This is a genomic window from Pseudomonas sp. GM48, assembly GCF_000282335.1.
In the GTDB taxonomy this organism is placed as follows: domain Bacteria; phylum Pseudomonadota; class Gammaproteobacteria; order Pseudomonadales; family Pseudomonadaceae; genus Aquipseudomonas.
On record NZ_AKJM01000056.1, the window covers coordinates 1 to 57,671 of the forward strand.

The 57,671-nt window shown below is 57.0% G+C and carries 48 protein-coding genes and 1 pseudogene (1 of these 49 running past the window's edge); 37 read left to right on the plus strand and 12 right to left on the minus strand.

Features of this window, described 5'->3' with window-relative positions:
* Positions 1-365 precede the first annotated feature (365 nt).
* Complete coding sequence (locus PMI28_RS18465; RefSeq protein ID WP_007985345.1) at positions 366-2,459, plus strand: LTA synthase family protein; 2,094 nt, start codon at positions 366-368, stop codon at positions 2,457-2,459.
* A 57-nt stretch (positions 2,460-2,516) separates the two neighbouring features.
* Here PMI28_RS18465 and PMI28_RS29525 read toward each other — a convergent pair whose 3' ends face one another.
* The gene (locus tag PMI28_RS29525; RefSeq protein ID WP_177318962.1) at positions 2,517-2,675 is read right to left on the minus strand and encodes a DUF3309 family protein; all 159 of its coding nucleotides are present in this window, start codon (positions 2,673-2,675) and stop codon (positions 2,517-2,519) included.
* A 278-nt stretch (positions 2,676-2,953) separates the two neighbouring features.
* Here PMI28_RS29525 and PMI28_RS18455 point away from each other — a divergent pair, with 278 nt between their 5' ends.
* The 3 genes from PMI28_RS18455 (at position 2,954) to csrA (ending at position 4,506) form a co-directional block, all read left to right on the plus strand.
* Positions 2,954-3,769 carry an SDR family oxidoreductase gene (locus PMI28_RS18455; protein WP_007985348.1) on the plus strand — a complete coding sequence of 272 codons (816 nt, stop codon included), beginning with the start codon at positions 2,954-2,956 and terminating at the stop codon, positions 3,767-3,769.
* 64 nt (positions 3,770-3,833) lie between these two features.
* Positions 3,834-4,166, plus strand: a complete 333-nt coding sequence (locus PMI28_RS18450) for a YnfA family protein (RefSeq protein WP_007985350.1) — start codon at positions 3,834-3,836, stop codon at positions 4,164-4,166.
* 154 nt (positions 4,167-4,320) lie between these two features.
* Positions 4,321-4,506: a carbon storage regulator CsrA gene (gene csrA / locus PMI28_RS18445; protein WP_007985351.1), complete on the plus strand. Its 186-nt coding sequence runs from the start codon at positions 4,321-4,323 to the stop codon at positions 4,504-4,506.
* A 5-nt stretch (positions 4,507-4,511) separates the two neighbouring features.
* Here csrA and PMI28_RS18440 read toward each other — a convergent pair whose 3' ends face one another.
* The 5 genes from PMI28_RS18440 to mnmC all read right to left on the minus strand — a co-directional run bounded on the left by PMI28_RS18440 (position 4,512) and on the right by mnmC (position 11,939).
* Positions 4,512-4,739, minus strand: a complete 228-nt coding sequence (locus tag PMI28_RS18440) for a YheU family protein (protein WP_003199186.1) — start codon at positions 4,737-4,739, stop codon at positions 4,512-4,514.
* A 208-nt stretch (positions 4,740-4,947) separates the two neighbouring features.
* Complete coding sequence (locus PMI28_RS18435; RefSeq protein WP_007985354.1) at positions 4,948-6,138, minus strand: osmoprotectant NAGGN system M42 family peptidase; 1,191 nt, start codon at positions 6,136-6,138, stop codon at positions 4,948-4,950.
* 126 nt (positions 6,139-6,264) lie between these two features.
* Positions 6,265-8,013 (minus strand): N-acetylglutaminylglutamine synthetase, encoded by a 1,749-nt coding sequence (ngg, locus tag PMI28_RS18430; RefSeq protein ID WP_007985355.1) that lies wholly within the window; start codon positions 8,011-8,013, stop codon positions 6,265-6,267.
* Positions 8,014-8,016: 3 nt separating this feature from the next.
* A complete protein-coding gene (locus PMI28_RS18425) occupies positions 8,017-9,789 on the minus strand; it encodes an N-acetylglutaminylglutamine amidotransferase (protein WP_007985357.1) in 1,773 nt (590 codons plus the stop codon).
* Between the two features lie 170 nt (positions 9,790-9,959).
* Positions 9,960-11,939, minus strand: coding sequence for a bifunctional tRNA (5-methylaminomethyl-2-thiouridine)(34)-methyltransferase MnmD/FAD-dependent 5-carboxymethylaminomethyl-2-thiouridine(34) oxidoreductase MnmC (gene mnmC / locus PMI28_RS18420; protein ID WP_007985359.1), 1,980 nt, complete (start codon positions 11,937-11,939; stop codon positions 9,960-9,962).
* Between the two features lie 318 nt (positions 11,940-12,257).
* Between mnmC and pap the strand changes: the two genes are divergently transcribed.
* The 3 genes from pap (at position 12,258) to PMI28_RS18405 (ending at position 16,263) form a co-directional block, all read left to right on the plus strand.
* Positions 12,258-13,781, plus strand: a complete 1,524-nt coding sequence (gene pap / locus PMI28_RS18415; RefSeq protein ID WP_007985360.1) for a polyphosphate:AMP phosphotransferase — start codon at positions 12,258-12,260, stop codon at positions 13,779-13,781.
* A gap of 102 nt (positions 13,782-13,883) precedes the next feature.
* Positions 13,884-15,068, plus strand: coding sequence for a thiolase family protein (locus PMI28_RS18410; RefSeq protein ID WP_007985362.1), 1,185 nt, complete (start codon positions 13,884-13,886; stop codon positions 15,066-15,068).
* A 232-nt stretch (positions 15,069-15,300) separates the two neighbouring features.
* Entirely contained in the window at positions 15,301-16,263 is a 963-nt protein-coding gene (locus tag PMI28_RS18405; protein ID WP_007985364.1) for a DMT family transporter, read from the plus strand.
* 109 nt (positions 16,264-16,372) lie between these two features.
* Here PMI28_RS18405 and PMI28_RS18400 read toward each other — a convergent pair whose 3' ends face one another.
* Positions 16,373-17,767 carry a class II fumarate hydratase gene (locus PMI28_RS18400; protein WP_007985366.1) on the minus strand — a complete coding sequence of 465 codons (1,395 nt, stop codon included), beginning with the start codon at positions 17,765-17,767 and terminating at the stop codon, positions 16,373-16,375.
* Positions 17,768-17,958: 191 nt separating this feature from the next.
* Here PMI28_RS18400 and PMI28_RS18395 point away from each other — a divergent pair, with 191 nt between their 5' ends.
* The 7 genes from PMI28_RS18395 (at position 17,959) to PMI28_RS18365 (ending at position 25,773) form a co-directional block, all read left to right on the plus strand.
* On the plus strand, positions 17,959-18,483 hold the full coding sequence (locus tag PMI28_RS18395) for a DUF2059 domain-containing protein (RefSeq protein WP_007985367.1): 525 nt from the start codon (positions 17,959-17,961) through the stop codon (positions 18,481-18,483).
* A gap of 12 nt (positions 18,484-18,495) precedes the next feature.
* Positions 18,496-18,795 (plus strand): BolA family protein, encoded by a 300-nt coding sequence (locus PMI28_RS18390; protein ID WP_007985370.1) that lies wholly within the window; start codon positions 18,496-18,498, stop codon positions 18,793-18,795.
* Positions 18,796-18,897: 102 nt separating this feature from the next.
* Complete coding sequence (trhO, locus tag PMI28_RS18385; protein WP_007985371.1) at positions 18,898-19,839, plus strand: oxygen-dependent tRNA uridine(34) hydroxylase TrhO; 942 nt, start codon at positions 18,898-18,900, stop codon at positions 19,837-19,839.
* Between the two features lie 36 nt (positions 19,840-19,875).
* Positions 19,876-20,478, plus strand: a complete 603-nt coding sequence (locus PMI28_RS18380) for a DsbA family protein (RefSeq protein ID WP_177318963.1) — start codon at positions 19,876-19,878, stop codon at positions 20,476-20,478.
* A complete protein-coding gene (locus PMI28_RS18375; protein ID WP_007985373.1) occupies positions 20,471-22,288 on the plus strand; it encodes an ABC transporter ATP-binding protein in 1,818 nt (605 codons plus the stop codon). The genes PMI28_RS18380 and PMI28_RS18375 overlap by 8 nt, the downstream gene beginning before the upstream one ends.
* Positions 22,289-22,475: 187 nt before the next feature.
* Positions 22,476-24,935 carry an EAL domain-containing protein gene (locus tag PMI28_RS18370; protein WP_007985374.1) on the plus strand — a complete coding sequence of 820 codons (2,460 nt, stop codon included), beginning with the start codon at positions 22,476-22,478 and terminating at the stop codon, positions 24,933-24,935.
* A 76-nt stretch (positions 24,936-25,011) separates the two neighbouring features.
* On the plus strand, positions 25,012-25,773 hold the full coding sequence (locus tag PMI28_RS18365; protein ID WP_443200723.1) for a TenA family transcriptional regulator: 762 nt from the start codon (positions 25,012-25,014) through the stop codon (positions 25,771-25,773).
* A 136-nt stretch (positions 25,774-25,909) separates the two neighbouring features.
* On the opposite strand, the gene PMI28_RS18360 is transcribed toward PMI28_RS18365, so the two are convergent.
* The 5 genes from PMI28_RS18360 to PMI28_RS18340 all read right to left on the minus strand — a co-directional run bounded on the left by PMI28_RS18360 (position 25,910) and on the right by PMI28_RS18340 (position 30,905).
* Entirely contained in the window at positions 25,910-26,836 is a 927-nt protein-coding gene (locus PMI28_RS18360; RefSeq protein ID WP_007985376.1) for a GGDEF domain-containing protein, read from the minus strand.
* A gap of 376 nt (positions 26,837-27,212) precedes the next feature.
* Complete coding sequence (locus PMI28_RS18355; protein ID WP_007985378.1) at positions 27,213-27,953, minus strand: YciK family oxidoreductase; 741 nt, start codon at positions 27,951-27,953, stop codon at positions 27,213-27,215.
* Positions 27,954-28,138: 185 nt separating this feature from the next.
* Positions 28,139-28,810: an N-acetylmuramic acid 6-phosphate phosphatase MupP gene (gene mupP / locus PMI28_RS18350; RefSeq protein ID WP_007985379.1), complete on the minus strand. Its 672-nt coding sequence runs from the start codon at positions 28,808-28,810 to the stop codon at positions 28,139-28,141.
* 4 nt (positions 28,811-28,814) lie between these two features.
* Positions 28,815-29,513: a bifunctional 2-polyprenyl-6-hydroxyphenol methylase/3-demethylubiquinol 3-O-methyltransferase UbiG gene (gene ubiG / locus PMI28_RS18345; RefSeq protein WP_007985381.1), complete on the minus strand. Its 699-nt coding sequence runs from the start codon at positions 29,511-29,513 to the stop codon at positions 28,815-28,817.
* Between the two features lie 57 nt (positions 29,514-29,570).
* The gene (locus PMI28_RS18340) at positions 29,571-30,905 is read right to left on the minus strand and encodes a TRZ/ATZ family hydrolase (protein ID WP_007985383.1); all 1,335 of its coding nucleotides are present in this window, start codon (positions 30,903-30,905) and stop codon (positions 29,571-29,573) included.
* A gap of 108 nt (positions 30,906-31,013) precedes the next feature.
* Here PMI28_RS18340 and mtnA point away from each other — a divergent pair, with 108 nt between their 5' ends.
* The 23 genes and pseudogenes from mtnA to PMI28_RS18230 all read left to right on the plus strand — a co-directional run.
* Complete coding sequence (gene mtnA / locus PMI28_RS18335) at positions 31,014-32,090, plus strand: S-methyl-5-thioribose-1-phosphate isomerase (protein ID WP_007985385.1); 1,077 nt, start codon at positions 31,014-31,016, stop codon at positions 32,088-32,090.
* A gap of 436 nt (positions 32,091-32,526) precedes the next feature.
* Positions 32,527-35,181 (plus strand): DNA gyrase subunit A, encoded by a 2,655-nt coding sequence (gene gyrA, locus PMI28_RS18330; protein ID WP_007985386.1) that lies wholly within the window; start codon positions 32,527-32,529, stop codon positions 35,179-35,181.
* 92 nt (positions 35,182-35,273) lie between these two features.
* A pseudogene (locus PMI28_RS31035) lies at positions 35,274-35,354 on the plus strand (outer membrane lipoprotein carrier protein LolA); the annotation flags it as partial.
* Positions 35,355-35,382: 28 nt separating this feature from the next.
* Positions 35,383-36,468, plus strand: coding sequence for a 3-phosphoserine/phosphohydroxythreonine transaminase (gene serC / locus PMI28_RS18325; protein WP_007985387.1), 1,086 nt, complete (start codon positions 35,383-35,385; stop codon positions 36,466-36,468).
* Complete coding sequence (gene pheA / locus PMI28_RS18320) at positions 36,468-37,562, plus strand: prephenate dehydratase (RefSeq protein WP_007985388.1); 1,095 nt, start codon at positions 36,468-36,470, stop codon at positions 37,560-37,562. Before serC ends, pheA begins: the two co-directional genes overlap by 1 nt.
* A 13-nt stretch (positions 37,563-37,575) precedes the next feature.
* Complete coding sequence (gene hisC / locus PMI28_RS18315) at positions 37,576-38,688, plus strand: histidinol-phosphate transaminase (protein ID WP_007985389.1); 1,113 nt, start codon at positions 37,576-37,578, stop codon at positions 38,686-38,688.
* Between the two features lie 28 nt (positions 38,689-38,716).
* Positions 38,717-40,924: a bifunctional prephenate dehydrogenase/3-phosphoshikimate 1-carboxyvinyltransferase gene (locus PMI28_RS18310; protein ID WP_007985390.1), complete on the plus strand. Its 2,208-nt coding sequence runs from the start codon at positions 38,717-38,719 to the stop codon at positions 40,922-40,924.
* The gene (gene cmk / locus PMI28_RS18305; protein WP_007985391.1) at positions 40,921-41,610 is read left to right on the plus strand and encodes a (d)CMP kinase; all 690 of its coding nucleotides are present in this window, start codon (positions 40,921-40,923) and stop codon (positions 41,608-41,610) included. Before PMI28_RS18310 ends, cmk begins: the two co-directional genes overlap by 4 nt.
* 120 nt (positions 41,611-41,730) lie before the next feature.
* Positions 41,731-43,422: a 30S ribosomal protein S1 gene (gene rpsA / locus PMI28_RS18300; RefSeq protein ID WP_007973639.1), complete on the plus strand. Its 1,692-nt coding sequence runs from the start codon at positions 41,731-41,733 to the stop codon at positions 43,420-43,422.
* A 209-nt stretch (positions 43,423-43,631) separates the two neighbouring features.
* Complete coding sequence (locus PMI28_RS18295; protein WP_007985392.1) at positions 43,632-43,913, plus strand: hypothetical protein; 282 nt, start codon at positions 43,632-43,634, stop codon at positions 43,911-43,913.
* A 153-nt stretch (positions 43,914-44,066) separates the two neighbouring features.
* Positions 44,067-44,375, plus strand: coding sequence for an integration host factor subunit beta (gene ihfB / locus PMI28_RS18290; protein WP_007985393.1), 309 nt, complete (start codon positions 44,067-44,069; stop codon positions 44,373-44,375).
* Between the two features lie 327 nt (positions 44,376-44,702).
* Positions 44,703-45,737 (plus strand): LPS O-antigen chain length determinant protein WzzB, encoded by a 1,035-nt coding sequence (locus PMI28_RS18285; RefSeq protein ID WP_007985394.1) that lies wholly within the window; start codon positions 44,703-44,705, stop codon positions 45,735-45,737.
* Between the two features lie 925 nt (positions 45,738-46,662).
* Positions 46,663-47,916: an O-antigen translocase gene (locus PMI28_RS18280; RefSeq protein WP_007985396.1), complete on the plus strand. Its 1,254-nt coding sequence runs from the start codon at positions 46,663-46,665 to the stop codon at positions 47,914-47,916.
* On the plus strand, positions 47,913-49,118 hold the full coding sequence (locus tag PMI28_RS18275; RefSeq protein ID WP_007985398.1) for a glycosyltransferase family 4 protein: 1,206 nt from the start codon (positions 47,913-47,915) through the stop codon (positions 49,116-49,118). The genes PMI28_RS18280 and PMI28_RS18275 overlap by 4 nt, the downstream gene beginning before the upstream one ends.
* Before the next feature lie 24 nt (positions 49,119-49,142).
* The gene (locus tag PMI28_RS18270) at positions 49,143-49,547 is read left to right on the plus strand and encodes a hypothetical protein (RefSeq protein ID WP_007985401.1); all 405 of its coding nucleotides are present in this window, start codon (positions 49,143-49,145) and stop codon (positions 49,545-49,547) included.
* A gap of 7 nt (positions 49,548-49,554) precedes the next feature.
* Positions 49,555-50,589, plus strand: a complete 1,035-nt coding sequence (locus PMI28_RS18265; protein WP_007985403.1) for a polysaccharide biosynthesis protein — start codon at positions 49,555-49,557, stop codon at positions 50,587-50,589.
* 4 nt (positions 50,590-50,593) lie between these two features.
* Positions 50,594-51,712 (plus strand): UDP-2-acetamido-2,6-beta-L-arabino-hexul-4-ose reductase, encoded by a 1,119-nt coding sequence (wbjC, locus tag PMI28_RS18260; RefSeq protein ID WP_007985404.1) that lies wholly within the window; start codon positions 50,594-50,596, stop codon positions 51,710-51,712.
* A 317-nt stretch (positions 51,713-52,029) separates the two neighbouring features.
* Positions 52,030-53,115, plus strand: coding sequence for an EpsG family protein (locus PMI28_RS18255; protein ID WP_157395759.1), 1,086 nt, complete (start codon positions 52,030-52,032; stop codon positions 53,113-53,115).
* A gap of 312 nt (positions 53,116-53,427) precedes the next feature.
* Positions 53,428-54,558, plus strand: coding sequence for a non-hydrolyzing UDP-N-acetylglucosamine 2-epimerase (wecB, locus tag PMI28_RS18250; protein WP_007985412.1), 1,131 nt, complete (start codon positions 53,428-53,430; stop codon positions 54,556-54,558).
* A gap of 5 nt (positions 54,559-54,563) precedes the next feature.
* Positions 54,564-55,784: a glycosyltransferase family 4 protein gene (locus PMI28_RS18245; RefSeq protein WP_007985414.1), complete on the plus strand. Its 1,221-nt coding sequence runs from the start codon at positions 54,564-54,566 to the stop codon at positions 55,782-55,784.
* A gap of 48 nt (positions 55,785-55,832) precedes the next feature.
* Positions 55,833-56,429: a sugar transferase gene (locus PMI28_RS18240; RefSeq protein ID WP_007985416.1), complete on the plus strand. Its 597-nt coding sequence runs from the start codon at positions 55,833-55,835 to the stop codon at positions 56,427-56,429.
* A complete protein-coding gene (locus tag PMI28_RS18235; RefSeq protein ID WP_007985418.1) occupies positions 56,426-57,052 on the plus strand; it encodes an acetyltransferase in 627 nt (208 codons plus the stop codon). The genes PMI28_RS18240 and PMI28_RS18235 overlap by 4 nt, the downstream gene beginning before the upstream one ends.
* 86 nt (positions 57,053-57,138) lie before the next feature.
* A protein-coding gene (locus tag PMI28_RS18230; RefSeq protein ID WP_007985420.1) for a DegT/DnrJ/EryC1/StrS family aminotransferase crosses the window boundary here: on the plus strand, positions 57,139-57,671 show its start. Its footprint extends 646 nt past the window's final position; 533 of the gene's 1,179 nt are visible here — the first part of the coding sequence; it begins with the start codon at positions 57,139-57,141; its stop codon lies beyond the right edge, outside the window.

Sequence of the window (57,671 nt, forward strand, 5' to 3'; positions counted from 1 at the left end):
GCCTGCGAGGCTGCGTTCGGCTGCGCAGCAGTCGTAAAACCCTGAGCCCCCGGTCTTCCTGAAGAACCGCGCCGGCTGATCTTACGACTGCTGCGCAGCCGAACGCAGGCTTCGCCAGCTGCTACAAAGAGCGTGTTTTGCCTGGGGTTTATTGTGTTTCCGGATATGCGTTGCACGAAATTTTCACAAAGTGTCCAAGACAATTCGCCCGCGCCAACATTGCGGGCAGTAATCAATGGCAATGCCGCCGTTGATCGTGCAACATTTGCGCACCGCGCAATCCCCGGGGCCTGGTATTGGCCAAAAAGAGGGCAGGGCGCAGCTGTATTTTTGAAACTTCAACTTCCAATGGGTCCTAAAACGACATGGCAATCCCGGACGCCCTGAATCAGCAGCGAGCTTCTAGTCGCCTGCTGCAACCGACCGTCAAATCGCATCTGGCCTACACGCTGTTGTGTGCCCTGGTCATGATGGTCATGTTCAGCCTGCTGCGCGTCGCGCTGCTGGTTTACAACCGCTCGATGATCCTCGACACACCGGCTTCGACTTTCCTCGAGGCATTCGCCAACGGTCTGCGTTTCGACGTGCGTCTGGTGGTCTATCTCAGTATTCCGTTGCTGCTGGCATTGTTCAGCGCCCGGGCCATGGCGGCACGCGGGCTGTTCCGTCTGTGGCTGACGATCGTCTCCAGCATTGCGCTGTTCCTGGGCCTGATGGAGATGGACTTCTATCGTGAGTTCCACCAGCGCCTCAACGGCCTGGTCTTCCAGTACGTCAAGGAAGATCCGAAAACCGTGATGAGCATGCTCTGGTACGGTTTCCCGGTGGTCCGTTACCTGCTGGCATGGGCCGTGGGTACCTGGATCCTGAGCCTGGCATTCAAGGGCGCCGACCGTGCGACCCGTCCCCGTGGCCCGTTCAGTGGCGGCAGCATCGGCACGCGCCAGGTTGCACCGTGGTATGCGCGAATTGCGGTATTCGTGGTTTGTTTGCTGGTTTGCGTAGTCGCCGCGCGTGGCACTCTGCGCCAGGGCCCGCCGCTACGCTGGGGTGACGTCTATACCACCAACTCGAACTTCGCCAACCAGTTGGGCCTCAACGGCACCCTGCAATTGGTGGCTGCCGCCAAGAGCCGGATCTCCGAAGAACGCGACAACATCTGGAAGGCCACCCTGCCTCAAGAGCAAGCCCAACAGATCGTGCGTGACATGCTGGTGCTGCCGGACGAAAAACTGGTCGAGGCCGATATGGCCGCCGTACGTCGTGACTACACGCCGCCGGCCGACAAGACCCTGCCGATCAAGAACGTCGTTGTGATCCTGATGGAAAGCATGGCCGGTCACTCGGTGGGTGCTTTGGGCGGGCCGGGCAACATCACGCCGTACCTCGACAAACTGTCGAAGGAAGGCCTGCTGTTCGACCGTTTCTTCTCCAACGGTACCCATACCCACCAGGGCATGTTCGCCACCATGGGTTGCTTCCCGAACCTGCCGGGTTTCGAATACCTGATGCAGACCCCGGAAGGCAGCCACAAGCTGTCCGGCCTGCCGCAGTTGCTTAGTGCCCGTCACTATGACGACGTGTACGTCTACAACGGCGATTTCGCCTGGGACAACCAGTCGGGTTTCTTCAGCAACCAGGGCATGACCAACTTCATCGGCCGTAACGATTTCGTGAATCCGGTGTTCTCCGACCCGACCTGGGGCGTGTCCGACCAGGATATGTTCGATCGCAGCCTGCAAGAGCTCAAGGCGCGTGAAAACGGCAAACCGTTCTACGCCTTGCTGCAAACCCTGTCCAACCACACGCCTTATGCCTTGCCGACACCATTGCCGGTCGAGCCGGTGACCAATCGCGGAAACCTGAACGAACACTTGACCGCCATGCGTTACGCGGACTGGGCATTGGGCCAGTTCTTTGAAAAGGCCCGCAAGGAGCCGTACTTCAAGGAAACCCTGTTTGTCATCGTGGGTGACCACGGTTTCGGCAACGAACAGCAAATCACCGAAATGGACCTGGGCCGCTTCAACGTGCCGATGTTGATGATCGCACCGGGCATCCAGGAGAAGTTCGGCCAGCGCGACCACACAGTGGGCACCCAGATCGACATCGTGCCGACCATCATGGGCCGCCTGGGCGGCGAAACTCGCCAGCAATGCTGGGGCCGCGACCTGCTCAACCTGCCTGAAGGCGATAAGGGTTTTGGTGTGATCAAACCTTCGGGTAACGAGCAGACCACGGCCATCCTCAGCGACGACCGGATCCTTGTGTTGCCGAAGGAAAAGGACATGGCGCCGAAGTTGTACCAGTACGAAATGGGCGCTACGCCGCACGCCGAGATCATTGCGGATGCAGCGCGTTCCGCTGAGTTGAAACTCAAGCTCGAAGCGTTCCTGCAAACCGCGACCAAGAGCCTGCTGGACAACACCGCCGGTGTAGTTCACGGCACGCCGCAATAAGTTGTGACGCAATAGAAAAGAGGCCCTTCAAGGGCCTCTTTTTTTGCCTTGCGGATTTTATATTCGGCCGAGCAAGAGCAGGATCAACAACACCGCCAACACCACGCCGATAATTCCGGACGGGCCATAACCCCAACTTCTGGAGTGCGGGAAGACCGGCAAACCACCGATCAGTAACAGGATCAGGATGACGAGAAGTATTGTGCCCATGTCTATTTCCTTGTCGAAAATGCAGTGGGTTGACCATGCCAATCTAGGTCAGCGGGAATAAAGTAAATTCAAGCTGCTTAAAAATTTCGACTCTTGCACTTACAGGATAATTCCAGGTTTTTTTGAAGTATTTCGAACAGGCTCTTATTTCGTTTGTGGTTGCCTTGGTTACTTCAGGCGTGCCCGCGGTTTGCCCGGGCCATTCAGCAATCTGATGGAGCGTGGGTCGGGGAGTTTCCTTCGCTACACTCGATGCATCTTCGAGAACAACAAGGCTGTTTGCTATGCAAAATCGCATGATGATCACTGGTGCAGGCTCTGGCCTGGGTCGCGAAATCGCGCTGCGCTGGGCGCGTGAAGGCTGGCAACTGGCCTTGTCGGACGTCAGCGAGCCCGGTTTGCAGGAAACCCTGAAGCTGGTCCGTGAAGCCGGCGGTGATGGTTTTATCCAGCGCTGCGACGTGCGCGATTACAGCCAGCTGACGGCGTTCGCCCAGGCTTGTGAAGTCAAGCTCGGCGGTATCGATGTCATCGTCAACAACGCGGGTGTGGCGTCTGGCGGGTTCTTCAGTGAATTGTCTCTGGAGGATTGGGACTGGCAGATCGCGATCAACCTGATGGGCGTGGTCAAGGGCTGCAAGGCTTTCCTGCCGCTGCTGGAAAAAAGCAAAGGCAAGATCATCAACATCGCGTCCATGGCCGCGCTGATGCAAGGCCCGGCAATGAGCAACTACAACGTGGCCAAGGCGGGCGTGGTGGCGTTGTCCGAAAGCCTGCTGATCGAGCTGGCGCATCAGGAAATCGGCGTGCATGTGGTGTGTCCGTCGTTCTTCCAGACCAACCTGCTGGACTCCTTCCGCGGCCCGACCCCGGCCATGAAAGCCCAGGTCGGCAAGTTGCTGGAAAGTTCGCCGATCAGCGCCGCCGACATCGCCGATTACATCTACCGGCAGGTCGCCACCGGCGAGTTCATGATCCTGCCCCACGAACAGGGCCGCATGGCCTGGGCGATGAAACAGAAGAACCCGCAGTTGCTCTACAACGAAATGACGGTCATGGCCGATAAAATGCGCGCCAAGGCCAGGCAATCCGCAAGCTGATCTTGCCCATAGGCAACGCGGTGGTTAGGGTGGCCGCCATTGGCCATCCTCGCGAGACATTTGCATGCTCAATTACCTGTGGTTTTTCCTCGCAGCGCTGTTCGAAATTGCCGGTTGCTTTGCCTTCTGGATGTGGCTGCGCCAGGGTAAAAGCATGTGGTGGGTGGTGCCGGCGCTTCTCAGCCTGACCCTGTTCGCCCTGCTGCTGACCCGTATCGAAGCCGCCTATGCCGGCCGCGCCTATGCCGCTTACGGTGGCATCTACATCATTGCGTCAATTGGCTGGTTGGCCGTGGTCGAGCGGATTCGTCCGCTGGGTTCGGACTGGCTTGGCGTGGCGCTGTGTGTGATTGGCGCGAGCATCATTCTTTTCGGGCCGCGATTCTCCGCGTCCTGACAGAACGGCCCTACAATCACCCGGCGTGTCAGACTTTTCCGTCAGCGGGGTGGCTCAGGGGCTGTCAGTCTGGTCCGGTTTGCTGTCGGAGCATTGTAGGCGTACGACGGGCCGGGCATCTTCAAGGGCCAGTAACCCCTGAAGGACACTCCTCATGCTCGTACTCAGTCGCGTTGTGGGCGAAACCATTTCCATCGGTGACAACATTTGCGTGCGCGTTCTCGCGATCAACGGAAACAACGTTCGCTTTGGCGTCGAGGCGCCTCAGGACGTCAATGTGCACCGCTCCGAAATCTACGAACGCATCCAGAACAAACTGGAGAAAACCAAGGGACGCTGAAGGCTTCAGTCAAACAGGTGCTTGGGCACGTCGTGCTTGAGCATCAGTTGGCATTGTTCGCTTTCCGGGTCGAAGACAATCAGTGCCTGCCCCTTGGTCAAGGCCTGGCGCACGCGTAGTACGCGGGTTTCCAGCGGTGTGTCGTCACCATTGTCGGTGCCGTCGCGGGTCACGAAATCCTCGATCAGACGGGTGAGGGTGTCGACTTCAAGTTGGTCGTGGGGAATCAGCATAGGCACCTCGATTGGATCAATGGCGCGATGCTACGGCGATTGGGCGAGGACGGCCAGCCCGGGATCCTGTGTTGTCTGACAGATTGCCTTCGCGAGCAAGCCCGCTCCCACATTCGACCGCATTTTCCTGGAGTAACTCGGTCAACTGTGGGAGCGGGCTTGCTCGCGAAGGCGCCGGACCAGACACCGAATGTCTCCGCGTTTCAACTCAGTTCTCCGACCGCTGCCCCACCAGGCTGTCCACCGACGGCACCCGCGTATCGCTTTCCATTTGGGTGTCGTGTTCAAGTTGATGACTGAAGCGATCCAGTGAGCCCTTGGCCGGTTGCGCATCACTGGCAAACACTGGCGGGCTGAGGATGTACGCGCCGAGCAGGCGGCTCAGGGCGGCGAGGCTGTCGATGTGGGTGCGCTCGTAGCCGTGGGTGGCGTCGCAGCCGAAGGCGAGCAGGGCGGTGCGAATGTCGTGGCCGGCGGTGACCGCCGAATGGGCGTCGCTGAAGTAGTAGCGGAACAGGTCGCGGCGTGCCGGCAACTCGTTGTCACTGGCCAGGCGCAGGAGATGGCGCGACAGGTGATAGTCATACGGCCCGCCGGAATCCTGCATCGCGATGCTCACGGCGTGCTCGCTGGAGTGTTGGCCTGGCGCGACTGGTGCGATGTCGATGCCGACGAACTCACTGACGTCCCAGGGCAACGCCGCTGCCGCGCCGCTGCCGGTTTCCTCGGTGATGGTGAACAGCGGATGGCAGTCGATCATCAGGTCTTCGCCACTGTCGACGATGGCTTTGAGCGCCGCCAGCAGTGCGGCTACCCCGGCCTTGTCATCGAGGTGGCGGGCGCTGATGTGGCCGCTTTCGGTGAACTCCGGCAACGGGTCGAAGGCGACGAAATCGCCGACGCTGATCCCCAGCGACTCGCAGTCGGCGCGGGTGGCGCAGTAGGCATCCAGACGCAATTCGATGTGGTCCCAACTGATCGGCATCTCATCCACGGCGGTATTGAATGCGTGCCCGGAAGCCATCAGCGGCAAGACACTGCCGCGGATCACGCCATTGTCGGTAAACAGGCTGACCCGACTGCCTTCGGCAAAGCGGCTGGACCAACAGCCGACTGGCGCGAGGCTCAGGCGGCCGTTGTCCTTTACCGCACGCACTGCTGCGCCGATGGTGTCCAGGTGGGCGGAAACGGCGCGGTCGGGGCTGTTTTTCTTGCCTTTGAGCGTGGCGCGGATGGTGCCGCGACGGGTCATTTCGAAGGGAATCCCGAGTTCTTCAAGGCGTTCGGCGACATAGCGCACGATGGTATCGGTGAACCCGGTGGGGCTGGGAATGGCGAGCATTTCCAGCAGGACTTTTTGCAGGTAGACGAGGTCCGGTTCGGGGATTTTACTGGTCATGGAAACTCCTGATGAGTTGAGGCGCCTTTCAGGCCGCCTTCGCGAGCAAGCCCGCTCCCACAGGGAAACGCGATCAAAAGTGGGAGCGGGCTTGCTCGCGAAGAGGCCAGTCCAGACACCACAGAACTAAGGCACCACCGGCTGACTGTGCGGAAACAGCAAATCCACAAACCGCTCCGCCGTGGGTTGCGGTTCGTGATTGGCCAGCCCGGCCCGCTCGTTGGCTTCGATAAACACGTAATCCGCCTGGTCAGCGGCGGACACCATCAGGTCAAGGCCGACCATGGGAATGTCCAGCGCCCGCGCTGACCGCACGGCGGCGTCCACCAGCGTCGGATGCAGGATCGCCGTCACGTCCTCAAGAACGCCACCTGTATGGAGGTTCGCCGTACGCCGTACGAACAGATGCTCGCCGGTCGGCAGAATGCTGCTGTAGTCGTATCCGGCGGCATGCAAGGTGCGCAGGGTTTCCTGGTCCAGCGGGATCTTGCTTTCGCCGCCCGTGGCCGCTTGTCGCCGCCGGCTCTGGGCTTTGATCAAGGCGCCGATGGAGTGCTGGCCGTCGCCGACTACTTCAGCCGGCCGGCGAATGGCGGCCGCGACCACTTCAAAACCGATCACCAGGATTCGCAGGTCGAGGCCTTCGTGGAAGCTTTCCAGCAGCACGCGGCTGTCAAAGCGGCGGGCGGCCTCGATGGCTTGCTGAACTTCGTCGATGGTTTGCAAATCCACTGCCACACCTTGGCCCTGTTCACCGTCCAGCGGTTTGACCACCACGCGCAGGTGCTCATCGAGAAACGCCAGATTGTCATCGGCGTTACCCGCCAGTTGCTGCGCCGGCAGGTTCAAGCCGGCAGCCTTGAGCACTTTGTGGGTCAGGCTTTTGTCCTGGCACAGGCTCATGCTGATGGCGCTGGTCAGGTCGCTCAGGGATTCACGGCAGCGTACCCGGCGCCCGCCATGGCTGAGGGTGAACATCCCGGCGTCAGCGTCATCGACCTGCACATCGATGCCACGACGATGAGCTTCCTCGACAATGATCCGCGCGTACGGGTTGAACGCCGCTTCCGGGCCTGGCCCGAGAAACAGCGGCTGATTGATGCCGTTCTTGCGCTTGATGGCGAAGGTCGAGAGGTTGCGAAAACCGAGTTTGGCGTAAAGGCTTTTCGCCTGGCGGTTGTCGTGCAGTACGGACAGGTCAAGGTAAGCGAGACCGCGACTCATGAAGTGTTCGATCAAGTGCCGCACCAGCACTTCACCGACACCCGGCCGCGCACAATGCGGGTCGACCGCCAGGCACCACAGGCTGCTGCCGTTTTCCGGATCGTTGAAGGCCTTGTGGTGGTTCAAGCCCATGACGCTGCCGATGACCGCGTCACTGTCCTCGTCTTCGGCCAGCCAGTACACCGGGCCACCCAGGTGGCGCGCAGTGAGCCGGGTGGCATCGATCGGCAGCATGCCGCGCGCCTGGTACAGCTGGTTGATGGCCTGCCAGTCGGCGTCGCTTTGTGCGCGCCGGATGCGAAAACCGCGAAACACCCGGGTGGCCTGGCGGTAATCGCTGAACCACAGGCGCAAGGTATCGGACGGGTCAAGGAACAGCAGGGTCGGCTCCAGCCCCAGTACTTGCTGGGGGGCGGCGACGTACAGGGCAATGTCCCGTTCGCCGGGCTGCTCGTTGAGCAACTCCCCGGCGAGGCTCGCGGCATCGGCAAAGGTGTGGCCGATCAGCAAGCGGCCCCAGCCACAATGCACGGCGATCGGCGCTCCGCCGAGTTCACTGCCGTCCTCGGCCAGACGTGCCTGCAAGCGTTCGTAGGAAGGCGACTGGCCGCGCAACAGGCGTTGGCTGAAAGCCGTGGCGTGAGGTTTCATCGGTCAGATTCCTTGTTCGCTGAGCCACAGGTTGAAAGCCGCCAGTTGCCACAGCTTCGAGCCGCGCAAGGGCGTCAATTGTCCCTGTGGATCGGTCAGCAGACGGTCGAGCATCGCAGGCTTGAACAGGCCGCGATCCTGGCTGGGATCGAGCAGCAACTCGCGCACCCAGCCCAGCGTATCGCCCTGCAAATGCTTGAGGCCCGGCACCGGGAAGTAACCTTTCTTGCGGTCGATCACTTCACTGGGAATCACTTGGCGTGCGGCTTCCTTCAACACTTGCTTGCCACCGTCCGGCAGTTTGAAACGCCCCGGAATCCGTGCCGACAACTCCACCAGGCGGTAGTCGAGAAACGGCGTGCGCGCTTCCAGGCCCCAGGCCATGGTCATGTTGTCGACGCGTTTGACCGGGTCGTCCACCAGCATCACCGTGCTGTCCAGGCGCAAGGCCTTGTCCACCGCCGCATCGGCACCGGGGCTTGCGAAATGGGCTTTGACGAAGTCACCGGCGGCGTCATGCGCGGTCAGCCATTGCGGTTGCACGGTGGCGGCGTAGTCGTCGTAACTGCGGTCGAAAAACGCTTCGCGGTACGCGGCATACGGATCGCTCGCACCGTCCACTTGCGGATACCAGTGGTAACCGGCGAACAGTTCGTCGGCGCCCTGGCCGCTCTGTACCACTTTGCAGTGTTTGGCCACTTCCCGGGACAGCAGGTAGAAGGCGATGCAGTCATGGCTGACCATCGGTTCGCTCATGGCCCGGAACGCGGCAGGCAGCTGTTCGATGATCTCTTTTTCATCGATGCGCAACTGGTGATGCTGCGTGCCGTAGTGTTGGGCGATCAGGTCGGAATACTGGAACTCGTCACCGCGCTCGCCACCGGCATCCTGAAACCCGATGGAGAAGGTCGACAGATTGTCCACGCCGACTTCCCGCAACAAGCCCACCAGCAAACTCGAGTCGACGCCACCGGACAGCAGCACGCCGACATCCACTGCCGCGCGTTGGCGGATGGCAACCGCTTCGCGGGTGCTGTCGAGCACACGGTCGCGCCAGTCTTCGAGGGTCAGATTCATCTCATCGGCGTGAGGGCCGTAGGGCAGCGTCCACCAGGTTTTCTGCTCGGTGCGGCCATCGGCTTCGATGCGTATCCAGGTGGCGGGTGGCAGTTTTTCAATACCCGCCAGCAAGGTGCGCGGTGCCGGGACTACAGAGTGGAAATTCAGATAGTGATTAAGCGCCACGGGATCGAGGAGCGGATCGATGTCGCCGCCCTTGAGCAATGCCGGCAGCGCCGAAGCAAAGCGCAAACGCTGGCCGGTGCGCGACAGGTACAACGGTTTAACGCCGAGACGGTCGCGGGCTATGAACAGACGTTGGGCATCGCGCTCCCAGATGGCAAAGGCGAACATGCCGTTGAGTTTCGGCAGCAAGGCTTCGCCCCAGGCGTGATAACCCTTGAGCAGCACTTCGGTGTCGCCACCGGAATAGAAGACGTAACCCAAGCTTTCAAGTTCTGCGCGCAGCTCCGGAAAGTTGTAGATCGCCCCGTTGAAGGCCAGGGACAAGCCCAATTGCGGGTCGATCATCGGCTGCGCCGAGCCGTCCGACAGGTCCATGATTTTCAGGCGCCGGTGGCCCAGGGCAATCGGCCCCTGGCTATGAAAACCCCAGGCGTCGGGGCCGCGAGGGGCCAGGTGATGGGTGATTCGTTCAATGGCTGCAAGGTCTGCAGGTTGATGATCAAAACGTAACTCGCCAGCTAATCCGCACATAAATTCCTTACCGGTTTTTCCGTTGGGGAGGGTCAATCGATACCGCGCCCAAATGGCGGGTACTCAGAAAGTGACCCTCCTCGGTAAGGGGAGTTTTAGATCGATGGGTTATATGCGCGACTGACCACGGCCGAATCCCCCCGTGAGGGCGACTTCGGCTGCTGTATCGACTACTTGCCGCGGATCAAACGCCGCAAGGCAAACCGGTTGGGATGGCAGGCCTCAGCCACGCTTCTGGGCAAGGGCAGGGGTTCGTTATCCAGCCAGGCGGCGAGCAATTCACCGGACAACGGCGCGGTGATCAGACCCCGCGAGCCGTGGCCGCTGTTGACATATAAACCGTCGAACCATGGGCATGGGATATCCGGCACTTGCCGGGCGTCCTTGCCCAGCGCGGCATAGGCTTGGGCGAAGGCCTGTTCGTCGGCCAGCGGACCGACGATCGGCAAATAGTCGGGACTGGTGCAGCGGAAGGCAGCGCGACCTTGAAGGCTTTCAGGGTCGATACGATCGATCTCCAGCCGCGTGACCAGATCGTGGGAAATCTCTTCGAGCATGGCCAGATTGCCCAGGTGCTCTGCCGTGGTGGGTGTCAGGTCTTCGCTCTTGAAGTCGAAACTGGCCCCCAGGGTGTGCTCGCCGAACCGCGCGGGGGCGACATAGCCTTCGGCACACACCACTGTGCCAAGGGACTGGCTTTGCGGGGTTTGCGCCAGACGCGTGATTTGTCCGCGAATGCGTTTGAGCGGTAACCCGGCGCTCTCGGGGAAACGCTGGATTTCAGCAGCACCGGCAAGCACCACCACTGGCGCGCTGGCGAGCAGGCCTTTGCCGTCCCAGGCCTGCCACTGGTCCTCAACCTTGCGCAGTTCCAGCGCATCGTGATGGGTGAGCAATTGAATCTGTGGATGCGCAGCCTGCCACCGGCACAGCGCCGGTGGGTGAACCCAGCCGCCTTCGGGATAGAACAGGCCCCCGTGTGCCAGCCCGATGCCGGCCAGGGCCTGTGCCTCGGGTTGATCCACCAAGTGCAACAGATCCGCAGGAAACGCTTGCGCCAATTGCATCTGGCGTTCGGCTTCCTTGGCGTTGAAGGCCAGTTGCAACACGCCGCAATCGTCCCAGTCGCAGCCCCGTTGCAAGTGTTCGAGCAGTCGTCGGGTATAGCCGAAACCGCTGACGATCATTTGCGACAGCGCCGTGCCATGGGCGGATAACTTCAGGTAGAGCACGCCCTGTGGGTTGCCCGAGGCTTCCTGGGCGATGTCGTCGTGGCGCTCCAGCAAGGTCACTTGCCAGCCCCGCGCGGCGAGGCTGGCGGCACTGGCACAACCAGCCAGCCCGGCACCGATCACCAGTGCCCGGCGTTCGCCGGTCAGCGGAGCCGGGCGGGCAAACCAGGGTTTATCCGGGGCAGGGGCAGGCGTTTCCTGCGGCCAGCCGAGAAACTCGCCGCGCAGGATTTCCCATTTGTGGCCGATGCCGGGGATGCGTTTCATCTTGAAGCCGGCGGCGTTGAGCAGGCGCCGCACCCAACCGGTGCTGGTGAAGGTGCTGATGGAAGCGCCGGGGGCGGCCAGGCGTGCGAGTTCGGCAAACAGTTCGGCGGTCCACATGTCGGGGTTTTTCGCCGGAGCGAAACCGTCGAGGAACCAGGCGTCGATCCGGGCATCGAGTTGGGGCAGTTGTTCCAGCGCGTCGCCGATCAGCAGGGTCAGGGTGACACGGCCGTTATCCAGCGTCAGGCGCTGAAAACCCTGGTGGATCGCCACGTACTGCGCCAGCAACTGATCGGCAAACACCTTGAGTTCCGGCCACAGCGCCAGGGCACGCTGTAAGTCAGCCGGGCTCAGCGGGTACTTTTCGACACTGACAAAATGCAGCCGCGCACGGGCCGCCGCGTGTTGCTCGAACACCTGCCAGGCACACAGAAAATTCAGCCCCGTGCCAAACCCCGTCTCACCGATGACCAGGCGCCCGCCCTGCGGCAACGCAGCAAAACGTTCGGCCAAACGGTTCTGTTCGATGAACACATAGCGGGTTTCATCCAGCCCCGACTGATCGGAGAAGTACACATCGTCGAACACTCGCGAGTACGGACGACCTTGGTCGTCCCAGTCGAGTTGGGCGTGGGGCAGTACAGGTCTCATGGCAGGCTCGGCAACGGCAAGGCCGCCATTCTAGCCGATCGACGGGGTGTTGCTTGATCCGTGGCAAGGCGTGCATTGGCTGAGTCATCGAAAATCGATGGCCTGCACAAAAAACTGTGGCGAGGGAGCTTGCTCCCGCTCGGTTGCGAAGCAGCCGCACTGGTCCCGGTCCCCTTGATAAAGGGTTTGGGACGGCTTCGCCGTCCAGCGGGAGCAAGCTCCCTCGCCACAGGCTCCGTATCTGCCCCAAGAATGGATTTCTTCCACGTAGAAGAGGTCCATCCGCTAGTCTTGCTCACATCTGGAAGGGAGCCGCTCATGTTTGAATCTGCCGAAATCGATCACGCCATCGACAAAGACACCTATGACGCCGAAGTACCGGCCCTGCGCGAAGCGTTGCTCGAAGCGCAATTCGAATTGCAGCAGCAACGCCGCTTTCCGGTGATCATTTTGATCAACGGCATCGAAGGTGCCGGCAAGGGCGAGACGATCAAGGTGCTCAATGAGTGGATGGACCCGCGCCTGATTGAGGTCCGCACGTTCGACCAGCAAACCGACGAAGAGCTGGCACGGCCACCGGCCTGGCGGTACTGGCGGATGCTTCCGGCCAAGGGCCGCATGGGGATTTTCTTCGGCAACTGGTACAGCCAGATGCTGCAGGGACGGGTCCATGGCGAATTCAAGGACCCACGACTCGACCAGGCGATCAACGGGGCCGAGCGCCTGGAAAAAATGCTCTGTGACGAAGGTGCGCTGATCTTCAAGTTCTGGTTCCACCTCTCCAAGAAGCAAATGAAGGCACGCCTCAAGGCATTGGCCGACGACCCGCTGCACAGCTGGCGCATCAGCCCGCTGGACTGGCAGCAGTCGCAAACCTACGACCGCTTCGTGAAGTACGGTGAGCGGGTCTTGCGCCGCACCAGTCGCGACTATGCACCCTGGCATGTGATCGCCGGGGCGGATGCACATTATCGCAACCTGGCCGTGGGGCGGATTCTGCTGGCGGGCCTGCACGGCGCATTGAAGCGGCCGACGATCCATCCTGAAAAGGTCAGCGCCGCGCCCGTATTCCCCAGTGTCGATCAGGTGAATTTGCTCGACAGCCTGGACCTGACCCTGAACCTGGACAAGGAAGATTACGAAGAACAGCTGATCACCGAGCAGGCGCGGTTTTCCGGGCTGATGCGTGACAAACGCATGCGCCGGCACGCACTGGTGGCGGTATTCGAAGGCAACGACGCAGCCGGCAAGGGCGGGGCGATCCGCCGGGTAGCGGCGGCACTGGACCCACGTCAGTACAGCATCGTACCGATTGCCGCACCCACCGAAGAAGAACGGGCGCAACCGTATCTGTGGCGCTTCTGGCGTCATCTTCCGGCCCGGGGCAAGTTCACCGTGTTCGACCGCTCCTGGTATGGCCGGGTGTTGGTGGAGCGTGTCGAAGGTTTTTGCAGCCCGGCGGACTGGCTGCGTGCCTACGGTGAAATCAACGATTTCGAAGAGCAGGTCACCGACGCCAGGGTGATCGTGGTCAAGTTCTGGCTGTCCATCGACAAACAGACACAACTGGAACGCTTCCAGGAGCGCGAAGAGATCTCGTTCAAGCGCTTCAAGATCACCGAGGACGATTGGCGCAACCGTGAAAAATGGGATGACTATCGGGCGGCGGTCGGCGACATGGTTGACCGTACCAGCACCGAAATTGCGCCATGGACCCTGGTGGAAGCCAACGACAAGCGCTGGGCGCGGGTCAAGGTGCTGCGCACCATTAACCAGGCACTGGAGCAGGCGTTCGAAAGGTCCGACCGTCAAGAGCGCAAGAAGCATAAGGACAAGGATTGAGGCGATGGTTACGCATACGCGAGGTGAATGATTGTCGCGGTCGGTGAAGAGGTGGACTTATGCTCGGTCCACACTCAACCGACAACAACAATGAGGTATGCCATGCGTGAAGTGGTGATCGTCGACAGCGTGCGGACCGGCCTGGCCAAATCCTTTCGCGGTAAATTCAACATGACCCGCCCGGACGACATGGCGGCACACTGTGTAGATGCGCTGTTGGCGCGCACCGGTATCGATCCGGCGAGCGTCGAGGACTGCGTCGTCGGTGCCGGCTCCAATGAAGGCGCACAGGGTTTCAATATCGGTCGCAACGTCGCGGTGTTGTCTCGCCTGGGTGTCGGCACGGCCGGCATGACCCTCAACCGGTTCTGTTCCTCGGGCTTGCAGGCGATCGCTATCGCTGCCAACCAGATCGCTTCGGGTTGCAGCGACATCATCGTTGCCGGTGGCGTCGAATCCATCAGCCTGACCATGAAAAGCGTCAATACCGATAACCTGATCAACCCGCTGCTCAAGGAACAGGTGCCGGGCATCTACTTTCCGATGGGCCAGACCGCTGAAATCGTCGCGCGTCGGTACAGCGTCAGCCGTGAAGAGCAGGATTTGTACGCCCTGCAAAGCCAGCAGCGTACCGCCCAGGCTCAAGCCGCCGGGCTGTTCACTGATGAAATCGTGCCAATGGCGGTGAAATACCGCGTCGAAGACAAGACCACCGGTCAGGTACAGGTCCTCGACGGCATCGTCGACCGCGATGACTGCAACCGCCCGGACACTACCCTGGAAAGTTTGGCAGGGTTGAAACCGGTATTCGCCGAAGATGGCTCGGTCACGGCGGGCAACTCGTCGCAGCTGTCTGACGGCGCGTCCATGACTCTGGTGATGAGCCTGGAAAAAGCGCTGGAACTGGGGCTCAAACCGAAAGCGTTCTTCCGCGGTTTTACCGTGGCCGGTTGTGCGCCGGACGAGATGGGCATCGGCCCGGTGTTTTCGGTACCGAAACTGCTCAAGGCCAAAGGCTTGCGGATTGACGACATCGACCTGTGGGAACTCAACGAAGCGTTTGCCTCGCAGTGCCTGTACAGCCGCAATCGCCTGGAAATCGACAATGCCCGGTACAACGTCAACGGCGGCTCGATTTCCATCGGCCACCCGTTTGGCATGACCGGTTCGCGCCAGGTCGGGCATCTCGTTCGTGAGTTGCAGCGACGCAATCTGCGTTACGGCATCGTCACCATGTGCGTGGGTGGCGGGATGGGGGCTACGGGGTTGTTTGAAGCTGTGCGCTAGGTCTCCGCACTTTGTGTTGACTGCCATATAGCTTTCGCGAGCAAGCCCGCTCCCACATTTGACCGTGTACACCGTTCAATGTGGGAGCGGGCTTGCTCGCGAATGCAGGCGCCGCGGTCTTTCACATTGCGACCCGCACAGTTTCAATCGCGGCCAGACCATAACTGTCCCTGTGTGCGTCGCCGCTCTACGCCTAGAATGACCACTCCTGTTCGTCGGCGCTGGGGTTCACATGCACATTTCATCGGGTCGCTGGGTTTACGGTCTGTTCCTGGCCTTGCTGACCGCGTTGTTGTGGGGAATCCTGCCGATCAAGCTCAAGCAGGTATTGCTGGTGATGGACCCGGTGACGGTGACCTGGTTTCGCCTGATGGTATCCGGCGGCTGCCTGTTCATTTACCTGGCGGCCACCAGGCGCCTGCCCAGCCGTAAAGTGCTCGGTCCGCGAGGTGGCTGGCTGGTGCTGATGGCGGTACTCGGCCTGGTCGGTAACTATGTGTTGTATTTGATGGGCCTGAACCTGCTCAGCCCCGGCACGGCGCAACTGGTGGTGCAAATGGGGCCGATCATGCTGCTGATCGCCAGCCTGTTTGTGTTCAAGGAGCGTTTCAGCCTGGGGCAGGGGATCGGGCTGCTGGTGCTGCTGATCGGTTTTGCGCTGTTTTTCAACCAGCGCCTGAGTGAGTTGCTCACGTCGCTGACCGACTACACCGCCGGCGTGCTGCTGGTGCTGCTGGCGTCCACGGTCTGGACCTTCTATGCCCTGGGCCAGAAGCAATTGCTGACAGTGTGGAATTCGCTGCAGGTGATGATGGTGATCTACCTGTTTTGTGCGCTGTTGTTGACGCCGTGGGTGCATCCGCTTGAAGCACTGCAATTGAACCCGCTGCAGGGTTGGTTGCTGCTGGCATGCTGCCTCAACACCCTGATTGCCTATGGCGCGTTTGCCGAGGCCCTGGCCCATTGGGAAGCCTCCCGGGTCAGCGCGACGCTGGCCATCACGCCGCTGGTGACTTTTGCGGCGGTTGCCATGGCGGCATGGCTGTGGCCCGACTATGTGCATGCCGAGACGATCAATGGGTTGGGTTATGGCGGTGCGGTGCTGGTGGTGCTGGGGTCGGCGCTGGTGGCGTTGGGGCCGTCGTTGATTGCCGGGTTGCGGGCGCGGCGGATGCGGATGGCGGTCGGTCGGTAGACCGTATTATCGTTCTTCGCGAGCAAGCCCGCTCCCACATTGAACTGCGAACGCGGTCAAATGTGGGAGCGGGCTTGCTCGCGAAGACGGACTATCAGGCGCTACAGATTCAGCCCTTGGCCCCAGCCTCCAGCATGTTCTCCGGCCTTACCCAGGCATCGAACTCTTCATCAGTCAGATACCCGAGCTGCAACGCCGCCTCGCGCAAGGTCAGGCCTTCACCGTAGGCCTTCTTGGCGATCTCCGCCGATTTGTCATAGCCAATGTGCGGGTTGAGCGCCGTCACCAGCATCAGGCCTCGTTCCAGGTGTTCAGCCATTTTTTCCGCATCCGGCTCCAGACCCGCCACGCAGTGCTGCTGGAAGTTGCTGCAACCATCGCCCAGCAAGCGGATCGATTGCAGCAGGTTATGGATGATCACCGGTTTGAACACGTTCAACTGCAAATGGCCCTGACTGGCCGCAAAGCCGATGGCGACGTCATTGCCCAAGACCTGGCAGGCCAGCATCGACAACGCTTCGCACTGGGTCGGGTTGACCTTGCCCGGCATGATCGAACTGCCTGGTTCATTGGCTGGCAGCTTGACTTCGGCGAAGCCGGCGCGTGGACCGGAACCCAGCAGGCGCAAATCGTTGGCGATTTTCATCAGCGTCACGGCGAGGGTTTTCAGCGCACCGGACAGCGTGGTCAGCGGCTCATGGCCAGCCAGAGCGGCGAACTTGTTCGGCGCGGTGATAAACGGCAAGCCGGAGAGGGCGGCCAACTCTGCGGCGATGGCCTCACCGAACCCGTGAGGGGAATTCAGCCCGGTGCCGACGGCCGTTCCGCCCTGGGCCAGCTCGCAGACCGCGGGCAGCGCGCTGCGGATCGCCCGCTCGGCGTAATCGAGTTGCGCGATGAACGCCGAGATTTCCTGGCCGAAGCTGATCGGTGTCGCATCCATCATGTGGGTGCGGCCGGTCTTGACCAGTTTCATGTGGCGAGCAGCCAGCTCGGCCAGCCCGCCGGACAGCTCGCTGATCGCCGGCAGCAAGTGATGTTGCACCGCCTGGGCGGCCGCGATGTGCATGGCGGTGGGGAAGCAGTCGTTGGAACTCTGGGAGCGATTGACGTGGTCGTTGGGGTGTACCGGGGACTTGCCGCCGCGCGGGTTGCCGGCCAGCTCGTTGGCACGGCCGGCGATCACTTCGTTGACGTTCATGTTGCTCTGGGTGCCGCTGCCGGTTTGCCAGACCACCAGCGGAAACTGGTCGTCGTGGTCGCCGGCGAGCACTTCGTCGGCCGCCTGCTCGATCAGGCGGGCGATATCGGCGGGCACGTCGCCATTGCGATCATTGACCCGTGCTGCGGCTTTCTTGATCAGTGCCAGGGCATGCAGCACTGCCAGCGGCATGCGCTCGTTGCCGATGGCAAAGTTGATCAGCGAGCGTTGCGTCTGAGCGCCCCAGTAGGCTTCATCCGGGACTTCAACCTGGCCGAGGCTGTCGGTTTCGATACGGCTCATCTTGCTCACTCCTGTAGGTCCGATTGCGCAGTTTAGGCCGTGATCGACGGCCGTGGTTCCATCAGTCTGAATTTGACCATTCAACCCCTCTAAATCAGGCGCGACAAGGCGTGGGGTTGAGCGACAGAGTTTTTTAGGCGCAGAATGGACGCCCTTGGGGTCTTACCTCGCCAGCTAGAAAAGGAAACCCGATGACTCGTCTTCGTGCCATCTGTACCGCCGTTGCTTTGGTCTGCGCCAGCGGCCAGGTTTTTGCCGACACCGCCAGCCATAACGCCAGTGCCGAGGCTTTCCTGACCATGGCGCACGCGGACAAACTGGGCACCCCGGTGTACATGCAAGTACAGCAGATGTTTGCCCAGCGTTTCGAACAGACTAAAGCCCCTGAGTCGAAAAAAGCCGTGCTGGAAACCTACCAGGCCAAGGCCAACGCCGCTCTGGACCAGGCCATTGGCTGGAACAAGCTGAAACCGGACATGGTCAAGCTCTATACCAGCAATTTCAGCGAATCCGAGCTCAAGGACCTGGTCGCGTTCTACCAGTCGCCACTGGGCAAGAAAGTCCTGGAGAAAATGCCTCAGCTGACCCAGCAATCGGCCCAGCTGACCCAGGCCAAGCTGGAAAGCGCAGTGCCGGTGGTCAACAAGCTGCTGGCTGACATGACAGCCGAGCTGACCCCGAAAGACGCGGCTGCGCCAGTCAAGAAAAAGCCTTAAGCGGAGTTCGGTATGACCATGCAACAACGCATTGAATCGACGCTGGGTCTGCTCCAGCCCCAGCATCTGCAAGTGCTGGATGAAAGCCACATGCACAGCCGCGGGTTGCAGACCCATTTCAAGGCTGTGGTGGTCAGTACGCAGTTTGAAGGCCTGAACCGGGTCAAGCGTCACCAGAAAGTCTACGGCACGCTCGGCGAACTGATGGGCGAGTTCCATGCGTTGGCACTGCATACCTACACGCCAGAGGAATGGGCACAGATCGACGCGGCTCCGGCCTCGCCGACCTGTGCTGGCGGCAGCAAGCACTAAACACCGGTTTTTTGCTAGAATCCGCAACGCGCCGCTCACCCGGCGCGTTTTTTTTCGCATCCGGTTCACCCCTTACGAGGGTAGCCACCTGGAGATTTACCCATGACACAACAGATTGTCGTGGCGGCACTGTATAAGTTCGTCACCCTGGAAGATTACGTCGCCCTGCGCGAGCCTCTGCTGCAAGCGATGGTCGACAATGGCATCAAAGGCACGCTGCTGATTGCCGAAGAAGGTATCAACGGCACCGTGTCCGGCAGCCGCGAAGGTATCGACGGGCTGATGGCCTGGCTCAAGAACGACCCGCGCATGGATGACATCGACCATAAAGAGTCGTACTGCGACGAGCAGCCGTTCTACCGCACCAAAGTCAAACTCAAGAAAGAAATCGTCACCCTCGGCGTGGACGGCGTGGATCCGAACAAAAAGGTCGGCACCTACGTCGATCCGCAGGACTGGAACGCGCTGATCAGCGACCCGGAAGTACTGTTGATCGACACTCGTAACGATTACGAAGTCTCGATCGGTACTTTCGAAGGCGCTATCGACCCGAAAACCACCAGTTTTCGCGAATTTCCCGACTACATCAAAGCCAACTTCGACCCGGCCGTGCACAAGAAGGTCGCGATGTTCTGCACCGGCGGCATCCGCTGCGAGAAGGCGTCGAGCTACATGCTCAGCGAAGGTTTTGATGAGGTCTACCACCTCAAGGGCGGCATCCTGAAGTACCTCGAAGAGGTGCCGCAGGAAGAAACCAAGTGGCAGGGCGACTGCTTCGTGTTCGACAACCGCGTGACCGTGCGCCATGACCTGAGCGAAGGCGACTACGATCAATGTCATGCCTGCCGCACACCGGTCAGCATCGAAGACCGCGCGTCCGAGCATTACGTGGCCGGCATCAGTTGCCCGCATTGCTGGGATAAGCTGAGTGAGAAGACCCGTCGCAGTGCCATCGACCGGCAGAAACAGATCGAACTGGCCAAGGCTCGCAACATGCCTCACCCGATCGGCTACAACTACAAGCAAGCATCCTCCGAGGCCTGAATCATGTCTGCGCGCCTGCTCTATGTGATGGACCCGATGTGCTCCTGGTGCTGGGGGTTTGCCCCGGTGGCCAACGCACTGGTCGAGCAGGCGCAAGCCGCAGGCGTGAAGGTGCACTTGATAGTGGGCGGCTTGCGCACCGGTAGCGGTGCGGCGCTGGAGCCGAGTACCCGGCGCTATATCCTTGAGCACTGGCAGGCGGTCACCGAGGCCACCGGCCAGCCCTTCAAGCTCGAAGGCGCGCTGCCCGACGGTTTTGTCTACGATACCGAGCCTGCCTGCCGGGCCTTGGTGACGGCGCGCAGCCTGGCGCCGGATTGCGCGTGGAAATTGCTCGGGCTGATTCAGCACGCGTTTTATGCCGAAGGTCGCGATGTCACGCAAGCCAGCGTGCTGGTGGAGTTGGCGGAGCAGGCCGGTTTGCCACGTATCGAGTTCGCCGGCGCTTTCGACCGGGCCGATATGCATACGGCCACCGCTGCCGATTTCACCTGGGTCCAGGACCTGGGCATTGCCGGTTTCCCCACCATGCTGGCTGAGCGTAAAGGTCAACTGGCGTTGTTGACCAATGGCTATCAGCCTTTGAGCGAGTTGTCCCCGTTGCTCGGCCGCTGGCTGGAGCGTGCTGCCTGTGCATGACCCGTCCGATGGTGTCTCAACCGCTAAACTTGTCGACCGCCTGAGCTGGGCGGAAATCCGTCGTCTGGCCCTGCATCACAAGAAATCCCTGTGGATCGCCAACGGCGTGGCCGTGTTGGCGACCTTGTGCAGCGTGCCGATTCCCTTGCTCCTGCCGTTGCTGGTGGATGAGGTGTTGCTGGGTCACGGTGATGCCGCGCTGAAGATCATGAACCATGCGCTGCCTGAAGAATGGCAGAAGGCCGCGGGCTATATCGGCCTGATGCTGTTGGTGACCTTGACCCTGCGTTGCACGGCGTTACTGTTCAACGTGGTGCAGGCGAAACTGTTCGCCGGGCTGGCCAAGGACATCGTCTATCGCATTCGTGTGCGGCTGATCGAACGGCTCAAGCGTATTTCCCTCGGTGAATATGAAAGCCTGGGCAGCGGCACGGTGACCACGCACCTTGTGACTGACCTGGACACGCTGGACAAATTTGTCGGTGAAACCCTCAGCCGTTTCCTCGTGGCCATGCTGACCCTGGTCGGCACTGCCGGCATTCTGATGTGGATGCACTGGAAGCTGGCATTGCTGATTCTGCTGTTCAACCCGCTGGTGATCTACGCCACGGTGCAGCTGGGCAAGCGGGTCAAGCACCTGAAGAAACTCGAGAACGACAGCACCTCGCGCTTCACCCAGGCACTGACCGAAACGCTGGATGCGATCCAGGAAGTTCGCGCCGGCAACCGCCAGGGGTTTTTCCTCGGTCGCCTGGGGCAACGCGCCCGGGACGTGCGTGACTATGCGGTGAATTCGCAGTGGAAAACCGACGCGTCGAACCGTGCCAGCGGTTTGCTGTTCCAGTTCGGCATCGATATTTTCCGGGCCGCGGCGATGCTCACCGTGCTGTTTTCCGACCTTTCAATCGGCCAGATGCTCGCGGTATTCAGCTACCTGTGGTTCATGATCGGTCCGGTGGAGCAACTGCTGAACCTGCAATATGCCTACTACGCTGCCGGCGGTGCGCTGTCGCGGATCAATGAGCTGCTGTCCCGCGCCGATGAGCCCGAATACCCGGGCGGAGTCGATCCGTTCAACGGTCGCGAGACGGTCGGGCTGGAAGTGCAAGGGTTGAGTTTCGGTTACGGTGATGAACTGGTCTTGAACCAGATGAACCTGTCCATCGCCCCTGGCGAAAAGGTCGCGATCGTCGGTGCCAGTGGCGGCGGCAAGAGCACGCTGGTGCAGTTGCTGCTTGGTCTGTACACGCCGCAGGCCGGGACCATCCGTTTTGGCGGTTCGACCCAGCAGGAAATTGGCCTGGAAACCGTGCGGGAAAATGTAGCTGTGGTCCTGCAACATCCGGCGCTGTTCAACGACACCATACGGGCCAACCTGACCATGGGCCGTTTACGCAGTGACGAGGCCTGCTGGCAGGCGCTGGAAATTGCCCAATTGCACGGTACGGTCCGGGATTTGCCCAATGGCCTGGACAGCATCGTCGGGCGCTCTGGTGTGCGTTTGTCCGGCGGGCAGCGCCAACGCCTGGCCATCGCCCGGATGGTGCTGGCCGAACCCAAAGTGGTGATTCTGGACGAGGCTACCTCGGCACTGGACGCCGCCACCGAATACAACCTGCATCAGGCCTTGGCGCGATTCCTGAGCAATCGCACCACTTTGATCATTGCCCACCGCCTTTCTGCCGTAAAACAGGCCGATCGTGTGCTGGTATTCGACAGTGGGCAGGTCGCAGAGGATGGCGATCATCAGCAACTGATTGCTGACGGTGGTCTGTACGCCAAGCTTTACGGTCATCTGCAGCGGTTGTAGCGAGATGACATCAAGGTTGCAGGACGTTACTTCAATGTTATAAAAACCATCGTCGCGACCGGATTTAGCGGCCGCGATACTCCCTCCGAGCATAGCTTGTCGCTTGCCGGGATCGGAATCGCCCCCTAGTCTAGCTAAAGCGATTTCGTCCGGAAGACGAGCAAGCAGTGCTAAAGCAAGGGATCTCATGAATCAAACGCGGACTCTCGGTACGCCACGGTTGTTAGGCATTGTCTGGCCTTTTATCGCCGTTGTGTTATTTCAGGCCCTGTTGGGGGGCGTCAGTCTTTACGTACTGTCAGCGGTCCGTGGCTATGTCGCCGGTGAAAGCCTGTGGTCCAAGGGCCAGAAAGACGCCATCTATTACCTCAACCTCTACGCCGACAGTGGCGACGAAGCGATTTTTCATAAATACCAGAACGCCATTTCCGTGCCTCAGGGCGGGCATGAATTGCGTGTGGCGCTGGATCATCAGCCGCCGAACATCGAGGCCGCACGAGTGGCGATCCTCAAGGGCGGCAACCATCCTGACGACGTGTCCAGCCTGATCTGGCTGTACCTCAATTTCCGGCACTTCAGCTACCTCGAAAAAGCCATCGATCGCTGGACGGTGGGTGATGCCTACCTGGTCCAGCTCGATGCCGTTGCGCGGGACATGCATCAGCACATCACTGCCGGCCCGGCCTCCAGTACGGATGTTCAGCGCTGGAAGGAGCAGATTTTCGCCATCAACGACGGCGTGACGCCGGCGGCGAAGGCGTTCAGCGATGCCTTGGGTGAAGGTTCGCGGGTGATACTGCGTTTGTTGCTGATGACGAATCTGGCCACCGCCCTGGGCTTGATTGCATTGGCATTGATGCGCACCCATAAACTGCTCAAGCAGCGCCATGCCTTCGCCGATGCTCTGCAACTGGAGAAAGAACGGGCGCAGATCACCCTGCAATCGATTGGCGACGGAGTGATCACCACGGATGTTTCAGGTGCGATTGCCTACATGAATCCGGCGGCCGAGGCGTTGACCCACTGGAAGGCCGAGCAGGCGACGGGGTTGCCGCTGGCTGCGCTGTTCAACCTGCTGGACGAAAATGCCCAGACCGATGGTTTCACCCTGATCGAACATATTCTGAGCGGCCAGCTCAGTGGCGGCAGTGAGCATTCCAAGCTGATTCAACGCCTGGACGGCAGCACGGTATCGGTCACGCTGGTGGGGGCGCCGATCCGCAATGCCGGCAAAGTCAGCGGGACGGTGCTGGTGCTGCATGACATGACCCAGGAGCGGCAATACATCGCCAATCTGTCGTGGCAGGCGACCCACGACGCCTTGACCGGGCTTGCCAACCGCCGCGAATTCGAATATCGACTGGAACAGGCGCTGCACAATCTGACCCGCTACCCGGGTCGCCATGCCCTGATGTTCCTCGATCTGGATCAATTCAAACTGGTCAACGATACCTGCGGCCACGCGGCGGGCGATGAACTGTTGCGGCATATCTGTGCGCTGTTGCAATCCGGACTGCGCGAAGGCGATACCCTGGCGCGCCTTGGTGGCGACGAGTTCGGCATCCTGCTGGAAAACTGCGCTCCGGAAGCGGCGGAGAAAATTGCCGAGAGTCTGCGTCAGACCGTGCAGAATCTGCATTTTGTCTGGAAGGGCCGGCCTTTCGTGACCACTGTCAGTATCGGCCTGGTCCATGTTGCGCAGAATCCGACAACGCTCGAAACCTCGCTGCGTGCTGCCGACATGGCGTGCTACATGGCCAAGGAAAAAGGCCGGAACCGGGTCCAGGTCTACCATCCGGATGACTCGGAACTGTCCCTGCGCTTCGGCGAAATGGCCTGGGTGCAGCGTTTGCACATTGCGCTGGAAGAAGACCGCTTCTGCCTGTACGCCCAGGAAATAGCACCCTTGGGCTATATCGATCAGGACGGCGGACACATTGAAATTCTGCTGCGATTACATGATGAAGCGGGGCGGATGATTTTGCCTGACAGCTTCATCCCGGCTGCCGAACGTTATGGCCTGATGAGTTCGCTGGATCGTTGGGTTGTGCAGAACGTGTTCAAGATCATTGCCCAATGCCGGGCCGAACAAGGCCACCGGCCGCTGGCCATGTGTGCGATCAATCTGTCAGGCGCGACGATCGGGGATGAAGCGTTTCTGGACTTTTTGCGCGAACAGTTTGTGACGTATTCGATTCCGCCTGAAATGATTTGTTTTGAAATTACTGAAACCAGTGCTATTTCAAATCTTGGCAGCGCCATTCGATTCATTAATGAACTCAAAGGCTTAGGATGCCATTTTTCACTGGATGATTTTTGTGCCGGAATGTCCTCATTCGCGTATCTGAAACATTTGCCTGTAGACTTCCTGAAGATCGACGGGAGTTTCGTAAAGGATATGCTGGACGACCCGATTAACCGCGCCATGGTCGAAGTGATCAATCACATCGGCCATGTGATGGGTAAGCGCACGATTGCCGAGTTTGTTGAAACGCCCCAGATCGAGCAGGCATTGCTGGAAATCGGGGTGGATTACGCTCAAGGGTATGTGATTGAACGCCCGCATCTGTTTACCAGCGATAGCTTGCTAAGTCGTCCTGCCAGGCCTCAACCGCTGTTGTTCAAGGCGCCTGGCACGTTCCGTTGAAACTCCTGCCGGTCTTACAATCACAATCAAAAGGAGCTCGACAGTGATCGACACATTCAACCGAACCGGACCGCTCATGGAAGCTACAAGTTATCCTGCCTGGGCCCAGCGCCTGATCCAGGATTGCAGCGAGAGCAAGCGCCGGGTTGTCGAACACGAACTGTACCAACGCATGCGAGACAACAAGCTCAGTGCGAAGACCATGCGCCAATACCTGATCGGTGGCTGGCCGGTGGTCGAACAGTTCGCGTTGTATATGGCACAAAACCTGACCAAGACCCGTTTTGCCCGTCATCCTGGCGAAGACATGGCCCGTCGCTGGCTGATGCGCAATATCCGCGTCGAATTGAACCACGCCGATTACTGGGTGCACTGGAGCCGCGCGCACGGTGTCACCCTGGAAGACTTGCAGGCCCAGCAGGTGGCCCCTGAGCTTCACGCCTTGAGCCATTGGTGCTGGCACACCAGTTCAGCCGACTCACTGATCGTTGCGATTGCCGCCACCAACTACGCCATCGAAGGGGCGACCGGGGAATGGTCGGCGGTAGTTTGTTCCAACGGTATCTACGCAGCCTCGTTCCCCGAGGAAGATCGCAAACGGGCGATGAAATGGCTGAAGATGCATGCCCAGTACGACGACGCCCATCCATGGGAAGCCCTGGAAATCATCTGCACATTGGCGGGCACCAACCCGAGCAGATCCCTGCAGATGGAGCTGCGTCAGGCCGTTTGCAAGAGCTACGATTACATGTACCTGTTTCTCGAACGTTGCATGCAACTGGAACACGCAGAGAGAGCGCCGGTCGTTCGTGAGCGGTTGGCACTGGCCGAAGGCTGATACAGCCATCACGCAATAAAACTGTGGGAGCGGGCTTGCTCGCGAAAGCGGAGTGTCATTCAGCTCAGATATCAGCTGATACGCCGCCTTCGCGAGCAAGCCCGCTCCCACATTGGTTTGTGTGGTGGCTGAAAAATCAGCCCGCCATCTTCAGCCGGTTACGTCCTTCGCGCTTGGCCACATACAAAGCGCTGTCTGCCCGTCGCAACAGGCTTTCGGCAGACTCACCGGGCAAAAGGGTCGAACAGCCAATGCTGACCGTCAGCACGATCATATGACCATCGGCCAGATACTCTTCAGACTGCACTGCAAACCGCAGCCGCTCACCGACCATCGCCGCGGCCTCGCGGCAGGTGTTCGACAGCAGGATCAGGAATTCTTCACCGCCATAGCGGAACACCATGTCCACGTTGCGCAGCTGGTTTTTGATTGAGGCGGCGACCGCCTTGAGCACGTCATCGCCAGTGCTGTGGCCATGGGTATCATTGACTTGCTTGAAATGATCGATGTCCAGCATCAGCACTGACAACGGTTGCAGATGGCGCCGGGACAGCTCGATTTCCCTTTGCAGCGTTTGGTCCATGGCGATGCGGTTACCGGCGCCCGTCAGAGGGTCGCGCAGTGCGCTTTGGGTGGCGGTACGGTAAAGCAGCGCGTTGCGCATCGGGAATAGCAGCGCGGCCAGCAGTGATTCGAGATTGCCTTGTTCCTGTTCGCTGAAACGCTGATTGCGGCGGAAAATCAGCTCACCCAGGTGTTCACCTTCGTGACTGAGGCTGTAACTGATTGAATGGTGGCCGCGTTGGCCGAACTCCAGGCGCAGGTCACTGCTCTTGTGCTGGTAGCTCAAGGCGTCCAACGGCACCAATCGCTGAATTTCGCGATAAAACGTCCCAAGAATGCGTTGCGGCTCAAGACTGGTTTGCAACTGCAGGTTCAGTTGCTGGCGCAATTGCGCAAGGCTGACGGGCCTTTCCAGAAGGGGCGGCTGCTGACCAAAGCCCAGGCGCTGCAATTTGGCGCTATCGAAGTCAATTGCGTTGGTCTGGGAAGGTGGTTTCATAAGGCGTGCGCCCCTAAGCAGTAAGGCTGTCTTACAAGCAGGGTGAGAGCGGCTTAGGGCTGCGCGTCGTACTGGTCCGTCAGTCCCGTAGGACATTTCGTACAAGTTTAATCCGCTTTGTGGAAGATGAGTAACTTCTGCACTCACGCTTCACCCCGTCTGCTTTCACGTTGCGTGTCTGAGCAAACTTAGAGCGAAAGTCGTGCCATTCGGTTCATCCAAATAAAATCTGTACTAAATCAATGTGTTGAGATTTATTTGCGACACGTGTAGCGCTGCACGTGACGTTTGTTTGACAGGTGTCTGGCTCGAATGCGTGGGCCTTCGAGTGCCGCGTCGGGAAGCCGGCGCGGCACAAAAAAGCGACGCACGGTCGTTACTGGGCGTTGAACGCCTGGCCGTTGATACCGGTGCTGTCCGGGCCCATCAGGTAAAGGTAGACCGGCATGATCTCCTCGGGCGTCGGGTTGTTCAGCGGATTTTCACCCGGGTAAGCCTGGGCGCGCATGCTGGTGCGAGTGGCGCCCGGGTTGATGCTGTTGGAGCGTACCGGGGCCACGGTATCGACTTCGTCAGCCAGGGTTTGCATCAGGCCTTCGGTGGCGAACTTGGAGACACCGTAAGCACCCCAGTATGCGCGTCCCTTGCGGCCGACACTGCTGGAAGTGAACACAACCGAGGCATCCTGCGACAGCTTGAGCAATGGCAGCAGTGTGCTCGTGAGCATGAACATGGCATTGACGTTGACTTGCATGACCCGCATGAAGTTTTCGCCAGAAAGTTGCTCGATCGGCGTGCGCGGGCCGATGATCGAAGCATTGTGCAGCAGGCCGTCGAGATGCCCGAATTCGCTCTCGATCATTGCGGCCAGCTCATCGTACTGATGGGGCAGGGCGGTTTCGAGGTTGAACGGGATGACCGCCGCTTGTGGATGGCCGGCGGCTTCGATTTCGTCGTAAACCTGAGTCAGGTTGGCTTCGGACTTGCCCAGCAATAGTACGGTTGCGCCGTGGGCCGCGTAGGTTTTTGCCGCGGCGGCGCCGATGCCGCGTCCTGCGCCGGTGACCAGAATGACCCGGTCCTTGAGCAGTTCGGGGCGGGCGGAATAATCAAACATAAAAAACCTCAACACAATTAATGCGGACACCGAAACCTGTGGCGAGGGAGCTTGCTCCCGCTCGGCTGCGAAGCAGTCGTAAAACCAGTCTATGCGGTGTGTCTGACAGAAATGCGGTTGCAGATGAAGGGGCCGCTCCGCGACCCAGCGGGAGCAAGCTCCCTCGCCACAAAATCTGATTCGATTCAGCAGCCACAAAGCGCGCTATCGAGCACTTTGCGCAACTCCAGCGGGTGGTCGACAACCACGTCCGCTCCCCAGTGACGCGGGTTATCGTCCGGGTGGATATAGCCGAAGGTCACCGCAGCAGTCTTGGTACCGGCATCACGGCCCGACTCGATGTCGCGCAAATCGTCGCCTACGAACAGCACGCTGGCGGGGTCCAGGTCGAGCATCTTGCAGGCCAGGATCAATGGCTCCGGATCCGGTTTGCTGTTCTTCACGTGATCCGGGCAGATCAGCAGCGCCGAACGTTCGGCCAGCCCCAGCTGTTGCATGATCGGTTCGGCGAAACGCAATGGTTTGTTAGTGACCACGCCCCAGATCAGGTTGGCTTTTTCGATGTCGGCGAGCAATTCAGCCATGCCGTCGAACAGCTTGCTGTGAACGGCGCAACCCACGAGGTAGCGCTCCAGGAACTCCAGGCGCAACGCTTCGAAACCCGGCGATTCCGGGTCCATGGCGAAGGTCACTGCGACCATAGCCTTGGCGCCACCGGAAATCTCGTCGCGAATGTGCTTGTCGTTCATCGGTGGCAAGCCGCGGTCGGCACGCATCGCCTGGCAGATCGCAATGAAGTCCGGCGCGGTGTCGAGCAGGGTGCCGTCCATGTCGAAAAGAACTGCTCTGATTGGCATCGGCTTACTCCTCGCGCAGGGTCTGGATCATGTAGTTGACGTCCACGTCAGCCGCCAGTTTGTAGTGCTTGGTCAGCGGGTTGTAGGTCAGGCCGATGATGTCCTTGACGGTCAGGCCGGCCATGCGGCTCCAGGCACCGAGTTCGGAAGGGCGGATGAATTTCTTGAAGTCGTGGGTGCCGCGCGGCAGCAGCTTCATGATGTATTCGGCGCCGACGATGGCGAACAGGTACGCCTTCGGGTTGCGGTTGATGGTGGAGAAGAACACCTGGCCGCCGGGCTTGACCATGCGGAAGCAGGCGCGGATCACCGAAGACGGGTCCGGCACGTGCTCAAGCATTTCCAGGCAGGTGACCACGTCGAACTGCTCGGGCATTTCCTCGGCCAGGGCTTCAGCGGTGATCTGCCGGTATTCGACGTTGACGCCCGACTCCAGTTGATGCAACTGGGCAACCGCCAGCGGCGCTTCGCCCATGTCGATACCCATGACGGTCGCGCCGCGCTGGGCCATGGCTTCGCTGAGGATGCCGCCGCCGCAACCCACGTCGAGGACTTTTTTGCCGGCCAGGTTGACCCGTTCGTCAATCCAGTTGACCCGCAGCGGGTTGATGTCGTGCAGCGGTTTGAATTCGCTTTCGCGATCCCACCAGCGATGGGCCAGGGCCTCGAATTTGGCGATTTCGGCGTAGTCGACGTTGCTCATGGTTTAAGTCCTCTAAAACTTGAAAAATCCTGTTGCCCCGGGTGTGTTCCGGGGTGCTTACGATTCGATACGGCCGCTGATGCGCTGGCCCCAGGCCTTCGCGACAGCGCCAAGCTGTTGTTCATCCAGGCGTGTCAGGCGACGGTCGTCGAGCAGTTGCTTGCCGGCCACCCAAAGGTGTTTCACGCAGTCCCGGCCGGTGGCGTATATAAGCTGCGAAACCGGGTCATAGACCGGCTGCTGGGCCAGGCCGGAGAGGTCGAAAGCCACCATGTCCGCGGCCTTGCCGATTTCCAGCGAGCCGGTTTCGGCCTCGATACCCAAAGCCCGGGCGCCGTTGAGGGTGGCCATGCGCAAGGCGCGATGGGCATCCAGCGCGGTGGCCGAGCCGGCGACAGCCTTGGCCAGCAGGGCCGCGGTGCGGGTTTCGCCGAGCAGGTCCAGGTCATTGTTGCTCGCCGCGCCGTCGGTGCCGACTGCGACATTGACCCCGGCCTCCCACAAACGCTCAACGGGACAGAAGCCGCTGGCCAGCTTCAGGTTCGACTCCGGGCAATGAATCACATTGCTGTTGCTTTCTACCAGCAGTGCCAGGTCTTCATCGCTAATCTGGGTCATGTGCACCGCCTGGAAGCGCGGCCCCAGCAAGCCCAGGCGCGCCAGGCGGGCCAGCGGGCGTTCACCGCGCTGCTCGACCGATTGCTGCACCTCGAACGCTGTTTCATGCACGTGCATGTGGATCGAGGCGTCCAGTTCTTCGGCGATCACCCGGATTTTTTCCAGGTTTTCGTCGCCCACGGTGTAGGGTGCGTGGGGGCCGAAGGTGATTTTGATGCGCTCGTGGTGCTTGAGATCGCCAAACAGTTCAACGCCCTGACGAATGGCTTCGTCCGCCGTAGCGGCGCCCGGAATCGGGAAATCGAGGATTGGAATCGCGATTTGCGCGCGAATACCGCTGTTGTGCACGCGCTCACTGGCAACCTTAGGGAAGAAGTACATGTCAGAGAAACAGGTGATGCCACCTTTGATTTGCTCAGCGATGGCAAGGTCGGTGCCGTCGCGCACAAAGTCCTCGTCGACCCATTTGGCTTCGGCGGGCCAGATGTGGTTTTCCAGCCAGGTCATCAATGGCAGGTCATCGGCCAGGCCACGGAACAGCGTCATCGCCGCGTGCCCGTGGGCATTGATCAGGCCGGGGCTGAGCAACATGTCGGGCAATTCGCGGATTTCGGTTGCGTTAAGCTTCAGGGCGGCAGAACGTGGGCCGATAAACACGATGCGTCCATCACGGATGCCCACGCCATGTTCTTTGAGGACAACACCAGCGGGTTCGACGGGTACCAGCCAGGTCGGCAGCAACAACAGGTCGAGCGCAGCGGCAGTGTTCGGCATCGAGGGTCGGTTCCAGTGCTTTTGTAAAGGATGGCGAAGTATACCCGAGCGTCTTCGCGGGGGGATCGCTATAATCGGCGGCTTTTGTTCATGAGTGCGGGGTGAGGGATGCGCGATCGACTGTTGGCTGCGGAAAAGGTAAAGGCCATCGATTGGCGTGATGGCGCTCTCCATCTGCTGGATCAGCGTATTTTGCCGTTCGAGGAAACCTGGATCGCCTACACCAGCGCCGCTGGCGTGGCCGAGGCCATTCGCTCGATGGTGGTGCGCGGTGCTCCGGCGATTGGTATCAGTGCCGCCTATGGCATTGTGCTGGCGGCGCGCGCCCGGATTGCCGAAGGCGGCGACTGGTACGCAGCGCTGGAAGAGGATTTTGCGCTGTTGGCCGATTCCCGTCCTACCGCCGTTAACCTGTTCTGGGCGCTGGGCCGCATGCACGACCGGCTGGATCGCCTGAAAGACAATGCCGATCCGCTGGAGGTGCTGGAGGCCGAGGCCATTGCCATTCACGAAAGTGATCGCGAAGCCAACCTGACCATGGCGCAACTGGGTGTCGATCTGATCCGCAAGCATCAGGGCAACGCCCAGGCGATCCTGACCCACTGCAACACCGGCGCGCTGGCCACGGGCGGCTTCGGCACGGCGCTGGGGGTGATTCGTGCTGCGTTCATCGAGGGCATGGTCGAACGAGTGTATGTCGACGAAACCCGCCCATGGCTGCAGGGCTCACGGCTGACCGCCTGGGAACTGGCCAATGAAGGTATTCCCGTGACCCTCAATGTCGATTCCGCCGCGGCGCATATCATGAAGACCAAAGGCCCTACCTGGGTCATCGTCGGCGCTGACCGGATCACTGCCAATGGCGATGTGGCCAACAAGATCGGTACCTATCAACTGGCCGTCAACGCCATGCACCACGGTGTGCGCTTCATGGTGGTGGCGCCCAGTTCGACCATTGACATGCACCTGGCCAGCGGTGACGACATTCCGATTGAGGAGCGTGACGGCCGGGAGTTGCTGGATGTCGGCGGCAAGCGAGTCGGGGCCGATGTCGATGCCTTTAACCCGGTGTTCGATGTAACTCCGGCAGACCTGATCGATGTCATCGTTACCGAAAAAGGCATCGTTGAGCGCCCGGATACGGCGAAAATGGCGCAGTTGATGTGCCGCAAACGTCTGCATTGATGATTCAGGGTGCCTGATACATTGCCTTCGCGAGCAAGCCCGCTCCCACACTCGACCTGGTCTAACTGGAGAACTCGGTCAAATGTGGGAGCGGGCTTGCTCGCGAAGAGGCCCTGATGGCCAGCAAAAAATCCCCTATTTAGTCCGAGAATCTTCAATTAATAAGGCTCTAAGCCTCTCTCGTCCCCTTCAAGCCTGTCACCGGTCAACTAACTACTCTCCATGCGCATCTAGGGGATAGGTGCGTGGCGGCTCTTGTGATAACATCCGGCGGTTTCCAGAGTTGCCCCACGGGGTGACCTTTACTGCGCAGATCCATGGCATAACTCGTTGATTTGTCGTAAGTCGGTACATGGCACTCAGCCTGTATCGGCGAGCTTCGTTGGTCCCATATGGATGTGACGAAGTTTCACCAGAAAAAGGAATCAGGCTTCTCATGGGCGAACTGGCCAAAGAAATCCTCCCGGTCAATATCGAAGACGAGCTGAAGCAGTCCTACCTCGACTACGCGATGAGCGTAATTGTCGGGCGGGCACTGCCGGATGCGCGCGATGGCTTGAAGCCCGTGCACCGGCGTGTGCTGTTCGCGATGAGCGAGCTGGGCAACGACTTCAACAAGCCGTACAAGAAATCTGCCCGTGTTGTCGGTGACGTGATCGGTAAGTATCACCCGCACGGTGATACCGCGGTGTACGACACCATCGTTCGGATGGCGCAGCCATTCTCCCTGCGCTACCTGCTGGTAGACGGCCAGGGCAACTTCGGTTCGGTGGACGGCGACAACGCCGCAGCCATGCGATACACCGAAGTGCGCATGACCAAGCTGGCGCACGAGCTGCTGGCCGACCTGCATAAAGAAACCGTGGACTGGGTGCCGAACTACGACGGCACCGAAATGATCCCGGCGGTCATGCCGACCCGTATTCCCAACCTGTTGGTCAACGGCTCCAGCGGTATCGCCGTGGGTATGGCGACCAACATTCCGCCGCACAACCTCGGTGAAGTCATCGACGGTTGCCTGGCGCTCATCGACAACCCCGAGCTGACCGTCGACGAGCTGATGCAATACATCCCCGGTCCGGACTTCCCGACCGCTGCGATCATCAACGGTCGCGCCGGCATCATCGAAGCCTACCGCACCGGTCGCGGCCGCATTTACATGCGCGCCCGCTCGATGATCGAAGACATCGACAAGGTCGGTGGCCGTCAGCAGATCGTCATCACCGAACTCCCATACCAGCTGAACAAGGCGCGTCTGATCGAAAAGATCGCCGAGCTGGTCAAAGAGAAGAAGCTCGAAGGCATCACCGAACTGCGCGACGAGTCCGACAAGGACGGTATGCGCGTCGTGATCGAACTGCGTCGCGGCGAAGTGCCTGAGGTGATCCTCAACAACCTCTACGCCCAGACCCAGCTGCAAGCGGTGTTCGGCATCAACATCGTCGCGCTGATCGACGGCCGTCCGCGGATCCTGAACCTTAAGGATCTGCTGGAAGCCTTCGTGCGTCACCGTCGCGAAGTGGTTACCCGTCGTACCGTGTTCGAACTGCGCAAGGCGCGCGAGCGTGGCCACATTCTTGAAGGTCAAGCGGTTGCCCTGTCGAACATCGACCCGGTCATCGCACTGATCAAGGCATCGCCAACGCCATCGGAAGCCAAGGAAGCGCTGGTCAGCACCCCTTGGGAATCCTCGGCTGTGGTGGCGATGGTCGAGCGTGCCGGCGCCGATTCGTGCCGTCCGGAAAACCTCGATCCGCAATACGGTCTGCGCGACGGCAAGTACTTCCTGTCGCCGGAACAGGCGCAAGCCATTCTGGAACTGCGTCTGCACCGCCTGACCGGTCTGGAGCACGAAAAGCTGCTGGCCGAGTATCAAGAGATCCTCAACCAGATCGGCGAACTGATCCGCATCCTCAACAGCGCCACGCGCCTGATGGAAGTGATCCGCGAAGAGCTGGAAGTGATTCGCGCGGAATACGGCGACGTACGTCGCACCGAGATTCTCGATGCCCGTCTCGACCTGACCCTGGGTGACATGATCCCGGAAGAAGAGCGCGTCGTGACCATTTCCCACGGTGGCTACGCCAAGACCCAGCCGCTGGCTGCGTACCAGGCCCAGCGTCGTGGCGGTAAAGGCAAGTCGGCCACCGGCGTCAAGGATGAGGATTACATCGCTCACCTGCTGGTTGCCAACAGCCACACCACGCTGCTGCTGTTCTCCAGCAAGGGCAAGGTGTACTGGCTGAAGACCTACGAAATCCCTGAAGCGTCCCGCGCTGCCCGTGGTCGTCCGCTGGTCAACCTGCTGCCGCTGGATGACGGTGAATACATCACCACCATGCTGCCGGTCGAGGAATACACCGAAGGTCACTACATCTTCATGGCCACCGCCAACGGCACCGTGAAGAAGACCCCGCTGGAATCCTTCAGCCGTCAACGCAGCGTTGGTCTGATCGCCTTGGAGCTGGATGAAGGCGACGTATTGATCAGCGCAGCCATCACCGATGGCGAGCGCGAAGTGATGTTGTTCTCCGACGGCGGCAAAGTGACCCGCTTCAAGGAATCCGACGTTCGCGCCATGGGCCGTACCGCCCGCGGTGTGCGCGGCATGCGTCTGCCGGAAGGCCAGAAGCTGATTTCCATGCTGATCCCGGAAGAAGGCAGCCAGATCCTCACCGCTTCCGAGCGTGGTTTCGGCAAGCGTACGGCGATCACCGAGTTCCCTGAGTACAAGCGTGGCGGTCAGGGCGTTATCGCCATGGTCAGCAACGAGCGTAACGGCCGTCTGGTCGGTGCGGTTCAGGTGCTCGACGGCGAGGAAATCATGCTGATTTCCGATCAGGGCACCCTGGTGCGCACCCGTGTCGACGAAGTGTCCAGCCTGGGCCGTAACACCCAGGGCGTGACCTTGATCAAGCTGGCCAACGATGAAACGCTGGTTGGGCTGGAGCGGGTTCAGGAACCGTCGGAAGTCGAAGGTGAAGAACTCGAAGGTGAAGAGGGTGACGGGTTTGTCGGAGAGGTCGTAATTGCCGACGTTGCCGAAGACCAGCAACTCGACGCCGCTGCTGACGAAGAACCACAGGAATAAGCGGGTAAGCAGGGGGCGGATGAAAATTCGCCCCCTTGTTGTTTGTCCGTACGGAAATACTGAAATCCCATGTAGGAGCGAGCTTGCTCGCGATGGTCGTCAACGATAACGCAGGGCGTCTGGTGCACCCTTGTGCTCTCAGGTTTTTCGCGAGCAAGCTCGCTCCTACAGTGATACCACCAAATCAGAGCGAGATTGGATGTGAGCAAGAGAGCCTATAACTTCTGTGCCGGTCCTGCGGCGCTTCCCGAAGCTGTCCTGCAGCGCGCCCAGGGTGAACTCCTCGACTGGCACGGCAAGGGCCTGTCGGTTATGGAAATGAGCCATCGCAGCGATGAGTTCGTGTCCATTGCCACCAAGGCCGAGCAGGATCTGCGTGATCTGCTGAATATCCCCTCGAACTATAAAGTGCTGTTCCTGCAAGGTGGCGCCAGCCAGCAATTTGCTCAGATTCCTCTGAACCTGTTGCCGGAAAACGGCTCTGCCGACTATATCGACACCGGTATCTGGTCGCAGAAAGCCATCGAAGAAGCTTCGCGCTTCGGCCACGTCAACGTTGCCGGCACCGCCAAGCCCTACGACTATTTCGCCATTCCCGGCCAGAACGAATGGACGCTGTCGAAAGACGCGGCTTACGTTCATTACGCGCCGAACGAAACCATTGGCGGCCTGGAATTCCAATGGATTCCCGAGACCGGTGACGTTCCGCTGGTGGCTGACATGTCCTCCGACATCCTGTCGCGTCCGGTGGATGTTTCGCGTTTCGGCATGATCTACGCCGGCGCGCAGAAAAACATCGGCCCGAGCGGCATCGTGGTCAACATCGTTCGCGAAGACCTGCTGGGCAACGCCCGCTCCATTTGCCCGACTATGCTCAATTACAAGGTCGCGGCCGACAACGGCTCGATGTACAACACACCGCCAACCCTGGCGTGGTACTTGTCCGGCCTGGTGTTCGAGTGGCTGAAAGAGCAGGGCGGTGTCGAAGCCATCGGCAAGCTCAATGAAGTCAAGCAGCGCACGCTGTATAGCTTCATCGATGCCAGCGGCCTGTACAGCAACCCGATCAACAAGTCGGACCGCTCGTGGATGAACGTGCCATTCCGCCTGGCAGATGATCGTCTGGACAAGCCGTTCCTGGCCGGTGCCGACGAGCGTGGTCTGTTGAACCTCAAGGGTCACCGTTCCGTGGGCGGTATGCGCGCCTCCATCTATAACGCCGTCGACATCAACGCCGTCAACGCGCTGGTTTCGTACATGGCAGAGTTCGAGAAGGAACACGGCTAATGTCTGAGCAAGAACTCAAGGCACTGCGTCTGCGCATTGATGCCCTGGACGAAAAGGTCCTGGAGCTGATCAGTGAGCGTGCGCGCTGCGCCCAGGAAGTCGCGCGAGTAAAGATGGCCTCGCTGGCCGAAGGCGAAGTGCCGGTGTTCTATCGTCCTGAGCGTGAAGCTCAGGTGCTCAAGCGTGTCATGGAGCGCAATCAGGGGCCGCTGGGCAACGAAGAGATGGCGCGGTTGTTCCGCGAAATCATGTCTTCGTGCCTGGCGCTCGAGCAGCCGCTGAAAGTGGCGTACCTCGGTCCTGAGGGCACCTTCACCCAAGCGGCGGCCATGAAGCACTTCGGCCACGCCGTGATCAGCAAGCCGATGGCGGCGATCGACGAAGTATTCCGTGAAGTGGCAGCCGGTGCGGTGAATTTTGGCGTGGTGCCGGTGGAAAACTCTACCGAGGGTGCGGTCAACCACACTCTCGACAGCTTCCTCGAACACGACATGGTGATCTGCGGCGAAGTCGAGCTGCGTATCCACCATCACCTGTTGGTCGGTGAAAATACCAAGACCGACAGCATTAGCCGTATTTATTCCCACGCCCAATCACTGGCCCAGTGTCGCAAGTGGCTGGATGCCCATTACCCGAATGTCGAGCGCGTGGCGGTGTCCAGCAACGCCGAAGCCGCCAAGCGGGTCAAGGGCGAGTGGAACTCGGCGGCGATTGCCGGCGACATGGCGGCCGATCTGTATGGGCTGACCCGATTGGCCGAGAAGATCGAGGATCGCCCGGATAACTCCACGCGTTTCCTCATGATCGGCAATCAGGAAGTGCCGCCGACCGGCGACGACAAGACATCCATCATCGTTTCGATGAGCAACAAGCCCGGTGCGCTTCATGAGTTGCTGGTGCCGTTCCACGACAATGGCATCGACCTGACGCGAATCGAGACTCGTCCGTCGCGCAGCGGTAAATGGACCTACGTGTTCTTCATCGATTTCGTCGGCCACCATCGCGACCCGCTGGTCAAAGGGGTGCTGGAAAAGATCAGTCAGGAAGCAGTGGCACTCAAAGTGCTGGGTTCCTACCCGAAAGCAGTTCTCTAAGGGGCGGTAGCAAATGAGTGGCAATTTCCTCGCTCTGGCACAGCCGGGCGTGCAACAACTTTCGCCTTATGTTCCGGGCAAGCCCGTGGACGAACTGGCTCGTGAGCTGGACCTCGATCCAGCCAGCATCGTCAAGCTGGCGAGCAACGAAAACCCGCTGGGTCCCGGCCCCAAGGCGCTGGCGGCTATCCGTGAGGCGCTGGCCGAGCTGACCCGCTATCCGGACGGCAATGGTTTTGCGCTCAAGACCCTGCTGGCCGAACAGTGCCGCGTAGAGCTTAACCAGGTGACGTTGGGCAATGGTTCCAACGACATCCTGGAACTGGTTGCGCGTGCCTATCTGGCGCCTGGCCTCAATGCCGTGTTCAGCGAGCATGCGTTCGCGGTCTACCCGATTGCTACTCAGGCAGTCGGCGCGCAGGCCAAGGTGGTTCCGGCCAAGGATTGGGGGCATGACCTGCCTGCCATGCTGGCAGCGATCGATGCCAATACCCGCGTGGTCTTCATCGCCAACCCGAACAACCCGACCGGGACCTGGTTCGACGCCGAGGCACTGGACGAATTCCTGCAGGATGTTCCGGAGCATGTGCTGGTCGTACTGGACGAGGCCTACATCGAGTACGCCGAAGGCAGCGATCTGCCGGATGGCCTGGACTTCCTGGCGGCTTATCCGAACCTGCTGGTTTCCCGTACCTTCTCCAAGGCCTATGGCCTGGCGGCACTGCGCGTGGGTTATGGCTTGTCCACGGCGGTGGTCGCAGACGTGCTGAACCGTGTACGCCAGCCGTTCAACGTCAACAGCCTGGCCCTGGCCGCTGCTTGTGCGGCGTTGAAGGACGAAGAATATCTGGCGCAAAGTCGCCAGTTGAACGAGTCCGGCATGCAGCAACTGGAAGCCGGTTTCCGTGAACTGGGGCTGAGCTGGATTGCGTCCAAAGGCAATTTCATCTGCGTCGATCTCGGTCAAGTCGCGGCCCCGGTGTTCCAGGGCTTGCTTCGTGAAGGCGTGATCGTGCGTCCGGTGGCCAATTACGGCATGCCGAATCACCTGCGCATCACCATTGGCCTGCCGGCAGAGAACAGCCGCTTCCTTGAGGCGCTGACCAAGGTTCTGGCTCGTGGTTGATGTCACTGCGCTGCAATCTGCTGAGCCTATGATCGGTCGCCTGGTGGTGGTCGGTCTTGGGTTGATCGGCGGTTCGTTTGCCAAGGGCTTGCGTGAAAGCGGCATGTGCCGCGAAGTGGTTGGGGTCGATCTCGATCCGCAATCGCGCAAGCTCGCGGTCGAGTTGGGTGTGGTGGATCGCTGCGAGGAAGACCTGGGCGTTGCTTGTCAGGGCGCCGACGTCATTCAGTTGGCGGTGCCGATCCTGGCCATGGAGAAAGTGCTCGCGCGTCTGGCCGGCATGGACCTGGGGCAAGCGATTCTGACCGATGTCGGCAGTGCCAAGGGCAATGTGGTGCGTGCGGCCACCGAAGCATTTGGCAGTATGCCGTCGTGCTTCGTGCCGGGGCACCCGATTGCCGGTTCCGAGCAAAGCGGGGTGGAAGCCTCCAATGCCGAGCTGTTCCGTCGCCACAAAGTGATCCTCACGCCGCTGGCGCAAACCGATCCGGCAGCTCTGGCGGTAGTCGATCGCCTGTGGCGCGAGTTGGGCGCCGATGTCGAACACATGCAGGTCGAGCGTCACGACGAAGTGCTGGCCGCGACCAGCCATCTGCCGCACTTGCTGGCGTTCGGCCTGGTCGATTCGTTGGCCAAGCGCAATGAAAATCTTGAGATCTTCCGTTACGCTGCGGGCGGTTTCCGCGATTTCACAAGAATCGCCGGAAGCGACCCGGTCATGTGGCACGACATCTTCCTCGCCAACCGTGAAGCTGTCCTGCGCACACTCGATACATTTCGCAGCGATCTCGACGCCTTGCGCGACGCGGTCGATGCAGGGGATGGGCACCAGTTGTTGGGCGTTTTCACTCGCGCCCGGGTTGCCCGCGAGCATTTCAGTAAAATCCTGGCCCGCAGGGCCTATGTGGACGCTATGAATTCCAACGATCTGATTTTCCTGGCTCAACCTGGTGGCCGCCTGTCCGGTCGGATTCGCGTACCAGGTGACAAATCGATTTCACACCGCTCGATCATGCTTGGTTCCCTGGCTGAAGGCGTCACCGAAGTCGAAGGCTTCCTCGAGGGCGAAGATGCCCTGGCGACCTTGCAGGCATTCCGTGACATGGGCGTGGTCATTGAAGGCCCGCACCATGGTCGCGTGACCATTCATGGCGTCGGCCTGCATGGCCTGAAGCCTGCACCTGGCCCGATCTATCTGGGCAACTCCGGTACTTCGATGCGCCTGCTGTCCGGCCTGCTGGCCGCGCAGAATTTCGACAGCACCCTGACCGGCGATGCTTCGCTGTCCAAGCGTCCGATGAATCGCGTGGCCAATCCGCTGCGTGAAATGGGCGCCGTGATCGAAACTGCCGCTGAAGGTCGTCCACCGATGATCATCCGTGGTGGCAACAAGCTCAAGGGTCTGACCTACACCATGCCAATGGCCAGTGCCCAGGTTAAGTCCTGCCTGCTGCTGGCCGGTCTGTATGCTGAAGGCAAGACCACCGTGACCGAGCCGGCGCCTACCCGCGACCATACCGAGCGCATGCTCCGTGGCTTCGGCTACCCGGTAACGGTCAACGGTGCGACCGCATCGGTCGAGTCCGGCAACAAGCTGACCGCGACCCACATTGAAGTCCCGGGTGATATCTCGTCTTCGGCGTTCTTTCTGGTGGCGGCATCGATCGCTGAGGGTTCGGAGCTGGTGCTGGAGCACGTCGGCATCAACCCGACTCGAACCGGTGTGATCGACATCCTGCGCCTGATGGGCGCCGACATCACCCTGGAAAACCAGCGTGAAGTGGGTGGCGAGCCGGTAGCAGACTTGCGCGTACGTGCAGCTAAACTCAAAGGTATCGAGATTCCCGAGGCGCTGGTTCCACTGGCCATCGACGAGTTCCCGGTGCTGTTCGTCGCCGCCGCATGCGCCGAAGGGCGCACCGTGCTGCGTGGTGCCGAAGAGCTGCGGGTCAAGGAGTCGGATCGTATCCAGGTCATGGCGGACGGTTTGCTGGCGCTGGGCGTCAAGTGCGAGCCAACCCCGGATGGCATCATCATCGACGGCGGCCAGATCGGCGGCGGTGAAGTGCACGGTCATGGCGATCACCGTATTGCCATGGCATTCAGCGTTGCTTCGCTGCGCGCCAGTGCACCTATCCGCATTCATGATTGTGCCAACGTCGCGACGTCGTTCCCGAACTTCCTGGCGCTGTGCGCACAGGTCGGAATTCGCGTGGCGCAAGAGGCACAGTCGTGATCAACATTGCACCGGTCATCACCATCGATGGGCCAAGCGGCTCGGGCAAGGGTACGGTAGCCGGGATCCTGGCCAAGCGCCTGGGCTGGAACCTGCTGGATTCCGGTGCGTTGTACCGATTGCTGGCCTTCGCTGCGCATAACCATGGTGTCGACCTGACCAATGAAGAGCTGCTGAAGAAACTCGCCGCTCATCTGGATGTGCAATTCATCGCCGCGACGGACGGTCAGTTGCAACGCATCATTCTGGAAGGTGATGAAGTCAGCGATGTCATTCGCACCGAAAGCGTCGGTTCCGGCGCCTCCCAGGTGGCTGCGCTGCCCGCTGTACGTGAGGCGCTGCTGCAGCGCCAGCGTGCTTTTCAGGAAGCGCCGGGCCTTGTGGCGGATGGTCGCGACATGGGCACAGTGGTTTTTCCTGATGCGCCGCTGAAGATTTTTCTGACCGCCAGCGCCGAGGAGCGGGCACGCCGTCGATATTTGCAGTTGAAGGGCAAAGTCGAGGGTGTTAGTCTGTCGAGTCTGCTAGATGAGATACGTGCGCGCGATGAGCGTGACACCCAGCGAGCGGTAGCCCCGCTCAAACCGGCGGCTGACGCCATACAGCTGGATTCCACGGAATTATCCATCGACCAGGTGCTGGAACGCATCATGAGCGAGATCGCCATTCGCGATATCGCCGGGTGACCAAGAAGGCCGCAGGGGACCAGTCATAGTCCTGCGGTGGCTTCTTTTAAATGAAACTAACCCATACCGTCTGGGGTGTGGAGATGGGCGTATTCTTCGCCCTCATCAACAGGAATTAAAATGAGCGAAAGCTTTGCGGAACTCTTTGAAGAAAGCCTAAAAACCCTGAACCTTCAGGCAGGCTCCATCATCACCGGTGTTATCGTTGATATCGATTACCAAGCTCGCTGGGTAACCGTTCACGCTGGCCTGAAGTCTGAAGCACTCATCCCGCTTGAGCAGTTCTACAACGACGCTGGCGAACTGAACATCAACGTCGGTGACGAAGTTCACGTTGCTCTGGACTCGGTTGAAGACGGCTTTGGTGAAACCAAGCTGTCCCGTGAAAAAGCCAAGCGCGCTGAATGCTGGATTGTTCTGGAAGCAGCCTTCGCAGCCGAAGAAGTGGTCAAGGGCGTTATCAACGGTAAGGTTAAAGGCGGCTTCACTGTCGACGTTAACGGCATCCGTGCGTTCCTGCCAGGTTCTCTGGTTGACGTCCGTCCAGTGCGCGACACCACGCACCTGGAAGGCAAAGAGCTGGAATTCAAGGTCATCAAGCTGGACCAGAAGCGCAACAACGTTGTCGTTTCCCGTCGCAGCGTCCTGGAAGCCGAGAACTCCGCCGAGCGCGAAGCTCTGCTGGAATCCCTGCAGGAAGGCCAACAAGTCAAAGGTATCGTCAAGAACCTCACCGATTACGGCGCATTCGTCGATCTGGGTGGCGTCGATGGCCTGCTGCACATTACCGACATGGCTTGGAAGCGTATCAAGCATCCTTCCGAAATCGTCAACGTTGGCGACGAGATCGATGTCAAGGTTCTGAAGTACGATCGCGAGCGCAATCGTGTTTCCCTGGGCCTGAAGCAACTGGGCGAAGATCCATGGGTTGCTATCAAAGCCCGTTACCCAGAAAGCACTCGCGTTACCGCTCGTGTAACCAACCTGACCGACTACGGCTGCTTCGCTGAGCTGGAAGAAGGCGTTGAAGGTCTGGTACACGTTTCCGAAATGGACTGGACCAACAAGAACATCCACCCTTCGAAAGTCGTACAAGTCGGCGACGAAGTGGAAGTTATGGTTCTGGACATCGACGAAGAGCGTCGTCGTATCTCCCTGGGCATCAAGCAGTGCAAATCTAACCCATGGGAAGATTTCTCTGGTCAGTTCAACAAGGGCGATAAAATCTCCGGCACCATCAAGTCGATCACCGATTTCGGTATCTTCATTGGTCTGGACGGCGGCATCGACGGCCTGGTTCACCTGTCCGACATCTCCTGGAACGAAGTGGGCGAAGAAGCCGTACGCCGCTTCAAGAAGGGCGACGAGCTGGACACCGTTATCCTGTCGGTTGACCCAGAGCGCGAGCGCATCTCCCTGGGTATCAAGCAACTGGAAAGCGATCCGTTCTCCGAGTACGTTCAAGAGAACGACAAAGGCGCCATCGTTAAAGGCATCGTGAAGGAAGTTGACGCTAAAGGCGCCATCATCACTCTGGCCGACGATATCGAAGCAACTCTGAAAGCCTCCGAAATCAGCCGTGACCGCGTTGAAGACGCGCGCAACGTTCTGAAAGAAGGCGAAGAAGTAGAAGCCAAGATCATCAGCGTTGACCGCAAGAGCCGTGTAATCCAGCTCTCGATCAAGTCGAAAGACGTTGAAGACGAGAAAGAAGCAATCCAGAGCCTGCGCGACAAGCCAGTAGCTACTGATGCTCCTGTGGCCACCACTCTGGGTGACCTGCTGCGTGCACAAATGGAAAAACAGAACTAAGTTCTGACTTTCTGTACAAAAGGGCGACTTCGGTCGCCCTTTTTTGTGTCTGGAATTTGGTGGGTCGCGCCGGTTTTACCAGCTCGAGTCGTGAACCAAAAATGCTGAGAAATTGTCTGATTGTTTAATCGGATCAAACGCTTATTAGCAGCTAGTCTTTAGCCTGAGACAAATGATCGCCCGGTAGGCTTTCTGGCAAAAGGATGTGAATGAACAAGCTCATTGTCGCAGTAGCGGTTCTGGCGCTAGCGGGTTGTACCACCAACGCCAAAACTCACGTGGTGCATGGGGTTAGCGGGATTGAGGTTGATTGTTCGGGGATCGGTTCTAAATGGGAGAGGTGTTACAAGCGCGCAGCTAAGGAGTGCAAGGGGCTGGGCTACAAAGTTTTGGCGAGGTCTGATGATGTCAAGGAAGAGGAGGAGGGTTTTCCTTTTGGGTTCAACCCGGCAGGCTTCCTGACGCGCACTATGTTGGTGATTTGCCGATGAGAGGTTGTGGTTGCTCGGAAGTCTTCCTTCTTCCAGGAATCAGGCATTTTGAGGTGGTGGGATAGATGGCAAAACTCGGGCTGTTCAAAATCTTGCGGGCGTGCTAAAACCTTTGAAGCGCTGACCTAGCTGCTTGAAAAAGAAGGGAAAAATATGACGAAGTCGGAGTTGATCGAACGAATTGTCACCCATCAAGGGCTGCTCTCATCCAAGGATGTGGAGTTGGCCATCAAGACCATGCTTGAGCAAATGTCCCAATGTCTGGCTACCGGGGATCGTATCGAGATCCGGGGGTTTGGCAGCTTCTCTCTGCACTACCGCGCACCACGGGTCGGCCGTAACCCGAAAACCGGCCAGTCTGTCAGTCTCGACGGCAAGTTCGTTCCCCATTTCAAACCGGGTAAAGAGCTTAGGGATCGGGTGAATGAGGAAGAGGATGAGGATGATGCTGGTGAGTTTTAATGCGTTTTCCGGGGTAGGCTCTAATGAATAGTTTCAGAAAGGCTGTCCTAGGGCTGTGCTTACTAGTTCTTTTTGCTACTATTCTGGTTTTTATGCTTGAAAATCAGCAGCTTACCTCTATTTCTTTTTTGGGGATGACAACGCAGCCGCTCCCGGTTTCTGTTTTCGTAGCGATATTTTTGCTAGGTGGTATTTTGCTTGGTCCGCTTTTGGCGATGGCTTTTAAGCAAAGGCGAAGCCGTACCTGATTGAGCTGAAGATTTGCTGAGCTGAGTGATCAATCTGTAGTGGAAATTAAGAATTTTGAATAGTAAAGAATCCAATGACATGGGCGAGATTGATATCTCCGATATTTTTCGCGTGCTATGGAAAAAAAAATGGACGATTTTCGCTACTACAAGCGTAGTAACCTTGATTGCAGTAGCCTACGTTTTTTTGGCTCGCCCAGTTTATGAGGCAAGTGCAATTACTATGCCTCCTACTTACAAAGATATTGCGAATCTAAATTACGGCCGAGGCAGCGAAACAGAGCTGGTTCCTATTACCGTTAAAGATGTTTACTCGATTTTTTTGCAGAGTTTGAGAGGCGAGACTCTCCGTCAAACATTCATTGCTGAAGTAATGGCACCCGGATCAAGTAAAGACGAGGGCGAGGCTCGCAGTAATCTTCTGTATTCCGAGCTTTCCAAGCTCTTGGTTGTGTCTCAGACAAGAAAAGATCTTCCTGATGAGTATGTGGTTACTATTCAAAGCAGTAACCCCGACCAAGCTGCGCAATGGGCGCAAGAATATATTCATCGAGCAGGTAAGTTGGCGGAGCAGGAAATAATAAAAAACGTTTTATATGAGGCGGATGTCAAAGTTCGCAGTCTTGATCGACAGATTGCCGATTTGCGTGAAAATGCTCAAAAAGTCCGAGAGGATACCATCACAAAACTGCGTGAAGCTCTTCGGGTTGCGAGCGCCATTGGATTGGAGAAGCCTCCTATTATTACTGGCAATCCCGCGGTTCAAATCGCTGGCAGCGTCGATGGGCAGCTCATTTACATGCGTGGCACTAAAGCGCTGGAAGCGGAAATTGAAAACCTGGAGGCGCGAGGTGAGAATGACCCTTTCATTGGGCGTCTGCGGGATCTTGAGTCAAAGCGGGCGTTTTACAAGTCCATTTCTTCAAATCTTCAGGATGTTGTCGCCTATCGCATGGATGGAGATGCTAAGCCACCGCTCAACCCTATAAAGCCTAAAAAATCTTTAATAATTATGCTCAGTTTTCTCTTTGGCGTGTTGTTGGGGGTGGGCTTTGTCTTGGTGCTCTATTTCCTTTCTTCGAATTCATCCAAGAGGTCTGTTTTTTCTCAGTAAAGATGTGGTAATCCTTGTCATATCAATGACTGGCGGATTGATCAATTTTTCGCACGTATCATGATGCGGTTGCTTATCAATGGGGGGGGGGCACTCGAAGTGATTAGGGTAATGCATACTCTTCAGTTTTTTGTTGATATCCTGCACTTTTGACTCTTTTTCTGCCCCTCCCCCCCATTCGTAACATCTATCAAGCTATTTAGTTGAAGAAGTTGCTGGCTATTTGTCGGCATTCTGAAGATTCGGCCTTGATTTTTCATTCTGGGGACTCCCATTTAAACCTGCAGCTTTGCCATGTGCCCGTTCGTCTGGTGATCAGAGTCTATGCTTTTTGCTCGGTTTTGCGTTGCTTGAGCGTACCACCGATAAATTCCGACGGATTTTGCTCGAAAGGAGTGAATTTGTGCTTGATGGTCAGATTGTCGAATTGTGTGGCAGCGATGCTACGTGTGCACAGGTATAATCAATTTTTTGTAGCAGTACGGACACAGTCCGATGGGGGTTTTGAATGGCCTGGTCGGCGGGTTTCGGTATTGCTTTCGAGCCCGATTACTGAGAGTTATTTGCCATTTCAAGGCGTAGGCCCGGTTTGTATCGGCAGCGTGCCTTGAGCAAGGCGTTCTGGCTGATGAGTGAGGGTTGACTCTGGAGCGGTAAGTGTGTTGAATTTTCGGGTTTTTCTCAGTCGTACGTTGTTGTGTGGCCAGCATTTCTCATCTGGTAGCATGTAAAGGTGTGTTTGATGGTGGTACTGATGGTTGCTTGGATAAAGGAATTCAGGGGGCGTACCTTTTGTTGCTCCATTCGTATTGGCACGTGTGCTTAGGTGATGGATTACCCAGCAGTGGATGCCACTGCTTGGGTGTAGCTTTCTTGGCGTGATTCCAGGCTGCAAGAAAAAGGGCACTGCGATGAGGTTTGAAGTTTGGCAAGGTTGAAAGCTGGTATCCATTTCGCCTCCTCAATACTAGTGAAGGCCGTAGCAGGACTCATAGTAATAAAACTACTGGCTTGGAAGTTGGGGCCGGATGGTTTTGGATTGCTTGGTCAGCTCATGACGCTGGTTGCTATTACGGGCATGTTTGCTGGCGGTGGAATAACCAATGGTTTGATCAAGGTCCTGGCGGAATCACCTGTTGCATCGAAGGAAGGGAAGGCCTGGTTTGCTACGGCATTTACACTAACGACCGTAATCTCTGCAATTGTTGCACTGTTTTTGATGCTTTTCTCCAGCGCACTTTCAAGTCGTTTGATGCAGGGAGGGTTTACCGCTCTTTTCGTAGGCCTTGGGTTGGTACAAGCGATTGTGGGTTACGCAAGCTTGGTTCAGGCAGAGGCAAGCAGTCGTGGTGAGAGCGTTTTCTATGCGAAGGTCAATATATTAGGAACCGTACTTGGTACGCTTGTGTTGGCCCTCGCAGTCAACTCGTTTGGTTTTGACGGTGCTGCGTACTCGGTAATGCTAATGCCGGCATTAACCGCAATTGTCACATTGTTGTTTATGGCTTCAGGCCGGAGAGAGCTATTCCATTTTTCTAGATTCCTGGTCGATAGGGTTAGAATGCGTCACCTGTTGTCTTTTTCAGTTTTGGCTTTGGTAGGTTCTACATCCGTTCCAGTTGCGCAAATTTTGATGCGTGATGGTATGGCGCAGAAGTTTGGCTGGGAGCAGGTGGGGTTGTGGCAGGGTGTGATTAAGCTGTCTGATGTCTATATGCAGTTCGTTGGTGTTGTTTTGATGAACTATGTGTTGCCTCGGTATGCATCAGCAGCAAATCTTAACTTGGTTATTAAAGAGTTTAAAATCAGTCTATTGTGGTTGTTGTCAGCTCTCATGTTAGGTTTTATCGCTCTTTATAGTCTGAAAAATATTGTTGTTAGGTTGGTTTTTTCAAACGAATTTCTTCCGATGACTGACTATTTTTTACCTCAAATGGTTGGAGATGTTTTTCGAACGATCGCGTCTGCAATATCTTTGATATTCATGGCTAGAGGTGCTGTGCGAGTGTCGATAATATTCGAATTTGCACAAGGTATATTTATTTTTAGCGTGTTTCTCATGCTGCTGAGTACTTTTGGGTCTATGGCTCCAGTGTATGCACACGTGATTACTTACGGGTTGCTTTCCATATTCATGGCCGTAGGGCTGGGATTTTGGTTTAAGAGAGGGAAATCATGAAGATTCTTATGATGTGTACCAAGTTTTCATTGTCTGAAAATGATCCTTGGCTTACAAATGAATTGGCCGATTCTTTCCAGGAGTTGGGGCATGAGGTGACCGTGCTATGTCTCGACTGGTCGGCAAAACCCGGCAGCACCCGTTCGAATCTAAAGCTGGGAAACGGGGTCGAAGTGATTTCGATCCCTCCGGTGTTGGTGAGTTCCCCATTTGGGTTCGTTACTCGTATCCTGAAGTGGAGCCTCTCGTCATTTTCTGCATATTCGATTTCGCGAAAGCTGGTCAAACAACGCAAATTTGATGCGCTGATTGGGTTTTCACCTGCCATTACCATGGCTTTGCCAATTATGTTGTTGGCCCGAAACAAAAAGCTTACGTCGCTATTGATTCAGTGGGATTTTTTTCCGCATCATCATCGACAAATCGGTTTATTTTCGTCTGGTGTTTCTTTCTTTGTAGCAAGAAAGGTTGAAGAGACGCTGATACGCAAATTCGATGTGATTGCGTGTATGTCGCCCGCGAACGAAACTTATCTTCGTACTCATTACCCTATTCGCGATGAGCAAAAAATTTGCATCACCCCGGTGTGGGGGAAAGAAACTACATTGCCAGGGGTGGATCGTACCGATATTCGCCAAAAGTATTCTTTGCCGCAGGATAGGCCGCTTGTTGTTTTTGGTGGTCAACTCGTTCACGGTCGAGGTCTTGAAGACCTGATAGGGGCCGCTAAGCTTTCGCAGCAGCGTGGCTCTCCCGTAACGTTTCTCGTGATCGGGAGTGGTTCCCTTGAGTCGCTTGTGGAGGCAAGTATCGAGCAATGCTGTGGAAATCTTATCTGGATTCCACGTATACCTCGAGATGAGTATGTGGGGTTGATAAAATCCTGTGATCTCGCTCTTGTATGTACGGTCAGGGATGTTGATGTCCCAAGCTTTCCATCTAAAACGATAGATTATTTGAGAGTGGGTTTGCCTATTATCGCGTCGGTAGAGTCCTCTACGGATTATGGGGACTATATAACCTCATTAGGCGTAGGCATCAGTGTTGACGCTGGAGAACCTGATATGTTGCTCGAGTCTATCGAGGTGTTGCTACACGATACTGATAAAATGAGGGTGATGAGTGAGTTGGGGCCGGTGCGTTTTAAAGAGGTGTTTGAAGTGAAGCACATTACGTCCCAACTTCTTGATTTGGTCGTATAGCTCTGTGCTTATGGAGTGTGATTTATGTCCAATGAATTAGGTAAGGTTCTTCTGCCTCCTCTTATGTTGGGCATGGCCTGTGCTTTGCTGGTGACTGTAGAAAGTGACGATGGCTCGCAGTGGGTGACTATCTTTCCGCGGCTAACTAGCGATCTAGGTTTTCCGGGAGTTACTCTGCCAATAGTCGTGATGGGGCTTTTCTGGTGCGACGCCTGGAAAAATGCAGTACTGTGGAAAATGAGTGCTAAAGCCTTGGTGCTCTTGTGCCTGTTTGTGTATTTGTCGGTGTTAAATACACTAGCTAACAATCAATCGGCACACGTGTCAGATTTGTTTTTTTGCATTGTATTCCTGATGTTTGTTGTCATCAGTTTTAAAGGCAGAAAATATGAGTCTTCTTGTGGCTGTTTGAAACAAATAATGTTGTGAGGGTATTATGTTTCAGAATAAGACGCTTTTGATCACCGGTGGTACCGGGTCCTTTGGTAATGCTGTCTTGAAGCGCTTTCTTGATACCGATATTGCCGAGATTCGCATATTTAGTCGGGATGAAAAAAAGCAGGATGACATGCGTAAGCATTACGCGAGCTCCAAGCTGAAGTTCTATATTGGTGATGTTCGTGATTACCAGAGCGTCCTGAATGCCACTCGTGGCGTCGATTACATTTTCCACGCGGCGGCGCTCAAGCAGGTTCCATCCTGCGAGTTCCACCCTATGGAGGCTGTGAAGACCAATGTCCTGGGTACGGAGAACGTACTTGAGGCGGCTATTCAGAATGGTGTCAAGCGGGTTGTTTGCTTGAGCACTGACAAGGCCGTTTATCCCATCAATGCAATGGGAATCTCCAAGGCGATGATGGAGAAGGTGATGGTGGCCAAGTCGCGTAGTGCTGATGATGAGAAGACTGTCATTTGCGGAACGCGCTACGGCAACGTCATGGCTTCGCGAGGTTCGGTTATTCCGCTGTTCATTCAGCAGATTCGCGACGGCAAGCCTTTGACCCTGACCGACCCTAGCATGACTCGCTTTATGATGACTCTGGCGGATGCGGTGGATTTGGTATTGTACGCTTTTGAGCACGGCAACAATGGCGACCTGTTTGTGCAGAAAGCGCCAGCAGCTACAGTAGAAATTCTTGCCAATGCGCTGACTCAAATGCTCAATCTGCCGGAGCACCCGATTCAAGTGATCGGTACTCGCCATGGTGAAAAGCTGTATGAAGCGCTGTTGAGTCGTGAAGAAATGGCCTGCGCGGAAGATCGTGGTGATTACTTCCGAGTGCCGCCTGATCTACGCGATTTGAACTACGCAAAATTTGTGGAGCAAGGGGAGGAAAAGATTTCTCGCACTGAAGATTATAACTCCCATAATACCGAGAGACTGGATATCGAAGGTATGAAGAACCTGCTGTTGAAGCTGGGCTTTATGCGCGCTATTCAGCGTGGTGAATACGCGACGCCGGAGGAGTGAAACCATGAAAGTGCTGGTCACCGGTTCCAATGGTTTTATGGGCAAGAACTTGATAGCGCATCTGAACGAGCGTGCTGATATTGAAGTCGTCCGGTTCACTCGGGACGATAGTATCAATCAGTTATTGACACTAATAAGTAGTGTGGATTTTGTATTTCACTTGGCAGGAGTGAATCGACCACAAGATCCGGAAGAATTCAAGGCTGGTAATACGGACTTGACGCAAGCTCTTTGTGAAGCGGTATCAGCATGCGGTAAACCGGTGCCAGTACTTTATACTTCGTCCATTCAGGCTGAGCAGGATAATCCGTACGGCCATAGCAAGCTTGGTGCTGAAGAGGCGCTGACAGCGCTCGCGGAAAAGTCTGGTTCACCCGTTTACTTGTTCAGGCTTCCAAATGTCTTTGGCAAGTGGGCTCGGCCGAATTATAACTCGGCAGTTGCAACGTTTTGCCATAATATTGCGCGTGGACTGCCGGTTACTATCAATGACCCACACGCAAATATTAATCTTGTCTATATCGATGATGTTATCAAGTACTTCATTTCAGCGATGGATGGAAAGTTGTCAGATGATGGATTCGTAGACGTCCAGCCTCAATACTGTATCAGTGTTGGAGCTCTGGCAAAGCAGTTGGAGGCGTTTCGCGAAAGTCGTGACACCTTGATCACTGAGCCGGTAGGTACTGGCTTGGTACGTGCGCTTTACTCCACCTATGTCAGCTATTTACCTCCCGAGAGTTTCACCTACCAGGTTCCAAAGTACGGTGATCCTAGAGGGGTATTTGTCGAGATGCTGAAAACCGGAGACAGTGGTCAATTTTCATACTTCACCGCTCATCCGGGTGTTACACGTGGTGGTCACTACCATCATTCGAAAACTGAAAAGTTTTTGGTAATAAAAGGCAGGGCTTGCTTTCGCTTTAGGCATATCGTATCTGACGAGTTTTATGAGTTGTTCACCAGCGGTGATCAACCGGAAATCGTTGAGACGGTTCCGGGTTGGACTCATGACATCACCAATGCCGGGGATGAGGAGATGATTGTGATGCTTTGGGCGAACGAAATTTTTGATCGCGAGCTACCGGACACGTACGCACGTCCGGTCGGCAGCGAGGCCTAGGTTGGAAATGCTCTCTGCTTTGATCGCCTGAGCGAGCAGGGCGGGGAGTAATTTTTCGCGTGACCCTGCAGTGTTAATTTGATGATACATGCTGGCGTATGTTCGTTCAGGCGATGCGGGCTATTAAGATGACAGGTCTAATTAGATCACGGTAAGATGGACGTAACGGTTAATAAATTTTAAATGTTCGGATCGTTAGTCGCCGTCTTTGGTCAGCAGGTGTTAAGGAAAGGATTGTCATGTTTTTTTATCTTGGTATTGGTGTCTTGCTTTGGGTCATAACAATTCCAGGACTGTTCATTAACACGAAGACTGGCATGAGCTTTTTCGTAGCATTACTCGCCTTTTGGTTAATTTGCGCGTTTAGGTTCGAAACAGGCTTCGATTGGTTGGTTTATGAGCAATATTATAATGCCGTAGAAAATTCCGTGTTTATGGACTTTCCGCGAGATGTAGTCTCAATGGAACCACTTTTCTATTTGTTGAATTACCTTGTTTCTCGGGTTGGTGACTTTCAGTTTTTTCTGTTTTTAGTTGGTACTTTCAATACATATTGTGCGTGCAGGTTTTTTTATCGGTTTGATTCGCGTGTTTCACTTGGTTTGGCTTTTGTTTTTTGTTGGGTGTATATTCCATTGGAGATGGGGACGATACGTCAGTCTATTGCTGTTTCCATTATGCTTTTGTCAATGGAAAGCTTTATTTTCGGACGGTCGAAGAAAGCCTTTTTTGGTTTTTTCATTGCTATGGGTTTTCAGTACTCGGCGCTAATGTATGCGCCCATATTCTTTCTTCGCGGAATTCGTTACCTGATCACGCATGTATGGATCTATATCGCAGTCTGTTTGCTTTTTTATAGTGTTGGTATCGGTTCAGGCCAAGTTGCTCTCAGCTTGGGGGCCGTCGCAAATATTCCGTTCGTTTCCGAGAAACTCAGTGTCTATACTGGTTTTGGTTTTTCCCAGCGCTCAATAGCGGGGGCCGGTTACTTGGTTTTGAATTGTATGTTGCTTGGGTTGGCCAAGCTGTATCTGAAAGAGATAACGCGTCGAGAGTTAGTGTTAATTGGTGCGCTTATATGTTTGATCGGTGCGCAATCATTTTTGTTTGATTTTGCTCTAATATGGAACCGCATTCAATATCTGGCTTGTTTTGCTCAGGCGGTAATCATATACGACATTCTCAGGCAGTTGCGGGAGCCTGGTCGCGCAATTGTAGCTGCAAGTGTCGCGGTTGTTAGTCTCGCTTCACTGTTGTTTTTTGTTTCTGCCGGTTCTGCGATGCCATTTACTCCCTATCAGTCATATATAAAATATGTGCTGACCAATGAAGAGGGTGATGGTCGACTGCGAACGCAACAGTATTACGAAGACTTCAACGCTGCGAATAAGGTAAGCGAGTGATGGTGCCAGGGGCGCTGTCTACTGACGACGTGCTGGTGTCGGGGTCGGGGCGCGATGCTAAAATGATCACCTTTGGGTGGTGCGCCGACGATACTCAAAGAATTGGACTCAAATGTGTCATTATGCCAGCCCAGTGAGAGCGCAGTCCTCAGTCAGGCTTGGTCAGCAGCTGTGACAAAAGCAAAGGTTACGCAGTGATGTGTGACGGGGTTGCCAACGAGTTAAACGCTTTTATCGTGCTGGCTGATGATGAAAGCGCTGGCTAGTGTTAATTACTTATCTATCAATTTTTGAAATGTGACGTTTAAAATCATGAAAAAATTAAAAGTCGTAACCGTAGTGGGAACCCGTCCGGAAATCATTCGTCTGTCGCGCGTAATGGCTGCTCTGGATCAGTATTGTGATCACGTACTTGTCCATACCGGGCAGAATTACGATTACGAACTGAATGAAATTTTCTTTCAGGACTTAGGGATCCGCAAGCCTGATCATTTTCTGAACGCTGCGGGTGCCACTGGCGCCGAAACTATCGGTAACGTGATTATTAGTGTGGACCGCGTCCTGGCCGAGATTGAGCCAGAGGCTCTGTTGGTCTTGGGAGACACAAATAGCTGTATGGCAGTCATTCCTGCCAAGCGCCGCAAGATCCCGACCTTCCATATGGAAGCTGGTAATCGCTGTTTCGACATGCGTGTGCCCGAAGAAATCAATCGTCGTATTGTCGATCATACTGCGGATATCAATCTGACTTACAGTACGATCGCTCGTGATTACTTGCTGCGTGAAGGTCTTTCGCCTGACATGGTAATCAAGACCGGTAGCCCGATGTTTGAAGTGCTCAATTATTATCGTGAAGGCATTGAAGCGTCGGATGTCCTTGCTCGTCTCGGTCTGGAGAAGGGTAAGTTTTTCGTCGTTAGCGCACACCGCGAAGAGAATATCGATTCCGATAAAAACTTCGGCAAGCTAGTCGAGGTTCTGAATACGGTCGCCGAGCATTATGGCTATCCCGTTATTGTTTCAACCCATCCACGTACCCAGAAGCGGGTTGACGCAATGGGTGTCAAGTTCCATGAAAGTGTTCGCTTGCTCAAGCCATTGGGGTTCAAGGACTACAACAAGTTGCAGCTTGATTCCAAGGCAGTCCTTTCTGACAGCGGTACGATCAACGAAGAATCTTCCATTCTTAACTTCCCTGCGTTGAATATTCGGGAAGCTCATGAGCGTCCAGAGGGTATGGAAGAGGCCGCGGTAATGATGGTTGGTCTCGAGGTCGAACGGGTGATGCAGGGCTTGCAAGTGCTGGAAGGTCAGGATCGTGACGAAGAGCGTACGCTGCGACTTGTAGCGGACTACAGCATGCCTAACGTGGCTGAGAAAGTGGTTCGAATCATTCACAGCTATCGTGATTATGTCATGCGGACCGTTTGGAGAAGGTACTAATACGAATGACCATTCGTGTTTTACTGTTCACTCAGTGGTTTGATCCTGAGCCAACGTTCAAAGGGCTTGTTTTTGCTCGTGAGTTAGTTGCGCAGGGTTTTGAAGTCGAGGTTGTCACCGGGTTTCCAAACTATCCCGGTGGTAAATTGTATCCTGGCTATAGGATCAAACCCTTGCAGCGTGAAGTCATCGATGGTGTCCATGTGACGCGTGTACCACTCTACCCAAGTCACGGGCAGAGTGGTGTCGGCCGACTTTTTAACTACATAAGCTTTGCAGCCAGTATTTTGCTGTATGGCCTTTTTCGAGCGAAAAAACCGGATGTCATTTATGCCTACCATCCTCCATTGACGGTAGGTATTGCTGCTGCGCTGGTTCGTTTTTTTCGGCGTGTGCCCGTGGTATACGATATTCAGGATATGTGGCCTGACACGCTCAAGGCCACAGGGATGTTTTCCAACGAAAAGCTCCTGAAAATTGTCTCTCGCGTCTGCGATTGGGTATACGCTCACGTAGACCAGATTGTCGTATTGTCTCCTGGTTTCAAACATCTATTGATCGAGCGGGGAGTGCCTTCGAAAAAAATCGATGTCATCTACAACTGGTGTGCCGAAGATATGGTTCGTTCCACTTCGAGTAATCCACCGGCCAATTTTCCAGTGACTTCGAAGTTTCGAATTCTGTTTGCTGGAAATATGGGCAAGGCGCAGTCGCTTGATACAGTCATTGCAGCTGCGCAGTTGTTGCAGGAAAAGGCCAGTCAAGTAGCGTTTATCTTCCTGGGCGGGGGAGTTGAGGCCTCCAGGCTGGAAGCACTTGCTAAAAGCAGGCAGCTCGACAATGTATTCTTCCTACCTGCTGTTCCGATGACTGAAGTGGGAACCTATCTTTCCAGCGCTGATGCCTTGCTTGTACATTTGAAGAAGGATCCGTTGTTCACCATCACTATTCCTTCTAAAACTCAGGCGTATATGGCGGCCGGTAAGCCGATCTTGATGGCGGTAGACGGTGATGCTGCCGATCTTGTGCGCGACGCCGGTTGTGGAGTTGTCAGCGAGTCAGACAATCCGCAGGCACTTGCGGACGCGGTCCTGGCCTTGATAGATGTCTCGGAACAAGGGCATAAGGACATGTCTGAAAACGGATTGGCGTTCTATCACAGAGAGCTGTCCTTGCATGTCGGTGTCAAGCGTTTTGGTGAGCACTTCAAGCGTTTGTCGAAATGAACTCCAACGCTTTTTCCACAACAATAATTTGTCTTTCAAGGACTTCCGATGTCAAAACGCTTCTTCGATATTGTGGCTTCCGTAGCCGGGTTGATTATCTTGTCTCCCGTGATCGCGGTTGTCGCATACCTGATTCGCAAGCGATTGGGATCTCCGATTTTGTTTCGACAAGTCAGACCGGGTCTTGGTGGTAAACCCTTTGAGATGGTTAAGTTTCGCACTATGCGGGATGCGTTGGACGCCAATGGTAATCCGTTACCTGATTCTGAGCGAATGACAGATTTTGGAAGATTTCTTCGATCCAGCAGTTTGGATGAGTTACCGGAGTTGTGGAACGTCATCAAGGGGGATATGAGTTTGGTAGGGCCTCGCCCGCTATTGATGGAATATCTGCCTCTGTACGATGAAGTGCAGGTTCGCAGGCATGATGCGCGACCCGGGGTTACCGGGTGGGCACAGATAAATGGTCGCAATGCGTTGTCTTGGGAAGAAAAATTCAAACTTGATGTTTGGTATGTAGACAATCAGTCGCTGTGGCTCGACCTGAAAATTATTTTTCTCACCATAAAAAAAGTTTTGATCAGGGATGGGATCAGTGCTGAGGGTGAAGTAACAATGACCAAGTTCACCGGGTCAAAAAAATGAAGAGGCTGGCAATTCTTGGTGCGAGTGGACATGGAAAAGTTGTCGCTGACACGGCGGAGAGTTGTGGATGGCAAGTCATAGAGTTCTTTGACGACGCATGGCCACAAGTGCCTTCCATCGGGGTTTGGCCGGTCGTTGGAAACACCAGAGACTTGCTCGGCCGTGTAGAGGAGTTTGATGGAGTTCTGGTTGCTATTGGCAACAATAGTGTCCGTCGACGTAAAATGGACGAACTGAAAGCTTCAGGCGCACAATTTCCTGTTTTGATGCACCCTTCTTCGATCATAAGCCGATACGCTAAGATCGGCTCCGGAACCGTGGTGTTTGCATCTGCAGTAGTCAATGCCTATGCGATCGTTGGTGAAGGGGCAATTCTGAACACCGGCTGCAGCATTGATCACGACTGTGTTCTTGGGGCGTGCGTGCATGTCAGTCCAGGTGCGCGGCTGGCTGGTTCAGTAACCGTCGGCGACGGAAGCTGGATTGGTATCGGTGCCTGTGTCAGACAGGTGCTCAGCATAGGTTCTAACGTGATGGTGGGGGCCGGAGCCGCGGTAATCTGCGATATCTCTGATAACATGACGGTCGCAGGAGTGCCCGCTCGAGCGATTGCAAGATCCTGAGTGTTTAACCATCGGATACACGTGACTGATTGGCCGTCCTGGATTGTCGATGGTTCTTTATAAATTATGTGTGGCAGGTAAAAACCGTGTTGAATACTCCATTTTCTCCTTGGCCTTCGTTCACTGAGGAAGAGGCCGATGCCGTTCGCGACGTAGTGCTTTCCAATAAGGTCAACTACTGGACCGGGCAGGAATGCCGCGAGTTCGAGAAAGAGTTCGCCGCATGGGCAGGCACTGAATATGCCGTCGCCCTGGCGAACGGCACTGTAGCACTTGACCTTGCGCTGGTTGCGCTGGGTATTGGGCGTGGAGACGAAGTCATCGTCACGCCTCGCACCTTCCTCGCCTCAGTTTCCAGCATTGTCAATGCCGGTGCGATTCCGGTCTTCGCTGAGGTCGACCGCGATACCCAGAACATTACCGCACAGACGATCCAGGCCGTCTTGACCCCTCGTACCCGGGGTATTATTTGTGTGCATTTGGCCGGCTGGCCGTGTGATATGGATCCGATCATGGAGTTGGCAGCACTTCATGATATCAAGGTAATCGAAGATTGCGCCCAGGCACACGGTGCGAAGTATAAGGGACGCCCTGTAGGTTCCATTGGTCATATAGGCGC

Coding starts and splice junctions, on each gene's coding strand:
- PMI28_RS18275 (WP_007985398.1), top strand. CDS start 47,913: ATGAAGATTCTTATGATGTGTACCAAGTTTTCATTGTCTGAAAATGAT.
- PMI28_RS18285 (WP_007985394.1), top strand. CDS start 44,703: ATGGGCGAGATTGATATCTCCGATATTTTTCGCGTGCTATGGAAAAAA.
- PMI28_RS18465 (WP_007985345.1), top strand. CDS start 366: ATGGCAATCCCGGACGCCCTGAATCAGCAGCGAGCTTCTAGTCGCCTG.
- PMI28_RS18440 (WP_003199186.1), bottom strand. CDS start 4,739: ATGCTGATTCCCCACGACCAACTTGAAGTCGACACCCTCACCCGTCTG.
- PMI28_RS18450 (WP_007985350.1), top strand. CDS start 3,834: ATGCTCAATTACCTGTGGTTTTTCCTCGCAGCGCTGTTCGAAATTGCC.
- PMI28_RS18235 (WP_007985418.1), top strand. CDS start 56,426: ATGAAGAGGCTGGCAATTCTTGGTGCGAGTGGACATGGAAAAGTTGTC.
- ngg (WP_007985355.1), bottom strand. CDS start 8,013: ATGAAACCTCACGCCACGGCTTTCAGCCAACGCCTGTTGCGCGGCCAG.
- wecB (WP_007985412.1), top strand. CDS start 53,428: ATGAAAAAATTAAAAGTCGTAACCGTAGTGGGAACCCGTCCGGAAATC.
- hisC (WP_007985389.1), top strand. CDS start 37,576: ATGAGTGGCAATTTCCTCGCTCTGGCACAGCCGGGCGTGCAACAACTT.
- PMI28_RS18410 (WP_007985362.1), top strand. CDS start 13,884: ATGCGTGAAGTGGTGATCGTCGACAGCGTGCGGACCGGCCTGGCCAAA.
- PMI28_RS18340 (WP_007985383.1), bottom strand. CDS start 30,905: ATGCCGAACACTGCCGCTGCGCTCGACCTGTTGTTGCTGCCGACCTGG.
- PMI28_RS18355 (WP_007985378.1), bottom strand. CDS start 27,953: ATGTTTGATTATTCCGCCCGCCCCGAACTGCTCAAGGACCGGGTCATT.
- PMI28_RS18380 (WP_177318963.1), top strand. CDS start 19,876: ATGTGCTCCTGGTGCTGGGGGTTTGCCCCGGTGGCCAACGCACTGGTC.
- mupP (WP_007985379.1), bottom strand. CDS start 28,810: ATGCCAATCAGAGCAGTTCTTTTCGACATGGACGGCACCCTGCTCGAC.
- PMI28_RS18265 (WP_007985403.1), top strand. CDS start 49,555: ATGTTTCAGAATAAGACGCTTTTGATCACCGGTGGTACCGGGTCCTTT.
- rpsA (WP_007973639.1), top strand. CDS start 41,731: ATGAGCGAAAGCTTTGCGGAACTCTTTGAAGAAAGCCTAAAAACCCTG.
- pap (WP_007985360.1), top strand. CDS start 12,258: ATGTTTGAATCTGCCGAAATCGATCACGCCATCGACAAAGACACCTAT.
- PMI28_RS18400 (WP_007985366.1), bottom strand. CDS start 17,767: ATGAGCCGTATCGAAACCGACAGCCTCGGCCAGGTTGAAGTCCCGGAT.
- ihfB (WP_007985393.1), top strand. CDS start 44,067: ATGACGAAGTCGGAGTTGATCGAACGAATTGTCACCCATCAAGGGCTG.
- mtnA (WP_007985385.1), top strand. CDS start 31,014: ATGCGCGATCGACTGTTGGCTGCGGAAAAGGTAAAGGCCATCGATTGG.
- pheA (WP_007985388.1), top strand. CDS start 36,468: ATGTCTGAGCAAGAACTCAAGGCACTGCGTCTGCGCATTGATGCCCTG.
- PMI28_RS18255 (WP_157395759.1), top strand. CDS start 52,030: ATGAGCTTTTTCGTAGCATTACTCGCCTTTTGGTTAATTTGCGCGTTT.
- PMI28_RS18435 (WP_007985354.1), bottom strand. CDS start 6,138: ATGACCAGTAAAATCCCCGAACCGGACCTCGTCTACCTGCAAAAAGTC.
- PMI28_RS18295 (WP_007985392.1), top strand. CDS start 43,632: ATGAACAAGCTCATTGTCGCAGTAGCGGTTCTGGCGCTAGCGGGTTGT.
- PMI28_RS18365 (WP_443200723.1), top strand. CDS start 25,012: ATGGAAGCTACAAGTTATCCTGCCTGGGCCCAGCGCCTGATCCAGGAT.
- trhO (WP_007985371.1), top strand. CDS start 18,898: ATGACACAACAGATTGTCGTGGCGGCACTGTATAAGTTCGTCACCCTG.
- PMI28_RS18405 (WP_007985364.1), top strand. CDS start 15,301: ATGCACATTTCATCGGGTCGCTGGGTTTACGGTCTGTTCCTGGCCTTG.
- PMI28_RS18310 (WP_007985390.1), top strand. CDS start 38,717: ATGATCGGTCGCCTGGTGGTGGTCGGTCTTGGGTTGATCGGCGGTTCG.
- csrA (WP_007985351.1), top strand. CDS start 4,321: ATGCTCGTACTCAGTCGCGTTGTGGGCGAAACCATTTCCATCGGTGAC.
- PMI28_RS18425 (WP_007985357.1), bottom strand. CDS start 9,789: ATGTGCGGATTAGCTGGCGAGTTACGTTTTGATCATCAACCTGCAGAC.
- gyrA (WP_007985386.1), top strand. CDS start 32,527: ATGGGCGAACTGGCCAAAGAAATCCTCCCGGTCAATATCGAAGACGAG.
- PMI28_RS18245 (WP_007985414.1), top strand. CDS start 54,564: ATGACCATTCGTGTTTTACTGTTCACTCAGTGGTTTGATCCTGAGCCA.
- PMI28_RS18360 (WP_007985376.1), bottom strand. CDS start 26,836: ATGAAACCACCTTCCCAGACCAACGCAATTGACTTCGATAGCGCCAAA.
- PMI28_RS18270 (WP_007985401.1), top strand. CDS start 49,143: ATGTCCAATGAATTAGGTAAGGTTCTTCTGCCTCCTCTTATGTTGGGC.
- PMI28_RS18240 (WP_007985416.1), top strand. CDS start 55,833: ATGTCAAAACGCTTCTTCGATATTGTGGCTTCCGTAGCCGGGTTGATT.
- mnmC (WP_007985359.1), bottom strand. CDS start 11,939: ATGAGACCTGTACTGCCCCACGCCCAACTCGACTGGGACGACCAAGGT.
- PMI28_RS18370 (WP_007985374.1), top strand. CDS start 22,476: ATGAATCAAACGCGGACTCTCGGTACGCCACGGTTGTTAGGCATTGTC.
- PMI28_RS18395 (WP_007985367.1), top strand. CDS start 17,959: ATGACTCGTCTTCGTGCCATCTGTACCGCCGTTGCTTTGGTCTGCGCC.
- PMI28_RS18390 (WP_007985370.1), top strand. CDS start 18,496: ATGACCATGCAACAACGCATTGAATCGACGCTGGGTCTGCTCCAGCCC.
- wbjC (WP_007985404.1), top strand. CDS start 50,594: ATGAAAGTGCTGGTCACCGGTTCCAATGGTTTTATGGGCAAGAACTTG.
- PMI28_RS18455 (WP_007985348.1), top strand. CDS start 2,954: ATGCAAAATCGCATGATGATCACTGGTGCAGGCTCTGGCCTGGGTCGC.
- ubiG (WP_007985381.1), bottom strand. CDS start 29,513: ATGAGCAACGTCGACTACGCCGAAATCGCCAAATTCGAGGCCCTGGCC.